This window comes from Alcaligenes sp. YSL9 (assembly GCF_030515105.1).
GTDB lineage: Bacteria > Pseudomonadota > Gammaproteobacteria > Burkholderiales > Burkholderiaceae_B > Alcaligenes > Alcaligenes phenolicus.
The window spans coordinates 171128-228798 of record NZ_JALXJU010000004.1; the positions used below are offsets into that span (position 1 = coordinate 171128).

The following is a 57671-nucleotide window of genomic DNA, read 5'->3' on the forward strand; positions in this document are numbered from 1 at the left end:
CAATGCTTTGCAAATGAGCCGCCACATCACGTACCGCCAGTTGGGCAATATAGGCCGTGCTGGCCAGCTCTCCCACAATATGCTGCACCAAGGGGTCGTCCTTGGGCAGCGCGGCACTGCCGTGGCTAAAGACACGTTTGCGCGCCTGTACATAGGCCACTGCATCACGCTGCACGGCTTGAGCAATACCTGCCAGGGTCGCCAAATGCACCAGCTGAAAATAAGCCACCAAGGGTGTGGGCTCCTGGCGCGGAAAACGGATGATGGCGCTCTCGGGCACAAGCACATCCGTCAGCACCGTCGTGCCAGATCCCGTCAGCCTTTGGCCAAAACCATGCCAGTCATCCAGACGCTCCACGCCGTCCTGATCGGTGGCAACGACCGCATGTACCGTTTCATCTTCCTGTTCCGTTCCTGTGCTGCGAGCCACCACCGTGACCCAATCCGCGTACAAGGTGCCCGTGCTGTAGAACTTGCGGCCATTCAGACGCCATTGACCGGCCTGCTCTGGATCGGGCTCCAGCGTGGTTTGCAACTGGCCTACAGCGCCCAAACCAGTCTCGGTCGTGGCATTACCAAAAATCGCCCCTTGGCCTGCCAATGGCAGCCACTGCGCTTGCGTGACCTCATCCCGATCAATCAACAAGCGGTCGATGAAGCCAAAATGCGGTCGCAGAATTTGGGCGACATTTGAATCCGCCGCAGCCAGCTCCTGAAACAGCTCAAAGAACACCGGGATGGAGACACCGCTGCCACCCCATTGAGGCGGCACACGCAAAGCCGTAAAGCCGCTATCTTTCAGCCACAGAATGGGCGCATAGGCCAAGGTACGGGTATGCTCGCGCTCCGCAGCGGTATCGGCAATGCGCTGAAAGAGGGCGCTGAAACGGGCACGCAAGGCGCCCAGATCGGAAGCTCGTGCACTTGCTGGCGCAGCCCTTTCTGGCACAGTCCGGCGTGGCGCAACATCAGAGGTAAAAACGGCAGTGTCAGTAATCATGATGTGCAGCCCTCAAGGAACCTGCGTAATGGAAGCATGACCCGCCGTCTTCCACGGCAAGGCATACAGCTTCTTGTCTCCCGCAAAAGACGTGTCGATCTGCGCGGCCACGGCAGGGGAGTTTTGATAAAGATCCACAAACTGGCGTATGCGCGGATCATCTCTATGGCCGCTCCGCGCGACAAAGCGGATGGCGTAGTACAGATCATCCACCGTGGAATACTGCAAGGCCTTGCTGGCCAGCTCGGACTGCCCGGCGTTCACAAAATGGGCTGGATAGCCTTGGACCAAGGGCAGGTCATCGGCTGCGCGCACCAATTGCGGCCCTTCGACTTCCACAATGCGCAGCTTTCTGGGGTTGGCCGTCACATCATGAATCGAGGCACGCGCAGTTGCCCCCTCTTTCAGCTGAATCAGGCCAGCCGTCTGCAAAAGCAGCAGGCCGCGCGCCTGATTCACCGGATCACTCGCCACCCCAACAGAAGCGCCTTCGGGCAGCGCATCCAAGGACGAATACTGCTTGGAATACAAGCCAATATTGGGCAATAAACCATAAGCCACACTTTCAATGGCATAGCCGCCTTCCTTGACGGCATTGTCCAGGAAAGCCTGATGCTGGAAGTAATTCAAATCCAGATCCCCGGAGGCCAAGGCCGTATTGGGCGTGGTCCAGTCGGTGAACTCAATCACCTCGACCTCCAGGCCCTGTTTCTTGGCCTCCTTGGCTGCCACGGCAACTGAATCGGCCAAAGAGCCGGGCGTGACGCCGATTTTCAATGCAGCAGCAGACACATGGCCCGCTAGGCTCAAAGCTGCCAAGGCAAACACGGCACGAATAGAAAAACGGGCAAACAACATGATCCTGACCTTAAAAAAGGGGTCGTAAAAAATGATCCAACGCAGCAGATACTGGCTCTTTCTCGCCTTAATCAGCTTGCCTGCAAGGCAGAGGTAGCCGCCTCATCCGATCCCGCCTCCGGGGTCGAACCGGGCACCAAATGCCGCCACTGCGCGGCAGGGTGCGTGGCAGATACCCGATCTCCTTGTCCAAACAATTGCTGGCGCAGGGTTCCACCTTCATACGCCGTGCGATAGCGGCCCCGGTTTTGCAGCTCGGGCACGATGTAGCTGGCAAAGTCTTCCCAGGTTTCAGGCACAACGATGCGGGTCAGATTGAAGCCGTCGATCTCGCCTTCATCAATCCAGGTGCTTAGCGCATCCGCCACTTGCTGCGGGTCGCCCACAATGGTTTTGTAGCGGCTACCCAGCGTGAATTGCTCCAGCAGCTTGCGGCGCGTCGTCCAGCCTTGTTTCTGGGCTGCGGCCGCTGCGGATTGAATCGCGTTGCTGGGGCCAAAGCTGATGGGTTCATCCAGGTCATACTGGGCAAAGTCCACGCCGGTACTGGCCGCAAAATGCGCCAGGCCGCCCTCGGAACTGGCATGGGCCAGATAGTCGGCATACTTCTCTTTAGCCTCGGCTTCCGTAGCACCCGTAACGACCGCTACACCCGCATAAATCTTCAGGTCCTGCGCTTGCCGTCCCGCATTGACCGCTGCCTGACGCAGCTTGCGGGACGAGTCCCTGGCCGCTTCCGGGTCCCGCGCACCGATGAAAACCCCTTCAGCATGTTGCCCGGCAAACTGCAGCCCCCGCGCCGAGGTGCCTGCCTGGAACAGCAGAGGCGTACGCTGAGGAGAGGGCGCACTCATATGAATTGCATTGCTGCGATAAAAGGGCCCTTCGTGATGCACGGTATGCACTTTCTCGGGCAGGGCATGGATACGACGCTGCTTGTCGGCAATCAGCGCGTCATCTTCCCAGCTGCCTTCCCACAGCTTGTAAGCCAATTGCAGAAAGTCCTCGGCCCGGTCGTAACGACTGTCGTGTGCATCCAGACCATCCTGCCCCAAACCCCGCGCCCCGCTATCCACATAGCCAGTCACGATGTTCCAGCCTATGCGGCCATTGCTTAGCTGATCCAGCGTGCTGACATCGCGTGCGAAGGTGTAAGGGTGATGCGCCGCCACTGACGCTGTCAGACCAAAGCCAATATGTTGCGTGACGGCTGCCATGGCCGAGACCAGCAGCCAGGGGTTGTTCACCGGTAGTTGAATACCCTCGCGCAGCGTCAAGTCCACACCTTGCTGGTAAACGTCGTAATAGCCGACCACATCCGCCAGAAAAATGCCGTCGAACAAGCCTTTTTCCAGCGTTTGGGCCAGATCCGTCCAGTACTTCAGAGTGTGATACTGCGTGGATTGATCACGCGGATGCGTCCACAAACCATGGTGGATGTGGCCGACGCAATTCATGTTGAAAGCGTTGATATGGATGTGTTTCTTGGGCTGCGTCATGGGGCATTCTCCTTGCTTAATGCGGCAACCAGGTCAGGCGATACAGCTTTTTCTCGCCCTGGTAGAACTGATCGATTGCCTCGCGCACCGCAGGCGATGTTTTGTAGACCTCCAGGAACTGGGCAATGCGCGGGTCTTCCGTCCTGTCGCTACGGGCCACAAACTGAATCGCCCAGGAGTCGTCCTCGTAACTAGTCAAGGACAAGGCTTTCGTAGCATCAAAGGCGTTGGAGGCCAGGATGAAATACGGAAAGCCCTGAGCCAGATCCACGTCCTGTGTGGCACGTGCCAATTGCGGGCCTTCCACTTCCACAAACTTCAGGTTCTTGGGGTTGGCAACAATGTCATCGGGAGTACCCAGCAAGCCGGTTTCGGGGCGCAGCGTGATCAAGCCCGCATGCTGCAACAGGCGCAGCCCACGGCCTACGTTGACGGCGTCACTGGCAATTGCCACTTTTGCGCCATCGGGCAAATCAGCCAAGGTGGCGTGCTTGAGGGAATACAGGCCCAGGTAAGACAAAATGCCCGGCTGCACACTGACCAGTTTGAAGCCCTTGTCGCGCACGGCATTGGCCAGGTAATTGCTGTTCTGGTAGTAGTTCAGATCAATATCGCCCGCATCCAGCGCCACATTCGGTGTGGCCCAATCGGTAAATTCGATCACCTGCACATCCACTCCCTGCTTCTTGGCCTCCTGCGCAGCAACGGCCACCGAGTCCGCAAAAATGCCGGGCACAACACCGATTTTCAAAGGAGCTGCGGTCGCTGTGCTACTCAACAAAACAGCAGTAGAAACCAGGCTAAACGCCGTCAGTTTTTTCAAAATCTTCGAGATAGTCATCAATCAACATCCAGATAAAAGAGAAAGGCTCGTGGCCTGGAAAACAGGCCATATCGAAGCGCATATGTGTCTTGCTAGAACGTATTTACTGACATGCTTTGAGCCATACTGCGCAACGCTTCTTCACCCCTGCAGCCATGCCCAAACACAGCTTTCCAGGTGGCATCACAAAGCACCATGGCGCGGCGGGCGCACGCCATTCAGGGCGTAATTACCAATGGCGTGGTACTTCCAGCGCACCGGGTCATGCAGGGTATGGACTCGGGCGTTACGCCAGTAGCGATCCAGCCCATGCTGGGCCTGCGTAGCGCTGGTGCCTGCCAGTTCAAATAACTTGCTGCCTGCCAGCACACTGGCGCTGGTAGCCAAAGCCTTGGCCTGCGCAACGGCAATGGAGGCCTGAGCCACGCTGTCCTCATCCGGTGCTTGCTGGGCGGCGTCCACAAAGCGGGCGGCGCGGGCCAATAGCGCTTGCGCGGCACGCAAACGCACATGCACATTGCCCACCTCCTGCAGCAGCAAGGGGTCCTGTGCGGCGCTGTCCACACCAGCGGTAATCCAGGGGCGGCTGTGCTCGCGAATAAAGGGCAAGGTGGCCTCGAAAGCCCCTTGGCCTATGCCCAAATCCAGTGCTGCATGGATGATCTGGGCATAGGGACCAATAGTGGTCGGACGCTCGAAGGAGTCCGTGAACGGCACGACCCATTGCGGCTGCACAGGAACACGTGTGAACTCCACCGAGCCGCTGCCTGTCACACGTTGGCCAAAGCCGTCCCAATCGTCTGTCAGCGTGACGCCTGCAGCCCCACGCGGTACAAAAACCAGATACAGGCGGCCATCATCACGCGAGGTCGTCAGCGTGGGAATCCAGTGTGCAAACAGCGAGCCCGTGCAATAGAACTTGCGGCCGTCTACAAACCAGCCATCCGGCTCTTTCAGCAATTGCGTGCGACGTACAAAGTCCTTCTTGCCGATCTCCGCCAATGCATTGCCAAAGCGTTTGCCTTGCAGCACCTGATCGTAGAAAAAGGCTTTTTGCTCGTGCGTCGCCCCCACGCGCAACACTTCCAAGGCGTAGTAGTGGTTTTGCGGGATATGGCCAAAGTTGCCGTCGGCCTGGGCAATGCGCTGCACGACACGGGTGAGCACATCGGCGGAAACGCCCGCGCCGCCGTATTCTTTGGGGACCGTAATGCCCCATAAGCCACTTTGACTGAATTGCTCCACCTCTCGATGCGGCAAGATACGGTCGCGATCACGCTCCAGCGCATGTTGGGCAATGGATTGTGCAAACTGCTCGGCGGCTTGCAGCGCTTCGGCCTCGGACTGGATGATGTGTACGGATGTAGAAAGCTGTGTTGTCATGGCCTCAGTTCCATTGGTGATAAGACGGCGAGGCGCCATTGAGCAGGTAATTGCCCAGCAAGTGATATTTCCAGCGCACCGGGTCATGCAAGGTGTGCACGCGGGCGTTGCGCCAGTGGCGATCCAGGTTATGAGCCGCACGGGTGGACGACGAGCCGGCCAAGGCAAAGAGCTGTTCGCTGGCGTTCAGGGCAGCTTCCGTCGTCAGGATTTTGGCCTCGGCAACCGCCACGGAAGCACGGGCGCTGCTGTCTGCATCCACGGGCTTGGCAGCCAGCGCATCCAACAGACGCGCTGCCTCCAGCAAAACTTCCTGAGCGGCATCCACCTCAATCTGCAAGGCACCCACTTCCTGAATGATGTGAGGGTCCTGCGTGGCACTGGTCACCCCCGAATCGGTCCAGGGGCGCGCACGATTACGGACAAACCCCAGTGCATCCTGCAAGGCCCCCTGAGCGATACCGGCATCAATACTGGCTTGAATCAGTTGAGAAATAGGACCCGACAGGGAAGGCTTGTCCGCAAAACGCCAGCTTTCCAGCACATGGTCTTCCTCGACCAGAACCTGGTCGAATACCACGCTGCCACTGGCGGTTGTGCGCTGCCCAAAAGCATTCCAGTCATCAATCACCTGCACGCCGGGCGCATCACGACGCACCCAGACCTGTACGCCACGGCCTTGCTCATCCGCAGCCCGGAAAGGAATCCAATGCGCGAACAAGGCGCCGGTTGAATAAAAGCGTGTGCCGCTAACGCGCAAGCGGCCATCCGCTGCCCGCGCAAGATGGGCAGTGATGTCGGTAATCACCGCTGCCTTGCCCTTTTTCTCCGGCCCGCCATTGCCTAAACGTGCGCCTTGCAGCACCGCCTTGAACCAACGCTGCTTTTGAGATTCGGTGCCGGTGTCTTTCAGGTTCTGGATCAGCGCGAAATGGTTTTGCGGGATCTGACCCAGAGAAGGGTCAGCCGCGCTGATGATGGCAAAAACCTGCGCCAGCGTTTCGTTGGAGGCTTCCAGGCCGCCATAGGCTTTGGGGATAGTGATGGCACCCAAGCCGCAGGCGGTATAGCGCTCTATCTCGTCCCAGGGAAGCTGGCGCAGGCGGTCGCGCTCGGCAGCAGTTTGCGCAAATTCAGCAGCCAATTGCCGGGCAATGACGATGGCTTCGGCTTCACTGCCAATCACATGAGGCTGTTGGGGGGGCAAGGGCAGACGCGGCTTTGCAGATGCTTCGGGCAAAGCTCCGCCCTGAGTAATCCGATCATTCATACGGCACTCTTTTCAATGACTAAAAACGGTAGGGATAGACGCAGCTGCCAGCACCTGCGTCCCAGCTCAAGACAGAGCGTCCGAGCAAACAAAGAACATCACATTCATTGCCAAGGCGACGCCACTACGTGCGCCAGCCCTTGGCTGAACTCGGATCAACGTGCGCGCAGCCACTGCACGTAGCGGTCGCCGGCAAACTGCACCACAGTCACTAAAGCAATCAACACGGCAATCACGATCAACATCACCTGCGTGTCAAAACGCTGATAGCCATAGCGGATTGCCAAGTCACCCAGGCCACCGGCACCAACTGCACCCGCCATGGCAGACGAGCTGATCAAAGCCACGATAGTGATAGTGAAACCACCCACAATGCCGGGCAGTGCCTCGGGCAAGTAGACGTGGCGCACGATGTCCCACTTCTTGCAGCCCATGGCTTGAGCCGCTTCAATCAGACCAGAGTCCACCTCGCGCAGGCTGACCTCGGCAATACGGGCAAAGAAAGGCGTGGCGCTGATTGCCAAGGGCACAATGGCCGCCCACACCCCAATCGTGGTGCCTGCCAGCAAGCGCGTGAAGGGAATCAGCGCAACCAGCAAAACAATGAAGGGCGTGGCCCGGAAACCATTGACCACGCTACCCACCGCCCGGTTGATCTTGGGCGACTCCCAAAAGCCATGGGGGGCCGTCACAATCAAGAGCACCGCCAGCGGAATACCGGCCAGAAAGGCAATGCCCCCAGACACGCCCACCATCATCAACGTGTCCAGAAAAGCCTGCCAATAACGCTCAGCGGGGATACTCAGATTCCACAACATATCCAATGTCCTCAATGTGATGCGCGATGGCCGCCGGGCCTTGCGTCAAAGATGTCAAATCGGGCAGGCTCACATGCCCCTCAATGGCGACCAGCAAACGTCCATGTGCATGGCCCTGAATGCGGTCCACGCCACCATGCACCAGCTGCGGCTGGCCGGGCAGGCTGCGGGCAATGCGCAGCAAATCCGGCTCCCAGCCACCTTCGCCGCTATAGCTCAATTGCAGGATGCGGCTGTACGTGCCAGTTTCAGGGGGCTGCTGTACCAGACGTGCCTGCAAGTCCTCCGGCAGTGTGTGCTGCAAAGGTGCCAGCAGTGCCTTGGTGGCGTCATGCTGCGGTTTGCCAAACACACGCCAGACCTCGCCCAGCTCGGCAATGCGGCCTTTTTCCAGCACCAGCACGCGGTCGGCAATTTCACGGATCACACTCATCTCGTGCGTAATCAGCACGACGGTGATGCCCAGACGGCGGTTAATGTCCTTGAGCAGACTCAGAATGGACTGTGTGGTCTCCGGGTCCAGCGCCGAAGTGGCTTCGTCACACAGCAAAATCTCCGGGCCAGTTGCCAAGGCGCGAGCAATGCCCACACGCTGCTTTTGCCCACCCGACAAACGACTGGGATAGGTATCGGCCTTGTCTTGCAAGCCGACCAGTTGCAGCAGTTCCTGAACGCGCGGGGCAATGTCCTGCGCCGACACACCGGCTACCTTCAAGGGCAAGGCCACGTTCTCGTACACCGTCTTGGCAGACAGCAAATTGAAGTGCTGAAAAATCATGCCAATGCGGCGACGCAGCTGCACCAGCTCCGACTCATTCAGACGGGCAATGTCCACGCCATCTACCAATACCTGGCCGCTGCTCGGGCGCTCCAGCCGGTTGATGGTGCGCAGCAAGCTGGATTTACCCGCGCCGCTACGGCCAATAATGCCGAAGATGCTGCCTGGCGCGATGTCCAGATCAATGTCCTGCAAGGCAGGCACGGCGCCTGCCGAGGACTGATAGATTTTGGACAGATTGCGAAAAGCCACGCTGCCCGCCTTGACGACGTTGGGCTGCTGTTCCAGTTCCGCTTTGACAGACGCACTGGCCTTATGAACCTCGCGCTGTCCTGCGGCCTGTTCGGCGGTGTCCCGCAGCTCGTCCAAATTACGCCGTAGTGCTGATGTGTATGCCATATCACTTGCTCGCTGTGCTGCTGCCTTGCCAGGGCAAGGTGTACAGATGGGGATTGTGATCAAAGCGGTCTGCAATCGTGTTGCGTACCGCTTGCGACTGCTGGAACAGCTCCACGAACTGTTTCAGGGCAGGGTCGTTGACGCGATCTTTGCGCGTAACAAAACCCATTGCATAAAAGGTGTCGGCAATGCCGGAATAGACCAGGGCCCTGCCCGCATCCGCCTTGCGGCCAGCGCTGACGAAATAGCTGGGCCAGACGACAGCCAGGTCCACATCCGGCAGGGAATGGATCAGTTGCGGGCCTTCAATTTCCACAAACTTGAGCTGCTTGGGGTTGTCCACCACATCATTGACCGTGGCTCCGGTATCCAGACCATGACGCAAGGTAATCAGGCCCGCTTTTTGCAGCAGCAACAGGCCACGGCCCTGATTGACCGGATCATTCGGCAAGGACACGGTTGCACCCTTGGTCACCTGGTCCAAAGATTGGTACTTGTTCGAGTACAAGCCAATGTTTTGCAGCAAGCCCAGACCAATCAATTCCAGGTCGTAGCCACGCTCTTTGATGGCATTGTTCAGAAAGGCTTGGTGCTGGAAGAAATTCACATCAATATCGCGGTTGTTGACGGCCTCGTTGGGCAGCGTCCAATCCGTAAATTCCACCAACTGAATATCCAGCCCCTGCTTTTTGCCTTCCGAGATCAGCGCTTGCACCGCATCCGAGGTTGCACCAGGAATGGAGCCCACTTTAATCACGGCGGCAGAGCTGCTGAACGGCAGGGCAGCGGCAAACAGAATGCCCAGCGCCCAACGCTGCACGCGAGAGGAGAAAATCGCCGTCATTATTTCGCCCCTCCTTGTGCATTCAACCAGGCCAGGGTGTAGAGGCGCTCGTCGTTATTGAATGCCGCACGCGACACGTCACGCACAGACTGCGAGTTTTGATAGATGGAAATGAACTTTTGAATGACAGGATCGTTGGTGCGGTCCGCTTTCACCACGAACTGAATGGCAAACTGCGCATCTTCAATACCCGAGTAGGCCAGACCACTGGAAGGATCAAAGGCTTTGGCCGCTACGATGAAATGCGGATAGCCTTGGGCAATATCCACATCACCCGTAATACGCACCAGCTGCGGGCCTTCTACTTCCACAAAGCTGAGCTTTTTGGGGTTCTCCACAATGTCATCCAGGCTGCCCAGATAACCGACCTCTGGCTTGAGCTTGATCAGCCCAACTTTTTGCAGCAAGAGCAGACCACGCCCCTGGTTCACGGGATCGTTGGCAATGCCTACCTTGCCGCCCTGAGGGACCTGATCCACCGCCTGATGCTTGAGCGAATACACTCCCACATTGGCCAAAATACCCGTGCCCGCGCTGGCCAGCTTGTAACCGTTTTTCTCGATGGCGTTCTTCAGGAAAGGCTGGTGCTGGAAGTAATTGATATCAATATCGCGGTTATCCACCGCCACATTGGGCGTGGTCCAATCGGTGAACTCGATCACCTCGACATTGATGCCTTGGGCCTTGGCATCCTTGGCCGCGGCATTGATGGAATCGGCATAGGCGCCCGGCACCACGCCAATGCGTAAGGAGTCGGCGGCGATGGCCGGAGAAACAGCCAGCACAAGGGCACTAGCTACGATGAGTTTGGACAGATGCTGGAGCATGGTAAACAGTGCCTCACGAGGTGGGCCTGCGCTTGCAGGCAAATCTTGGAAGCTTCTATTACATCGACTCCATTCCCTTGGCACCACAACAGAACAATCATTTACTTATGCTGGCTAACTGCTGGATGAAATTACCTCAAGTTATTGATATTTATATTATTTTTGAAAATAAACTAAATACTGCCAACGATGGCATTTGTGATATTTCGTGCGCGTTTCAAGTTAGCCGTGGGAGTGCAAGAACAGGAGTCAAAAATGGTTTTTTGCCGTCCTCCGCGCAATTTTTCCAAACTTATATCAAGTAAATTAACTTATAATTAACTTATATTTTGTCCATGAACTCGATATTCTGGACACCCAAAGCCGCCAAACAACTGCGCAAGATCGACAGGCAACACCAGGGCGCTATCCGCGACGGTGTCGGCAACTTGGCTGACATGCCCAATTGCTCCGGATCGCAGAACATCAAAGCGCTGACGAATCACCAGTATGGCTATCGCCTGCGCATCGGAAACTATCGCGTCCTGTTTGATTGGGACGTAGAGATAAGAATTATCGACATCCAGGAAGTGAGAAAGCGCGATGAACGCACGTACTAATATTCAGATCATCAATGGCCCGGACGGCAATCCCGCTTTTGTCGTGATTCCCTACGAAGACTACATCGCCAGCCAGACCCAAGACGGCGGGCTGATCCCCCACGCCGTCGTCAGCAGCACGATCGACGGTGCAACACCGGTTCGGGCATGGCGTGAACACCTTGGGCTGACACAGGCAGAGCTGGCCGCTCGTCTGGGTATCAGCCAATCTGCCTATGCCCAGCAAGAGAGCAGCGAGCGGCTACGCAAAAGCAGCCTGGAGCGCATTGCCGCCGCGCTTGGGATTACACCTGAGCAACTCGACTTCTAAGCCAGGAACGGCGGTTTGCAAGCCCACCAGACCCGCAGGGCTACAAAAATCCAAAGGCCAAAAAAAATCCGCCCGAAGGCGGATTTCTTTACAGCACGCTGGCCGCTTAGCCGCGAACCTTGACCAGAATTTCGTCCAGCCAGGCCAGCATCAGGTCGATTTCGTCGGCCGTGATGTTCAGGGCTGGCATGAAACGCAGCAGGTTAGGACGTGGCGAGTTCAACAACATGCCTTCTGGAGCGCGGTCGCGAGCAGCAGCCACAATTTCCGGGCCGTCGTCCTGATCCAGGATCAGAGCACGCAGCAAGCCTTCACCACGCTCACCGTTCATGCCCCACTTGGCGCTGATGGCCAGCAGGCCTTCGGACAGTTGCTTGGCGCGGGCGTTGACCGACTCCAGGAAGCCAGGAGCAGCCAGCTCGTCGAACACGGCCACGCCAGCAGCGGTCATCAGGGGGTTACCGTTGTAGGTACCGCCCTGGTCGCCTGGCTGGAAGCAGGACACTTCTTCGCGGGCACACAGTGCCGACAAAGGCACGCCGCCACCAATGCCTTTACCCAAGGTCATGATGTCAGGACGAATGCCCGAGTGTTCGTAGGCAAACATGGTGCCGGTACGGCCCATGCCGGTTTGCACTTCGTCCACGATCAGCAGCAGCTTGTGCTCGTCAGCCAGCGCGCGCAGACCCTTCATGAATTCCACGGTAGCGGGAATAACACCGGCCTCGCCCTGTACGGGTTCGAGCATGATGCCCACGGTTTGATCGTCGATCAGCGCGCGCACGGATTCCAGATCGTTCAGCTTGGCTTTAGGAAAGCCGTCGACCTGTGGAGCAAACATGCGATCCCAGCCGGGCTTGCCGGACAGGGACATGGTGGCCAGGGTACGGCCATGGAAAGAGTGCTCAAAAGAAATGATCTTGTAAGCGTTGTTCTTGTTGATCTGACCCCATTTGCGCGCCAGCTTGATGGCGCCTTCGTTGGCTTCGCCACCACTGTTGGCAAAGAACACGCGATCAAAGCAGGAGTGTTCCACGATGCGTTTGGCCAGCTCGATAGAGGGCTCGTTGTAGAACGCAGGCGAGGGGTTGATCAATTTGGACGCTTGTTCGGTGATCGCCTTGATCACGTTGGCAGGGCTGTGGCCCAGCGCGTTCACGGCCCAGCCCTGGACGGTGTCCAGGTATCGCTTGCCGTTGTGATCTTGCAGCCAGGAACCTTCTCCTCGCACAAAGACCAACTCCGGACGCTGGGTAATTTCCATTAATGCACGTACACCGGCCCGATCGAATTCCATAACGGCAAACCTTGATGAAAATGAAAGAAGAAAAAATAAACCAGCCCGGCGGCTGGACAATTAATTCTAACGCAGCACACCCCCAGCAGGACGCTTATGCCTGGGACAATGGCCATCTGGCCGTGGATTGTCCCTTTTCTGGTACACATCCGCGCCCTGGCAGGCGCCAAAGCGTTTTAAGCCTGAAATCTTTGCACGGTATCGGGGTGAGAGTCGCCGGGACGCGTTTGTATAAAACCTGTCATCCAAGCAGCCTTCCAAAGATCTGCCTGCCTAAAACAAACCGTCCAGATCCAGTTGACGAGGCTGCTCCTGCGGCATTTCACTGATGGGCAGCAGAGCGCTGGCTTTCACACCCAGCAAGCGCAAGCGTCTGTCCAGCACGGCGCGTTTCAGATTCTGGCGGGCGGCGGCCAAAATGGCATCCGCCGCCAGCACGGGAGCGGGCAGGGACAGGTCGCGCGTCACGGTTTTGAAGTCCTCGAACTTCAGCTTGATGCCTATGGTTTGGGCGCACATGGCGGATTTGCGTAAATCCTGCTCCAGCTTTTCACACAGGGACTCCAGCACGGCAGACAGGCGGGACCGATCCATGCGCACGTGCAGATCACGCTCGAAGGTGGTTTCACGACTGATGGATTTAGGCGTGCGGTCGGTGGATAAGGGGCGCTCGTCCTGGCCTTGAGCCACGGCCATCAGCCATTGCGCGTAGCGCAGGCCAAACTGTTCCTGCAATTTTTCTGCAGGTGTGGCGGCCAGTTCCCCGATCTTCTGTATGCCCATTTCCGTCAGTTTCACGACCGACTTGGGACCAATGCCATTGATCTTGCCCACGGCCAGCGGCCAGATGCGGGTAGGCACATCGTCCATGGTCAACACGCAGGCCCCATTGGGCTTGTTCAGTTCTGAGGCAATTTTGGAGAGCAGCTTGTTGGGCGTAATGCCTACCGAACAGGTCAGGCCGGTGGCCTGGTTCACGGCTTGTCGAATCTGCTCGGCCAGTTCGTGGCTGTCTTCGGTTTTATGGCTAAGGTCTACATAGATCTCGTCGATACCCCGATCCTCGATATGGTCCGAGACCGTGGCTACGGCCTGTTTAAACAAGCGCGAATAATGGCGGTAAGCTTGAAAATCGGCAGGCAGCAAGATGGCATCGGGGGCCAGTTGGGCCGCCTTCATTAAACCCATGGCCGAGAACACACCCAGCTGACGCGCTTCATAGGTAGAAGTCGTGGCCACCCCGCGCCCAACATAATCAGCCAGACGGGCATGTTGCCAGCTGCCATCGGGCAATTGCCTGGGCGCATCAGCACTGCGCCCGCCAATCACCACGGGACTGCCGCGCAAATGCGGGTAGCGCAGCAGCTCCACCGAGGCATAAAACGCATCCATATCCACATGAGCGATACGCCGCTCCAGAGGTTTTTCTTCTTGTGCCGCCACCTTGATCAGCCCGTTAACTGTATATATGTACACCATTATAGCGACAAGTCAGCGGTGCACCGAGAGCCACTGAATAAGCGCCGGGATGATATAAATCACTAAACATCATTAAGCTGACAGCAGGCTGAAACTACGTATTGAATCGGCAGCAAGCGCCCGGTTACTATGCAGCCTCTCTATCAGCGACACCAAGCACCCCAACAGGAGGTTTTCATGAAAAAAACAGTATTGGCTGCTGCGCTGGCAGCTCTGGTCGCCCTGCCCTTGGTGGGCCACAGCAAAACGCTTACCTGGTCCAGCCAGGGCGACTTCATGACGCTGGACCCACACGCACAGAACGAAAACCTCACGATCACAGGCAGCATGTATGTCTATGAGGCGCTGGTGGACTACGACAAGGATTTCCAGATTGTGCCCAGCCTGGCCACGGCCTGGGAACAGCGTGAACCTACTGTCTGGCGCTTTACGCTGCGCGAAGGGGTGAAATTCCACGACGGCGCTCCCTTTACCGCCGATGACGTGGTGTTCTCCATTCAGCGCGCCATGGCCCCTACGTCCAACTTCAAGGCCTACGTGAACGGCATCGTCAAGGCTGAAAAAGTGGACGACAAGACGGTGGACATCATCACCGCCGCTCCCAACCCGGTTCTGCTGCGCCAATTGACCAGTGTGTTCATCATGAACAAGGCCTGGTCGGAAAAGAACAATGTCACCCAGCCTCAGGACTTCAACAAGAACGAAGAAACCTACTCGGCTCGCAACACCAACGGTACTGGCCCTTACAAGCTGAAGTCGCGTGAAGTGGACGTGCGCACCGTCTTTGTCGAAAACGAAGAATGGTGGAACAAGGGCAACAAGGTGGGTAATGTCACCGAAGTGATCTACGTACCCATCAAGCAGAACGCCACCCGTACCGCCGCCTTGCTGTCGGGCGAAGTGGACCTGGTTCTGGACCCACCTGCGCAGGACTTGCAGCGTCTGCGCCAGCAAACCAAGATTGTGGAAGGCAACGAGTACCGCACCATCTACCTGGGTCTGGACCAAAAGAATCCGGAACTGAAGTACAGCAGCATCAAGGGCAAGAACCCCTTTGCTGACCAGCGTGTGCGTGAAGCCCTGTACGTGGCCATCGACATTGAAGCCATCAAGAAAGCCGTGATGCGCGGTTCCTCCGCCCCCACCGGCACCATGGTGGCCCCTCAGGTTCACGGCTACACCAAGGAATTGGCCCAGCGCCTGCCTTACAGCCAGGATCGTGCCAAGGAACTGCTGAAAGAAGCCGGTTACGACAATTCCCTGACCTTCACCCTGGATTGCCCGAACGATCGCTACATCAACGATGAAGCCATCTGCCAGGCCATCGTGGGCATGTGGGCCAAGGTCGGCGTGAAAGCCAACCTGAACGCCATGCCACGCGCCACCTACTTCCCCAAAGTACAAAGCTTTGACTCCAGCGCCTACATGTTTGGCTGGGGCGTGCCGACCTTTGATGCGCTGTACACCCTGCAAAGCCTGATGCACAGCAAGGGCGAGGGCGCAGACGGCTCCTTTAACTTTGGTGGCTACGAAAACGCCGAAGTGGACGCCTTGATCGACCAGATCAAGACCGAAACCGACACCGTCAAGCGCGATGCGGCCATCCACAAGGTTCTGGAAATTCATGCCAAGGAAGTGGGTCACATCCCCCTGCATGACCAGATCATTCCTTGGGCCATGGCCAAGAAGGTCAACGTGGTACACCGTGCGGACAACCGCATGCTGGCCCAATGGACCACCATCGACTAAGTTGTTTTCATACCCCAGCCCCGCCTCCGTGCGGGGCTGGTTCCCATTACGCTGTAGTCATCCGTTTCTACACCAGCCCCCTTGCCGGGCCCTTTCTACACATTAAGGACGACACTGGTCGCGAGTGATCCTCGCGCTCTACCAGGAGACCGCCTATGCTGGTATTTATTATTCGCCGTCTGATCCAGGCTGTTCTGGTGATGCTGACGGTCAGCCTTCTGGCTTTTGTGCTGTTCCGCTACATTGGTGACCCGGTCACCATCATGCTGGGACAGGACGCCACCGAACAAGATCGCGTGGAACTGCGTGCCAGCCTGGGGCTGGACCAACCCGCCCCCGTGCAATTCGGACGCTTTGTGTCCCAGGCCGTACAAGGCGAATTTGGCCTGTCCCTGCGGCAAGCCCAACCGGTTTCCACCCTGCTCAAAGACCGCCTGCCTGCCACCGTAGAACTATCCGTGGTGGCCGCCATACTGGCCTTGCTGATAGGCCTGCCGCTAGGGGTGTACACCGCCTTGAAGCGTAATGGTTTCATGGCGCAAAGCATTCTGGCCTTTTCCCTGCTGGGAATATCCTTGCCCACCTTCCTGATCGGTATCTTGCTGATCCTGATCTTCTCCGTGCAATTGGGCTGGCTGCCCAGTTATGGCCGGGGAGAAGTCCTGAAGTTTGGCTGGTGGAGTACCGGCCTGCTTAGCTGGGACGGGATCAAGCATTTGATCCTGCCCGCCATCACGCTCTGTTTGTTCCAGCTCACGCTGATCCTGCGTCTGGTGCGCTCCGAGATGCTGGAAGTACTGCGCGCCGACTACATCAAATTTGCTCGTGCCCGTGGCCTGTCGCAACGCGCCATCCACTTTGGTCACGCTCTGAAAAACACCATGGTGCCGGTTATCACCATCACGGGGCTGCAACTGGGCGGCATCATCGCCTTTGCCATCGTGACGGAAACCGTTTTCCAATGGCCGGGCATGGGTCTGCTTTTTATCCAGGCCGTGCAATTTGCCGACATCCCCGTGATGGCGGCCTATCTCTGTCTGATTGCCCTGGTATTTGTTGTGATCAACCTGCTGGTAGACCTGCTGTACTTCCTGGTCGATCCACGTCTGCGCACCCAATTGTCGGGCGCCAAGGGGCACTAATATGTTCGCTAAATTGAAAACCGCCTGGGATAGCGATCTGGTCTGGTCCTGGCGTCACTCGCCCGTCGCCATTGCGGCCACCATCATGGCCTTGCTGCTGTTTATCGGCGCGCTGGGTGCCCGCTGGGTGGCTCCTTACGATCCCTTCGATCTGACCTCCATCGACCTGATGGATGCCTTGCTGGCCCCGGCCTGGTCGGAAAACGGTTCACCCCAATACTGGTTGGGAACAGACAGCCAGGGCCGTGACCTGTATTCGGCCCTGTTGTACGGGACGCGCACCTCCTTGCTGATCGGTCTGGCCTCGGTAGCCTTGTCCATGGTGGTCGGTATCGTGCTGGGCCTGCTGGCCGGTTACTCCGGTGGCCGTGTGGATGCCTTCATCATGCGTGTGGCCGATGTGCAGCTGTCCTTCCCGGCCATCCTGATTGCCTTGCTGATCGACGGGGTGGCCCGTGCCGTGTTCCCCTTGAACATGCACGATGTAGTCGCCTTCCCGGTGCTGATCGGGGCGATTGCGCTGGCCGGTTGGCCGCAATATGCCCGTACCGTGCGTGGCTCCACGCTGGTGGAGAAAAACCGTGAATACGTACAGGCTGCCCGCGTGATTGGCGTGTCCTCCCCGCGCATCATGTTCAGCCATGTGCTGCCCAATGTGATGGGCCCCGTGCTGGTGCTGGCCACCGTGCATCTGGCCACCGCCATCATCACCGAAGCCACGCTGTCCTTTCTGGGCGTCGGCGTTCCGGCCACCTCGCCTTCTCTGGGCACCCTGATCCGGATCGGTAACGACTTCCTGTTCTCGGGCGAATGGTGGATCACGATTTTCCCTGGCCTGATGCTGGTGCTGCTGGTGCTGTCGGTCAACCTCCTGGGCGACTGGTTGCGTGACGCCCTGAACCCCAAATTGAGCTAAGCCATGACTGCACTCTTAACTGTCCAAGACCTGTGTGTCGAATTCCCGACCCGGCGTGGTGTGCTCCAAGCCCTGGATCATGTGTCCTTTTCCATCGCCCCCGGCGAAGTGCTGGGTGTGGTGGGGGAGTCCGGTGCCGGCAAATCCCTGACGGGTTCCTCCATTATTGGTTTGCTCGATGCCCCCGGTCGCATCAGCGGCGGCCAGATCCTGCTGGAAGGCGAGCGCATCGACAATCTGAACCAGGACCAGATGCGCAAGATTCGTGGCCGCAAGATTGGCGCGATTTTCCAGGACCCGCTGACCTCGCTGAACCCGCTCTATACCGTGGGTCATCAACTGGCTGAAACCATCGTCACGCATCTGCCCTTGTCCTGGAAACAGGCACAGGAACGCGCCATCGAATTGCTGGAAGCTACCGGCATTCCGGCAGCGCGCGAGCGTATCGACCACTATCCGCACCAGTTCTCCGGCGGCATGCGCCAACGGGTGGTGATTGCGCTGGCCCTGGCGGCCGAGCCCAAGCTGATCGTGGCGGACGAACCCACCACGGCACTGGACGTGTCCATTCAGGCGCAGATTATCGACCTGCTGAAAAAGCTCTGTCGCTCGCATGGCACCTCGGTCATGCTGATTACCCACGATATGGGGGTGATTGCCGAGACTGCCGACCGCGTGGCCGTGATGTACGCCGGTCGCATTATCGAGATCGGCCCTGTACAGGACGTGATCCAGAAACCCAGCCACCCTTATACCCGTGGCTTGATGCGTTCCATTCCCAATCTGCACGCGGGGCTGGAGCGTCTGGAACAAATCCCCGGCAGCATGCCGCGCCTGAACGCCATCCCGCCCGGCTGCGCCTTCAATCCACGCTGTGATCGTCGCTTTGATCGCTGCCTGGTCGAACGCCCCGAGCTGTTGCCTGTTCCCCCACAAACACAGGCGGCCTGTTGGCTGCATGCACAGGAGTCCGCATGAGCACCCCTAAACAAGCCCTGGTCCAGGTCAAGGACGCTGCCTGCTGGTTCGATGTGTCCCCGCCCTTGCTGGAACGTCTGGTCTATCGCAAACCCAAAGTAAACCTGCGCGCGGTCGATGGCGTCAGCTTCACCTTGAACAAGGGTGAAACCCTGGCCCTGGTAGGCGAATCCGGCTGCGGGAAATCCACCGTGGCCCGTCTGCTGACCGGCCTGTATTCGCTGACACGCGGCGAGATTCTGTTTGATGGCCAGTCCCTGCAAACCATGGACAAGGCCAGCCAGAAGGCCATGCGCAAACGCCGTCAGATGATTTTTCAGGACCCCTATGCCAGCCTGAATCCGCGCTGGCGCGTGGGCCGCATCATTGCCGAGCCACTGGTTACCCACACGGACATGAGCCGCGCCCAGCAAGACGCCAAAGTGGCCGAGCTGCTGACGCAAGTGGGCCTGAACCCCAGCGACGCCCAGCGCTACCCGCACCAGTTCTCCGGCGGCCAGCGCCAGCGTATTTCCATTGCCCGTGCTCTGGCTCTGCAACCCGAGTTCATCGTCTGTGACGAGCCCACCTCGGCGCTGGACGTGTCGGTGCAGGCCCAGGTCCTGAACCTGATGAAGGATTTGCAGCGCGAACTGGGGCTGACCTATCTGTTCATCTCGCACAACCTGGCCGTGGTGCATCACGTGGCCGACCGGGTTGGCGTCATGTATTTGGGCCGGATTGTGGAAATTGCGCCACGCGACGATTTGTTCGCGCAGCCTCGCCACCCCTACACGCGCATGTTGCTGGGAGCCATTCCCGACATGAGCGGAGCGGGCAAAAGCCGCATCCCGGTCGCTGGTGAAGTGCCTAATCCACTGAACCCGCCATCGGGCTGTACCTTCCATCCACGCTGCCCGCTGGCCAATGATCGCTGCCGCCGCGAAGCCCCGGCTTTGCTGCAAACCGGGCAGCACGAAGTGGCTTGTCATGCTGTAGAAGAAGGGCGCGATCAGGCCTGATCGCTTGCGATGCCAACAGTAAAACCGCCCACGGCAACTTGCCGAATGGGCGGTTTTTTCTGATAATTGAGAATTATTCTCAGTTCTCATTGCCCGATTCTCTACCATTTTTCTGGTTGAGCAGGCACTACTGGAACGCATCATGCACAATGCCGCCTTCTCACCCGACACGGAATCGCTCTACCGGAATTACCACGGCTGGTTGCATAGCTGGCTACGACGCAGGCTAGGTAATTCCTTCGATGCGGCCGATCTGGCCCAAGACGTTTTTGTCCGACTGCTGCAAAAACCCCGTCAATTCGGCAGCGAACCCGAAGCACGTGTGTATTTGCGGCTCATGGCCAATGGCATGTGCGTGGACTTATGGCGACGCCGTCAGATTGAACAAGCCTGGCTGGAAGAGCTGGCCAACCGCCCGGCCGCCCTGGTTCCTTCTGCCGAACACCAGGCCCTGGTGCTGGAAGCCCTGCACGAAATAGACAGCATGTTGCGGACCCTGCCTGCCAAAGTGGGCAATGCCTTTTTCATGGCCATGGCCGACGGCATGAGCAACCGGGAAATTGCAGAGGCGCTGGGCGTGTCCACACGCATGGTGCACCGATACCTTAGCCAGGCCATGCTGTGCTGCCTGAAACTGGAAGCCCGCCATACCGCCGCTGACATGCCCGTGCATCAGGCGTCCAGCCTGCCCGAGCCACGCTGATTACCCGCCCCCATGAGCACCTCCGAACTGCATCCCGACGATACGCTGGAGCCTTCATTTGACGCGCTGGAGCAGGCCGCCGAATGGTTTGCCCTGCTGCGCTCGGACGAGGCCTCGGCCCAGGACCGACAAAGCTGGCAACGCTGGCTGGCCGCTCAGGCCGAGCATCGCAAGGCCTGGCAGTATGTAGAGCGCATCAGTGGCCGCTTTGAACCGATACAAAGCAGCGACAGCCGCCAGGCTGCCGTCCAAAGCTATTGCCTGGCCAACCGACGAATGGGACGCCGCCGCCAATTGCTGCTGGGCCTGGGCACACTGGCAGGCAGCAGTTTGGGCAGTTGGCTGGCCTGGCAGCATACGTCCTTGCCCGGCACAGTAATGGCCTGGTCAGCCGAGCATCGCACCGCCCGTGGTGAAGTCCACCAACTGACTTTGCCCGATGGCTCTACCGTTTGGCTCAGCTCCGACACTGCAATGAACCACGACTACCGAGGCAATCAACGGCTGCTCTCCCTGGTTCAGGGTGAAACTCTGATCGATACAGCGGCCGATCCTGCACGGCCCTTTCTGGTCGAAACCCGTCAAGGCTTGCTGCGTGCCTTGGGAACACGCTTTACGGTGCGGCTGGACGGTCAGGAGACTTTTCTGGCGGTGTATCAAGGCGCTGTACAGGTGGACACGGCAAACAAGCGCCAGCAGCACATTGTCCATGCCGGTCAGCAGACACAGCTTTCGCGTACCGAGATTGCGGCTACCACTGCTGTCCTGCCCGAGCGGCAAAGCTGGACCAAAGGCATCCTCGTCACCGACAACACACCCTTGATCGAGGTCGTGCGCGAATTGCAGCGCTATCGCGGCGGCCACCTTAGCGTTTCACCCGAGGCGGCCCAGCTGCCTGTAATTGGCAGTTATCCCTCCACCGATCCGGACCGGGCCTTGAGAATGCTGGAAGGGGTGCTGCCCATTCGCATCAAACGAACCCTGCCCTGGTGGGTCAGCATTGAGCTTGCCGAGCACTGACCTTGATTCAGACACACATTCACGGGCATCAGCCGCCGTGCATGACAAGCCGGTTTACGGGCCTATTCAAGCGGCCCAATGCTTCAAACCGGCTATTTCCACTTTTCCGAGTTCCGCTTTTCCTTGGCGTGTTCGATATACCTGATGAGGGCATCGTTTTACCCGTCTCCTGGCACAAAACCAGAATCTGACCAGGACACACGCAAACCGGCTCGCTCTCGCCGACTACACCGCTTCCAAGGAGCAGAATTCATCATGCCCGGCTATTCCCAGCCTGTCGCCCGAGGGGCGAACTCTTTTGGTGCCATGCACTTTTTCCGACCCGGTTTCAAACTAAGCCCCTTGGCCTGCGTGCTGAAACTCGCCCTGGCCAGCGGTGCATTGAGCCTGGCAAGCTGGCATCCTCAAGCCCACGCCCAAACCATCAACAGTGCGTCTGCCAAACAACAAAGCTACAGCATTCCAGCGGGCCCCTTGAGCACAGCGCTGGCTCGCTTTGCAAGCTTATCCGGCGTACTGGTCGCTGGAGCCGGTGAGCTGGCCAGGGACAGAAACAGCCCAGGCGTTTCCGGCACGTTTTCGCCCCAGGCCGCGCTGGATGCACTGTTGGCCGGTACTGGCCTGACTGCTGTTGCCAGCTCGGATGGCAGCTACCATCTGCGCCAAGTCCCAGAGGCACCTGCCGGTGACGTCACCCAGCTGAGCACCGTAACCGTACGGGGACGACTCGATCCCAGAACCGAAGGCACAGGCAGCTACACCAACGCATCGGCAAGCTCGGCCACGCGCATGAACCTGACTGCACGTGAAACCCCGCAGTCGGTCAGCGTGATCACGCGCCAGCGGCTCGACGACCAGGGTTTACTCACGCTTAATGACGCACTCAAGCAGGCCACCGGCGTCAAGGTACAAGAAGGCGAAGTGTTGGGCACGACTTATCAGATCCGCGGCTTCTCGCTGGATACGGCACAGCTTGACGGCGTGCCTGTCTCGCTGGGCGCAGGCGGCTCGGAAGCGGCCGCCGACATGGCCATCTACGACCGTGTGGAAGTGGTACGCGGCGCGGCGGGTCTGTTGCAGGGGGCCGGCAACCCGGGCGGCACGCTCAATCTGGTGCGCAAGCAACCCACCCGTGAATTTGCCGCCAGCGGCAGCGCGATGGTGGGATCGTGGAACAGCTATCGTGTGGAAGCCGACGTCTCCAGTCCACTCAACCACAGCGGTGATCTGCGTGGGCGGGTGGTGGCCGTGCACGACGACCGCGACTCCTTCGTGGATCACGTCAAGGAACGCAAGGAAGTGCTGTATGGCGTCTTGCAATACGACTTCACTCCCTCGATCACGGCCACCGTGGGGGTGGACCATCAGCGCACCAAGGGTACGCCCAACGGCACTGGCGTCGTCTTCTTTGACGATGGCGGCGATCTCGAACTGCCACGCAGCACTTACCTGGGTGCCGACTGGAACCACCGGGCCACCCGCAGCACCACCGTGTTCGGCGACCTGACCTGGGAGATGGACAACGGCTGGCAGACCAAGCTGTCGGCCAACCGCCAGCACTACGACGTAGACACGGTGTTTCTGTCCGCCTCGGGCGCGGGCGTGGACCGCAACACGCACCAAGGCCCACTCCTGAACTACGCACGAGCCAGCAGCCTGAACCGCACCCAGACCAGCGTGGACCTGTACGCCTCGGGCCCATTCTCCTTGCTGGGCCGCAAGCATGAGCTGGTGGTGGGTGCGAACATGCGCCGCAATCCCACCGAAACCGACCAGGTGCCGCTGCGTGAATACGCCAGCATCCGGCCCGATGTCTTTAACTGGGACCCCACCTCGCTGCCTCCGCCCAATATTGGACCCTATGAATCGCGCACCGCCACCACCACCAAGCAGTCGGGCATCTATACCGCTGCTCGTCTAAGCCTTGCCGATCCGCTTACCTTGATCGTGGGTGGTCGTTGGAGCTGGTGGGACTACAGCAGCGACAGCACCAATCTGCTCACCGGCGCCAACACGGCCTCCTCGAGCTACAAAGTCAGTGGCGAGTTCACACCGTACGCCGGTCTGATATTCGATCTGAACGATAACTACTCGCTGTACGCCAGCTATACCGACGTGTTCCGTCCGCAAAACGCCATCGATCGCAACGGCTCCTTGCTCAAGCCCATCGTGGGTGCCAACTACGAGGCGGGTATCAAGGGTGAATTCCAGGATGGCCGCGTGCAGGCTTCGCTGGCGGCCTTCCGTATCGAAGAAACCAACCGCGCCCAGACCGATCTGGACGGCCCCAAACCGTGCCCCTACACCACCAGCGACTACTGCTCGATTGCCTCAGGCAAAGTGCGCAGCGAAGGGATTGAGGCGGAGTTGACAGGTGAACTGGCCCCAGGCTGGAATCTGACGGCTGGCTATACCTACAACACCACCAAGTACGTGAAAGATGCGGCCAACCAGGGCAAGCCCTTCAACACGCGCACGCCAGAACATATGTTCAAGCTCTTTACCTCTTACCGCCTGCCAGGCTCGTTGCGCCAGTGGACAGTGGGGGGTGGCTTCACGTGGCAGACCAAATTCCTGTACGAGAACACGGCCGGCACGATCCGTATCGAGCAAAATCCTTACGCCGTGGCTGATCTGATGGTGCGCTACGACTTCACGCCCAAGGTTTCAGCCACCCTCAACCTGAACAACGTGTTCGACAAGAAGTACTACCGTTATATTGCCCACGAACGCGCCTACAACTACTACGGCGACCCACGCAACGTGATGCTGACGCTGCGCGCCCAGTATTGAGGCTGAACGTGAACAAGGTGCTCAAGCGCTCTGATTGCAGTGCTCTGGGTACCTTGTAGTCTGACGGCGCCCTGTGCACCATGGCGCTGTGCTCAATGCCATATTCAGGCCTGTGTACCAGATATAATTCGGCCACAAACTGACTGAATAAAAAAACGCTGTGTTTGCCGCCTGAGGCAGTGAACACAGCGTTTTTTAATACAACCATCATCGGGCCTGTTGCGGCCCGGTGAAGAACAATCAGTTCTGGTTCGCAGGCGCGAAATCGGCCAGGTGGCAGGACAGGATATCGGCAATGGCACGATCATCCAGGCCACGAGAGCGCAGGTCTGCGGACAGGGCGTCCACGTCAACACGGGCCAGTGGGCGCTCTGCACCGCGAGGGCGGTCGTCGCGAACCACGCGGAAGTCGTAATCGCGCTGGGCGGTCTTGGCCACTTCGTAGTGCATGACTTCATCCACTTCGTTTTCCGGCGTGAAGGTCAGCACGGTAGGGCGCAGGGAATACAGGTCTTCGGAGTTCATCACGTATTCGGTTGCGCAGATGATGACGGTGTCGCCCTTTTGACAGGTACGGGCCGCCGCGCCGTTCAGGACCACACAGCGCGAGCCGGGTTCACCGAAGATCACGTAGGTAGAAATACGGGCGCCACTGTCCTTATTCCAGATTTCCACAAACTCCATGGGTAAAATGCCCGCTTGTTCGCAGATTTCAGGATCCAGTGTGATCGAGCCGTGATAGTTCAAGTCGGCACCGGTCACCTTGATACCATGCAGCTTGGCACGGACCACTTTTTTCATGACAACACTCTCTAGAAACAGGTCCCCTGTAACGGACACCTAAGCTTGGCTAAAACGCGGCTTGCGCTGCGCCCTTAGCCCGATCAGGGCTGCGGGAAAGACTGCATCATAAACCCAGAAATGCGCGCAAATCCGTTTAGACCCACAGATTTGTACGGGAAAACCACAGCATCAATGATTTGCCTGACGGCCAGTCTGTGCTGTAATCCCCTCTGCCGCGTCGCGCCGGTCTTTTTTATTTTCAATACGATACCGTTTTCCATGCCCAACCTGCTCATCGAGAATATTCACAAACGCTATGGTTCCCTGGAGGTCCTCAAGGGAGTCTCTCTCAGCGCGGAGCCGGGCGATGTCATCAGCCTGATCGGGTCCAGTGGTTCGGGCAAAAGTACGTTTCTGCGTTGCATCAACTTTCTGGAAACGCCCAATTCCGGCCGTATCGTCATCAAGGGCGAGGAACTGAAAACCCGTCTGGACCCCAAAACGGACGAACTGGTTGCGGTAGATAAACAACAGCTCAAGCGCCTGCGCACCAGCCTGGCCATGGTGTTCCAGCACTTCAATCTGTGGTCCCACATGACGGTGCTGGAAAACATTACCGCCACGCCCATTCATGTACAGGGCATGGACAAGGCGCAGGCCATTGCCAAAGCGGAGCTGTATCTGGACAAGGTAGGCCTGTCGCGCGATCTGGCCAAACAATACCCGGCCTTCTTGTCGGGCGGCCAGCAGCAGCGTGTGGCGATTGCCCGAGCGCTGGCGCTGGAACCTGAAGTGATGCTGTTTGACGAGCCAACCTCGGCACTGGACCCCGAGCGTGTGGGCGAGGTTCTGCGCGTTATGCAGAATTTGGCCGAAGAAGGGCGCACGATGGTGGTGGTTACGCACGAAATGAGCTTTGCGCGCAACGTCTCCAGCAAGGTGGTGTATCTGCACGAAGGTCAAATCGAGGAAGAAGGCCCGCCAGAAGAAGTGCTGGTGTCGCCACGCAGCCCTCGTCTGGCACAATTCCTGGCAGCGGGCGGTTCGTCCAAGAGCTAAGATGCCCGCCTACGGCGCGCAATACGGACTGACGGGTCTGTGACTGGCTATCTGCCCCTTGGGTCGGTCAGATCGTTCAGTCACCGAGCAATCGCGAAGCAGCAGGTTCGCCAAGCCTGCCAAGCTGCGACACGACGAAAACATCGAAAAGCCGGATCGCCGGGCCGCCGGATCGCCAGAACGCCAGACAGCCGAATGTATATCAACAGGTAAAACAGCCCAAAGACTTCGGCCACACTCTGAGCAGACATAAAACAAACGGCGCCTTTCGGCGCCGTTATGCATTTGCAACCATCCTAATGAAGCCGCCAACCAGCAGCTTCTGACTACAGCCCTGCTATCAGGACTTGGGACGTGGCATATCAAACAAGGCCAGGTCCGTAATCTCAAAGTAATCGCCAGGACCACCACCACGCAAAATCGGACGTGGGATCGCAGTGCGGTAAATGCCGTCCACGATGCTGTTGGGCGACACATGCACGCCGACCACTTCGCCCAGCACCATCCAGGTGTTCAGATCCTTGCCTTCCGAGTCTTTCAGCTGAAAGTGCGTCGTCACCTTGCACTCCAACGAGGCATGGCTCTCGCCCACGCGGGGGGCATCAATCAGGCGGGAATCCACAGGCGTCAGACCCGCGACTTCAAACTCGCGCACATCTTGTTCCAGGCTGGTCATGTTCATGGGTTCGGCCAGATCACGGGTAGCCAGGTTCCAGGTAAAAACGCCGGTTTCAATTGCGTTGCGCACGCTGTCTTTGTAGCCCACGCTGGAAAAAGCGATGACAGGCGGGCGATAGTTGAACACGTTGCAGAAGCTGTATGGAGCCAGGTTCAGCACACCTTCCTTGCTTTTGGTGCCAATCCAGCCGATGACACGGGGACCCACAATAGAACTGATCGGGTCGTGGCGCAGTCCATGGCCTTGTGTGGGTTCGTAGAAGTGAAAGTCTTTCTGCACGGTTCTCTCTGTTAATAAACACAACAAACTAAACGGGACTGCGGGAAATCCCGGTGGCCCACTGATATACTTTACAACTAAAATAAAGCCGCTGCAAACCGTTGAAACTCAAGGTTTTACGTATCCTTCCTGCCTTTCAGAACCATCTAGGCACATGAAACATGGAAAATAAGCCCGATCACTGGGCACGTGTAGCTTCTGCTGACCTGGAACACGTGCGCAAATCTGTCAGCGATATGTTCAAGTCGCACCAGCTCAAGCAGCTACGTGCCGATCAGACCCTGCAAACCCGGCTGCGTCACGCCCAGTTTGGTCAGGTCGCCTTGAGCCGCCTGGGCTATGGCGCCGACGTACACATACAACCTGATCACCTGGCCGGTTTCTACCTGGTCCAGATGCCCCAATACGGCACCGCCAAAATTCGCTGCGGTGGCCAAACCGTGGACTCCAGCCCCTACGCCGCCACGATCCTGAATCCCAACGAGGACGTGGATATGATCTGGCACGCCAATAATGAGCAATTAATGCTCAAGATAGACCGCAATCTGGTGGAACAGGCTGCCCGTGGCATGGGCCTGGACGTAGGCCCGCAAGGTTTGCTGTTTCCGGTACGCCTGGAGGCGCACACCCAGCCTTCCTGGCAAATCATGCTGCGCTACGTGCTGGACTGTGCACGCAACTACGAAGACATTCGCCGCTCGCCGTTGATTATCAACCAGCTGGAGCAATTGGCGGTGACAACCTTGCTGGATCTGCACCCGCCGACTCAGATTCAGGCCCTGAACCCCACTCGCATCCTGCCGCGCCATTTGAAGAAAGTAGCCAGCCATTTGCATGAGCAGGCTCATTTGCCGGTCACGGTAGACGAACTCAGCACCATTGCGGGCGTGAGCTCCCGCACCTTGCAACAAGCCTTCCGAGACCACTACGGCGTCAGCCCCATGCAGTACCTGCGTCAGGTTCGTCTGGACCGTCTGCGCCACGAACTGATCCATTCCAACGAACCTCACCTGACGCTGGCCGACCTGGCCATGCGCTGGGGCTTTGCACACCAGGGCCGTTTCAGCGCCGAATACCGCAGCCGCTTTGGCGAAACGCCTAGCGAGACCCTGCAACGAGTGCGCGGCGGCCAGCACTAAGCTGACCGCCTCACCCGTCCTCTCACCCCTTCAAGATACGCTGGGCTGCCAAATAGCCGGATTGACCACCCAGGCCAGGGCCTGGATGCACCGACGCACCAATTTGATGCAGATTGCGCCAGGGCGTGGTGCCACTGCGCGCGTTCTTGTGTCCTGCAAAAGGACGCATGAAAAAGAACTGATCCGGTGAGCACACCCCGCTATACGGATCGCCCCCCACCAGATTCATGTTCAAGGCTTCCAGATCCGCCGGGCTGACACTACGACGCCCGATAATCTTGGCAGCCAGGCCAGGCATGACGGTTTCCAGACGGGCCTGAACGCGATCGGCCATCGCCTCGCGCACGGCTTCGTTCCAGCGTCCATCCGCTGGCACAGGAATCTCGCCCGCTTCATCGCCTTTGATGTGACGCGGCAGCTCCTGCATTTGTACCCATAGAATCCAGTGCCCTTCCGGTGCACGAGTCACATCCACCGCCACCGGCTGGCCCACGGCCAAGGTCGGTTTGGCAGGCAGATAGCCATTGCTGGCCGTCACCACCGAAGAGCACACCTGCTCCATGCTTTCCGTCACATGCACCATAGGGACATGGCGCAGTTCCGGGTCAAGCCAGTCGGGCGGGGAATTCAAGGCAAAGTGTATCTGCATGCCGCCCCGACCATAGTGATAATCCTGGGCGGACTTCAACAGCTCGGGTTCTACTTCCGGCAACAAGTCGCCGTACAGCTGACCGGGCGTCACATTGCAGACCACCGCACGGCGGGCCAGATAGCGCTGCGTACCCACACACACGCCGGTGGCTTTATTGCCTTCCACCAGCACGCGATCCACATGGGAATTGGTCAGTACCGCCCCACCTGCTTCTTCAATAATGCGGGTAAAGGCTTTCACAATCTGATAACTGCCGCCTTTGACGACAGGCATACCGCCACTGACCACAGCACTGAACGTCAGCTTGCCGATCAGGGCCGAGCTGGCTTCATCCGGGCCCAAACCGCTATGCAGCACCCAGGGAGCAATCATGGCGCGGGCCAGGTCGCTGCGCAGTTCGCGCATGGCCCAGCGCCGAAAGCTTTCCAGCGCTTGCGAGCCAAAGGACATCAAGCCATCCAGACCCCGTTCGCGCCAGGCACCAAAGGCCAGTTTGGCCATGGGCCAACGGTAAGGCTCACCGCCCAGCAAGCCAAATACCAAACCGGCATCCGGGCCAAACATGCGAGCCGCCATGGCACCCAAGGCATCGCCTTCACCCGGCATCAAGTCATTGAAGCGACGTACGGTGTCGTCCATATCCTGACGCAAGGCCAGCGACGGGCCACCAGGAATGGCCAGACCCGTGCTGTATTCGCCTTTGACAAACTCCAAACCGGCTTTGGCCAAGGGTTCAGCCAAAGTGGCATAGGATGCACCGCCCATGAACAAGGGATACCAACTGGACAGAACATCATGGGTAAAACCGGGGAACAGCTCTTGCGTACGGATGCAGCCCCCGGCCACCGCATTGCGCTCCAGCACTGTCACCAACAAGCCGCGTTGGGCCAACAAGGCGGCACAGGTCAGGGAGTTCATCCCGCTGCCGACAATGACTACATCAGCGCTGTGCGCATCACTCATTTCAACGGTCTCCGCTAGGCGTGGTCAGGTTGGCGAAACGGCCACGGTGAAACACCGCAGGCTCGTGTTCGGTCAGCGTGGTGTGGCGCACCACACGGCCAATAAACAAGGTATGGTCACCACCCTCGTGCTGACGGTAGTTCTCGCACACAAAGGTCGCCACACAATCGTCCAGCAGTGGCACGCCTTCTTCACCATCCACATGCGAGACCAGCGAGAACTTGTCCTTGACCTGGGAGTTGGCAAACCCCAGGGCCACGGGCACTTGCTCCTGGCTGATCACGTTGATCGCAAAGTGGCTGCACTTCTCGAAAATTTCCAGGCTGGGCGAGTGATTCACCAGGCTCCACATCACCAGGGGCGGCTCCAGCGACAGGGACGTAAAGGAGTTGATGGTCAGACCCACCGCCCGGCCATCGGGACAACGAGTCGTGACAATGGCCACACCCGTTGGAAAATGGCCCAGTGCCTGGCGAAACGCACGGCTATCGACCACATTCAGATTGGACGGTGTGGGTTTGGCGTCAGCGGCTGCCAACGCTTGGGCAGACACGGCCTGCCGCTGGGCAGCGGTTTGGGACGAGGAGTCTTGCAGCGTTGCGGTGGGGGTCATGATACGTCTCCTTGAATACTATCTATCAGGCAGCCACAGATTGGCTGCGAGTCTTCTCGATCAATGCCTGAGCGGCACTCAGATCTTCCCAGGCCGGGAACAGAACCGGCGGGTGGTTAAAGCTGTTGGCCAGGAAATGAGCCAGGGCGGGCGATTGCTGAGCCGAGGTCAACAAGGCAAAAGAAGAGTCGGTTGGTGGCTTCAACATGGAGTTGGTCCAGCGCACCACCAGATTGGCGTAATCCCAGTAACGCTCGAACGTTTCCTGCATCCAGTTACGGTCAAACGCGCCTTCACCACGTTGCAAAATGCTGTCCAGATACACTTGGGCGGCTTTGGCGGCGTTGTTGGAACCTTGGCCGGTAATGGGGTCGTTCACGACCACGGCATCACCCAGACCCAGCACCATGCGGCCCGAAGGCAGCGTCAGCACAGGTTTACGAACTGTGGGAGGGAAAGCACCGGACAGGTAACCCTGAGCGTCAGTCAGTTCCACATTACGGGCTCGGTCGCCTTCCCAAGGCAGGAATTCGCGCAGGAAAGAAACGCTTTGCTCCAAATGAGCTTCGGGCGTCTTGGCATCGCGGAAACGATCCAGTGGGCCACCGGGCACGCCTTCGAACACCATGATGTCGCAGGGACCGGACAGGGTCAGCGAGGGGAACACAAAGTATTCGCCCACACCGGGGATGAAGTTAAAGGACACGCGCGAGTATTCAGGCGTAGGCTCCAGACCATGTACATAGGTCAGGGCCAGGGCGCGCTGAGGCTTGTCGTACATGGAACGCTGATCGTCACGCTCGAACAACTTGACCACTTCGCCCTTGCCGGCAGCCAGCATGGTCAGGTCGTACTCCTGGGTGATGCGCTCCAGTTCGGCCACGCCCACGTCTTCCATGATCAGCTTGCCGCCACGCAGCTCGAACAGCTCCAGCCAGTAAGGCATTTTTACGCGCTGGTCAGTTGCCTGGGCTTCACGATCCAGACGGCCGCTCCAGTCCACGGCTTTGGTGTCAGGCTGTTCAGGGTTGGGCAGAGCAAAGCCAATGCCTTGTACAGGCGGGCATTCGTCGTCCCAGAAATTCAGGCCCAGGCGGCGCTCTACGTCCAGCGCCTCGGCAAACATGCACTGGCTGGACATCACGCGGCCACCACGAACATCGTCGGGGCTGCGGTTGGTGAAAACGGCTACGTCGTAGCCCTTGGCCAAAAGACCGAATGCAACGGGCATGCCAGCCTGGCCAGCGCCCACAATAGCAACTTTACGCATGATTTTTTCCTTCTGAGGGAGCTAAGGACGCCACTGCGGCGGCGTCCTGGTTTTTCTTATTCAGCCAATTTGGGAATGGCGGGTACACCTTGCTCGGGTCCCATGGCCGAGTAGCCGCCATCCACGGAGTAATCGGCACCGGTCACGAAACTCGCGGAATCCGAGAGCAGGAAGGACACGACTTCGCCCACTTCCTGGGGATCGCCCACGCGGCCCAGCATGTGAAATGCCGAGGCCACGCGGTCGGTCTTGGCACGGTCACCGCCCGTCAGCTCGTCCATCACGCGCGACCAGATCCAGCCGGGCGAGACCGAGTTCACGCGGATACCGTCTGGAGCAAAGTCCAGCGCCATGCTGCGTGTCAGTTGCAACAAGGCAGCCTTGGAGACCGGGTACAACCAGCGCCCGGTTTGAGCAATCGAGGAGGAGATCGACGTGAAGTTGACGATGGAACCACCACGCGGCAACAAGGGACGCACCGCCTTGGCCGCCTGCACGGCGCTAACCAGGTTGATGTCCAGAGCCTTGAGCCAGTCAGCACGGCTGGACGCCATGCCTTCATCCAGATAGGAACAGGCCAGGTTGACCAGACCATCCACACGGCCAAAATGCGCCTGCACCTGCTCGATGGCGGCATTCAGGCTGTCATCGCTGGTAATGTCCACTTCCCAGAATTTGGCTTTGGCGGCATCGTTGCCTACGGCTTTCTGGCCACCTGCAGCATCAATATCAAACACGGCCACACGTGCGCCGTAGCCCATCAGCACCTCGACCACACCTGCGCCTACACGCGTTGCGCCGCCGGTAACGATGACTACCTTATCCTTCAGTCCTTTCATGTCGCTCTCCTGCCGCGGGCCCTTAGAACGGAACCGCTACTTTTACAAAAAATTGTTTTCCTTCGGGACGGCCACGCACGCCCAGATCCTGCTGGTACTTGGCCGTAATCAGCAGACCTTTGTCATTGGCGTAACGCAGGCTGGGACCAATGGCGAAGGCACGAGCCTTGCTGTCACCGGCCATGGGGCCACGGTCGCTTTCAATCTGTTGATAGGCGTAACCACCCACACCCAGCACCAGGCCATTGCCAAAACCCCAACCCACGGCGTAGTCGGCGTGAATGGCTTTACCTGTACGGGTTTCGGTGTCGCTGTTGCGGAAGTTGAAGTCCACCATCATCTTCAAATCCAGGTTGATGCCGCTGGGCTGCATGTAGCTGAACGCAGCAGCGGGCTGAATGGCCCAGTAGTTGCGGCCCAGGTTGGCGCTGTCGGTCACTTTGTAGCGGCCAGTTGGGGCAACAAAGTCCACGCCCAGGATGTAGTGCATCTTCTCGCTGGGGTGAAAGCCCAAGGCCGGACCAAAAACCACGTCACCCAGACCGCTACGGCGCTGGGACTGACCGGCGGCCTGTGCCTTGACGGTCAGCAAGGGAGCCAGGGCGTGGAACGCCAATTGGCCGCCAAACACCTGCTGGTCCGTCACCCAGACCAGACGCGGCGCAACCATTGCCACATCGACCTTGAAGTCAGGAATAGGCAACTTGTCGCCGTTCTTGTCACGCACCGAGTCGTAACGCATGGCACCGCCATACATCAGCAAGTGCACTCCGGGTGGCGGCAGGGCACCACTCATGAAGTTTTCCAAACCATCGGGATAAATAGGCAGGCCGTTGCCTTCAATGGCACAGGCCGGGCCGGCGCCCAATACCCCTGCACCCAGAACCACTGCTGCTATTTTTTTATTGATGTCCCCCACGTCCGTTCTCCTTTTGTTTTTTAGGTATGACGATGGAGCCAATGGTAGAAGTGCTCTTTTTGTCGGTATATCCACTTTGCGCAGCGCCTAGCCAATAAGCGCAAGAAGCCGCAAAAGCAGGGAAAACCCCGATTTGGTTTAGATTTAAAGGATGACGATCAGTAAGGCCGTTAAACGCTGTGTTTCAACGGGTATATGAGATAATTCCTCGCTTCCCGCCCAGTAAATAATCAATATCACCTGGGCCTGAACACCCAGGACGGCGAGCGATGTGTAATACCGTCGTCGTGGACCTGGCCACAAACACGCCGCTTCATCTCGATGAGCCCAACTCTCTCTTTTGCTGAATCCCGATTCAGCCAGCCCCTGCTCGGCCACCGTTTTGGTGCCTGGGCCTTTATTACTTTTGCGGTGCTGGCCCTGATGGCTACGTGGGCCATTTATTGGCTCACCCCCATGATCTCGGACGACTTCAATTACGCCAACAAAGGCATTGCATGGACGTCGATCAAGCAACATTATCTGCAATGGAGCGGTCGTCTGGTCTCGGATACGCTCTCCAGCGCCATGCTCACGCTGGCTCCGGGATGGCTGAAAGCCACACTGAATACAGCGGCCCTGTTTGGCCTGGTCACGGTGCTGACAGCTCTGGGGGCCCAACTGGCCGGACGAGCCTTGCGCCCGTCTTTACTGCTGCTGGTGTTCACCTTGTATTGGCTGGTCAACCCCCATCTGGGGCAAACCACATTCTGGTTGGTAGGCGCCGCCAACTACCTGTGGCCCAATCTGTTCAACTTCGGTTTTGTGCTGGCCTTTATTTACTACTTGCAAAAGGGCAAGCCCTCTGTGATCACAGGCTTGGCGCTCTGCCTTCTGGGCCTGCTGGCCGGTTGTTCCAATGAAAACACCGGCATTATCAGCTGGTGTTTGCTGGCGTATCTGGGCCTAAGGCACTTTCAGCGCACAGGTTCGCTCGGTTCATGGCATCTGGTTTGGTTGCTCTGTATGGGGCTGGGAGTCGCCGTGCTGGTCCTGGCGCCAGGCAATCAAGTACGCGCAGAGGTCTTTGCTCATTGGTATGACCAGCCTTTGTTATGGCGCATTGGGGAGCATTTTGGTCGTCGTTTCCCGGACGCCCTATTGCGGTACTGGGGGGTGATCCTAGTGATGCTGGTTTGGCGTTTTGCCATAGGGCCTGCGTCTTCTGAATCTGTACGCCGGGCAATGTGGCTGCTCATTGGCGCATCGCTTCTGGCCAATGCCATTCTGGTTCTGGCACCTAATATCCCCAAGCGATCCTTGAATGGCGGCTTGATGTATCTGCTGGTGGCCTTGTCTATTTACGGACATGATTTATTGGCGCAAGGGCAACGCGCTATACCCATGCAGCGCAACCTGTTAGTAACCTTGGGGGCCTGCGGCACGCTATGGCTGGTGTCCAGCGGATTAATGTTGCGCAGCTATCACGGCACCTGGGAGCAGGATCAGGTACGACGCGCTATCTTGGCCGATGCCCACAAGCATCAGCGTCATCACGTAAAACTACCCAAGTATTTTTTCCTGCCCACGTTGCGTTCGCGGGATCGCTTCGATATGCACTTTGACCCCAAAGCCATGGCCCGATACTTCCGGAGCAAGGCGGTGATCAATGAATATGCCGTCAATCAGCACTATGACCTGGAGACGGGGGCACCACCGCCCACGCCTTAAAGCTTGAGGACTTGTGCATTTCCTCCGCTGCAAGCCGATTCAGGCCCTGGGGGGTCTGGCAGGGCGAGTCAGACTACTTGCCGCAGGCAAGGGAGAGCGTAGGGATGCAAGCATCCTGCTGTTTGAGCCGGACGCTTGTACTTGGTCCGGGGGACCAAGTACCCGGCGAGTTCAGGATGCGCCCGTAGCTCTCTCTTGACCAGGGCACCGGTGCGCCGCACCGGCAAGTGGTCAGCCCTGCCAGACCCCCCAGGGCCTGAAGCGGCGTTTTACAGGGAGAAGCGTCCACAATGACTACAGCAGCAACCCGGCTGCCTATCCTTTGCCCTCACAACAGCCCCTCCCAAAAACATAAAAAAACCCCGCTCTCCCAAAGGAAAGCGGGGCCAAGACTGTAGTGTGTCTCTTGCTGCGTATTACTTGGCAGCGCTCAGCTCTTTGATCTGCTCGCGGAAGTAGGCCAGAGCGGCTTTACCGTCAATGCCCTTCTTGTCAGCCGCTTTGATCCAGTCTTCTTCAACAAAGGCCAGACGCTCTTTCATCTGGTCTGCTGCTTCACCCTGGATGCGCAGTGTTTTCAGGCCAGCTGCTGTGTGCTTCTCAATGGCTTGCTGTTCGGCAGCCTGCCATTTGGAACCGAAGTCGTTGGCAATCCATTCGCCGCTGATTTTCTCGATAGCAGCACGGTCGGCTTCCGACAGACTCTTCCACTTGCGCTCGTTCATGAACATGTACTGGCTGGATTTGCCAAAACCACCTTCCACGGACACGGCAGTCTTGACCAGCTTGTCCAGTTTCCAGTTATCCAATTGGTCGTACTGGAAGTACATACCATCGATCACACCACGCGACAGCATTTCATAGCTGTCCGATGCAGGCGCGTTCACCGTCACGATGCCCAACGCTTTACCGATGGCATCAAACAAGGGGCTGGGCGAACGCAGCTTCTTGCCTTTCAGATCGTCAATGCTTTGCACATTGTCCTGACTGGTGAAGATCACGGTGGCAGGGCTGGTCCACATACCCAGCAGTTTCACGCCCCTGTGCTCGTTGGCACCCATCATGAATTTTTCGTAGGTGCGCCAGTAGGCAACCGAGTTCACGCCGCCATCATCCGTGGTGAAAGGCAGTTCAGCAAATTCGATCAGCGGGAAGCGGTTAGCCGTGTAGCTGTGTACCGACATGCCCATATCAGCAATACCGTTACGCACCAGATCCAGGTGAGCCTGCGGCTTGCCCAAGGCGTTGATGAACTCCACCTTCACGCGACCTTCCGTGGCTTTTTCCACTTCCTGGGCCCAGGGCTCGAACATATTGGTCACGATGAAGTGGCCTGGCGGCATCCACTGGGAAAAACGCAAGGTGGTAACTTCAGCCGCAACCGAAGGCATGGTCGGTGCCAGGGCTGCTGCAGCCAGGCCCAGGCTCAAGGCCAATTTTTTGAAAACACGCATCTCGACTCCTCGTAAATTATTTTGCTGCCGGGCCACTACAGCCCGGCGTCTTGGCCACTTGATGGGACGTTAAGCAGGTCCTGGACCTGCACACCCGGCGGCTTTACTGCTGCCCGGATCACAACTGCATCCGGGCCGGGTTTACATACTGTTCGGGACAACCAGAACAATCCAGGGGACAAACACCAGCAAGAGCAAACGCACGATATCCATCATTACAAAGGGAGTCACACCCCGAATAATGGTGCCCAAAGGAACATCGGGCATCACGTTCTTGATCATGAAAATGTTCAGACCCAACGGAGGGGTAATCAGGCTGATTTCAGCAGCCACCACCACGATGATGCCGAACCACACCAGATCAAAGCCCAGAGAGGCCACAATCGGGTAGAAGATAGGCACCGTCAGCATGACCATGGACATGGTTTCCAGGAAACAACCCAGAACCAGGTAAATCGCGCAGATGATCAGAATCACCACAATGGGCGAGACATCAATACCCTGGATGAAGCCCAGCAACTGATTGGGCAAACCAGCCACGGTCAGGAAGTTGGTAAAGACCAGCGCACCAATCACCAGCGCAAACATGATGGCCGTGGTTTGAGCGGCTTCAATCAGCACCGTCAGGTACATGCGAGGCTGCCAGCCACGACGCTTCAGGGTCAGCAAGAAGGTCGCTGCAGCGCCAATACCCGCCGCTTCTGTCGGGGTGAAGACACCCCCGTAAATACCGCCCATGATGACGATGAACAGCACGGTAATGGCCATCACGCCTTTGGTCGCCTCAAAGCGCTCGCGCCAGCTGGCTTTCTCGCCAGGACGGCCCAGATTCGGGTTGATCGCGGTAATGATCATCACCGTGATCAGGTACATCAGCATGGCGATCATGCCGGGCAAAAAGCCTGCCGCAAACAGCTTGCCAATGTCGGTTTCGGTCAGAATCCCGTAGACCACCATCATCACGCTGGGTGGAATCAGAATGCCCAGCGTGCCGCCTGCCGCAATACTGCCGGTGGCCAAGCGGTCGTCATAGTTGTACTTGCGCATATTGGGCATGGCTACACGACCCATGGCCGCGGTGGTGGCCATACTGGAGCCACACAGTGCACTAAAGGCACCACAGGCAACAATCGTGGCCATCGCCAGACCACCACGCAGGTGACCAATAAAGGCGTGAGCGGCTTTGTACAGGTCCTTGGACAAGCCCGAGGCATTGACCAGATTACCCATCAAGATGAACAGCGGCAGCACGGTAAAGCTGTAACTCATAGCCGTGTCGTAGCTGGTCTGCGCCGCCATGGTCAAGGCCGCTTCCATGCCGGTAAAGAAGGCAAAACCCAGCGTACCAACCAGCAACATGCCCCAGGCAATGGGCAAACCCAGAAATAAGCTACCCAGCAGGACGGCCAGTCCGATAATAGAAATCAACATGAAAAAACTCCGTCTTTATCGGCGGGGAGAGCTAAAAATCTTGAACAGGGAAGCCACGGTGGCAATGCCTGTCATGGTGGCGATGATGTAGGCAAAAGGGGCAATCGGCACTTGCAAGGCATTGCTCATATCGCCGTAGTCGGCCAGCTCGTTGGCGTGACTCCACAGGTAGACAGTCAACACGGCCAGCATGACGGTAGAGACCACATTGATCACGAATTGCTGGATACGACGCGCCACTGGACCTAGCCAGGCGTCAATCAAACTGACGGTCAAGTGTTGCTGGTGCCAGGTAACACGCGGCAAGGCTGCAAAAATCAGCACACCCAGCAAGAGTTCGCTGGCTTCATAAGCGCCCAGCAAAGGGGCGTGAAATACATACCGGCCTATCACGTCCACAGTAGTGATCCCTGTCATCAGGATCAAGATGACCACACAGGCAGCATCCAGAATTGTCTCTACAACTCGTACTACTCCACGTGAACGCACCAGCTCCATTCCTGGCAGATCGTCGTTCATTACAGCTCCACTCTTTTTGGCCGGCGAAGGCCCGTTTTTTGGGTCATCATGCACCTCGAAAAATCGACGCGCATTGTTATATTTCTGTTCTAAATAGTTTATAGATGAACAAATCCAGGTAAATAGAAAGAAACCCTTAATTCCATCCAAAATCATGGAATCGTGGTTTCTATCTCACATAGCAAGAAATACGGTCACAAACTGCCTCGCTTGTCCTGTGCAAGAGCTGATAAAAATTGCTGGAACAGGCGCGAGTACTGGCTTGGCGCAATGTCGAGCAGGCGAACATTGGCTTTAAGAAGGGCAATAAAAGAATCAGCCCACTAGCAATCAGGCAGCATCCGGACCGGTAGCCAAACCCTCAGGCCCAGGTGTTTCATGTGACAAAAAAAGAGTCGAAAATGAACAGGCCCCTCACGTGTTGGACATACTTCCATGCGATGCGAGCAGGTCTGAAACAGCAACTTTTGACACCAAAAACCGGGGATAAAAAGCCAAAATCGGCCTCTGCGACAAAGAAAAAAACTTAGGCAGCAAAAAATCCCGGCACCGCTGACCAGCCGCCACCAATCAAGACGGTCCCTTCAGCCGTTTGTTTAAACGACACTCGCCGCCAGACATGCTGGAGCAGATAGTCCATCAAGGGGGCTGTGCCATCCAAAAGCAAAAACCCCCTTGGAAAACCAAGGGGGTTTTATATGCCGTCAAGCAAATGGACTCGCTCCTGAACGCACTCAAAGCGCGATCACGGGCAGTCCCCTTGCCCGTCGATCAGATCGTCAGCGTACCCACGCTGGCACCGCCGCAGACATACAGCGTCTGGCCGGTGATAAAGCTGTTTTCAGGATCCGAGAAGAACATGGTTGCGCGGCTGATGTCATCCGCACGGCCCAGACGCTTCACAGGGATCGCGGCAGCCAGCTTGGCTTCGCGCTCGCTACCGGCTTCGACCACGTCGTAGAACATATTGGTAGTAATGGGGCCGGGGGCAATCACGTTGACGGTAATGCCTTGGTCCGCCAGTTCCAGCGCCCAGGTACGGGCCATGCCCAACATGCCAGCCTTGGTAGCAGCGTAGGCGGTACGGGTTTGCAGACCCAGCGCACCCCGCGAAGACATCAGCACAATGCGGCCAAAGTGGCGCTCGCGCATGCCAGGAACCACTGCCTGAGTAATCTGCAAGGCCGCGCCCAAGTGAATCTGGGTCAGACCCTGCAAGTCTTCCAGCTTGACCTCGTCCAGCAAGGCCGGCCAGATCACGCCTGCGTTGTGGATGAAGTGGGTCACTTCAAAGCGCTCGGCAATATCCTTGGCGGCTTTTTCGGTTGCTGCTGCATCCAGCAAATCCACCTGCACGCAGTGCAGACGCTCGTGCGTCCAAGGCAGGACATTGCGCGCCATGCTGATCACGGTGTAACCCTGATCCAGCATCTTGCGGCAAATGTCTTCACCAATACCGGTGCTGCCGCCCGTCACAATGGCGGTGTATTGAGCTTGTGTCATCTTGATTGTCTCCAGGCAAATTCAGGGCGCAGGGCGCGCCACCAGCACGGCTACGCCGCCAGCATCCAGCTCCAGACTCAGGCGCACTTTCTCGTCCGCCTGCCCGCCTTCGGGCAAGTGGGCGATGGCAAAAGGGCCGCAATCCAGGGCAACTGTGCCGATACGCCAGGGCAGTCGTGCCTGAAAGTAGGGTTCATTGCTGTGATGCAAGGTGGTCGTGGCCTGCAGAACACCCGTGTCGGCAACGGCCTGCCAGTTCAGCGTCGTGTGCAAGCAATGGCCGCACACATCGCGGGCGGGATACTGCACCGTGCCGCAGGACGGGCACACTTGCAGGGCGAATTCGCCGCGTTGGGCGGCTTCGGTCAGTCCGGCTGCCGTGGCGCTGCGTGCACCCGGTGGCAAGATTTGGGTGTCGCTCATCACTGCCCCCGTTCCAGCAAGGCCGCAGCAGTACAAATGCCGCGGTCGTAATTAATCATGCCAAAGCCGGACACCAGGCCTATGCGGGCATTGGCCACTTGCGTGTCGCCTGCGGTATCCGTCAATTGGCGCAAGGCCTGAACCAGTCCCAGGTAGCCGCCTGCTGCACCGGCCTGGCCTACCGATAGCTGTCCGCCGCTGGTATTGAAGGGAAAGCTGCCGTCCACCGTAAAAGTGTTCTTGCGGATGAACTCCGGGCCTTCGCCCTTGGCGCAGAATCCCAGGTCTTCAAACTGCAGGACGTTGATGACGGGGTAGTCATCGTAGGTTTCCATGAAATCCACGTCTGCCGGGGTGAGGCCCGCATGTTCGTAGAACGCATCCTTGTCCATGGCCCAGCCACCGCGATGCTGCACAGGGTCTTCAGGGAAAGCGTTGTGACGCTCGATGGTAGAACGGATACGCACATAAGGCAGGCCCAGTGCTTCGGCCTGTTCACGACGCATGACCAGATAGCCTTCGGCTCCAGCACACGGCATCACGCAGTCAAACAAGTGGATGGGGTCGGCAATGACGCGCGCCTCCATGTACTGTTCCAGCGTCAGCGGTTTTTTCATCAGGGCATGCGGATTGCGCAACGCATTATCGCGCTGGGCGACGCACAGCTTGCCGAAGTCTTCACGCGTGGCACCGTAGTGACGCATGTAGTAGTCCGTCAGCAGCGCAAAGCTGGCGTTGGGGCCACCGGCACCGTATGGGTAGACGGCATCCTGCGAGAAACGCGAGAAGCCCGACACCGTGTTCTTGAAGGACTCACGGTGATTGGTATCGCCCGCAATACACGCCACGATGGACGCATCGCCACACTGCACGGCACGAGCCGCACGGCGCATGGCCACCACACCGCTGGCTCCACCCATAGGGATGTGGTCCAGCCAGCGTGGGCTCATCTGAAAATGCTGCATCACACCGACGGCACTATCCGAACCCAGCGTGAAGCTGGATACGCACACGCCATCGACGTCGGCTTTTTTCAGGCCGGATTGGGTCAGCAACTGGCCCAATGCCGCACCCAGCCACCAATGCGCGGTCTGCTCGGAATGGCGTTCGTAGGGAATGGTCACCGGAGCGACCAGCACCACATCGTCATAGCCCTGGCGGGCTGCTTGCGGCAGGGCCATGGGCTCAGGCCTCCTGACGTTTTTTCAGGTGATTCGTGTTCACGCAGGCCGGGTTCTCCAACGCAGCCAGAGCAACCGTTTTCAGTTCACCGCGCTGGATCTTGTTGGTCGAAGTCAGCGGCAAAGCATCCACAAACAGAACGTAGCCGGGCACCTTGAAATAGGCCAGCTGGGTCAGGCCCCACTGCACCATTTCCTGGGCAGCCTGTTCGCGCTGTTCCTGGGTTTCAATTGGGTTGTGCGGCACCACCAGCGCCATCACTTCGTCGCCACGGATGGCGTCGGGCACGGCGGCCACGGCAATGGAGCGCACCAGCGGGTGCTGCTGCATGATGTTTTCCACTTCCACGGCAGCGATGTTCTCGCCACTGCGACGGATCACATTCTTTTTGCGGTCCACAAAGTGCAGATAGCCTTGTTCGTCACGGCACACAATGTCGCCCGTGTGGAACCAGCCGCCTTCCCAGGCTTCGTCGGTTGCTGCCGGGTCTTTCCAGTAGCCGGAGAAAAAGCCGTAGCGTGGGTTGTCACCGGCCGAGCGCACCAGCAATTCGCCGTTTTCACCGGCTTGAGCGGGTTCGCCATCGTCCTTGCGCAACAGCACTTCCACCACGGGCATTTCCTTGCCAAAGCAGGAGGTGCCGATAAAGCGGGGCTCGTGATTGGCGATGATGCTGGCACCCGCGCCGGTTTCCGTCATGGCCCAGGCTTCCAGCAGGGGGAAACCAAAGCGTTCTTCAAAGATAGGATGCAGACCACGGTCCACGCCGGCGCCAAAACCAAAGCGCACGCTGTGTTGACGGTCTTTTTCGCTGGCCTCGGCCTTCATCAGGATGGCAGGCATCACACCCAGGTAATGCACCACGGTTGCGCCGGACTCGCGCACCGAATCCCACCAGCTACGTGGGTGGAAACGGTCCAGGGAGATCAGGCAGCCGCCGGTCTTGATCATGGCCATAGTCGAGCAGGCCATCGCATTCATGTGGAACAGGGGCAGCGGAGTCAGCATGCGCTCTTTGCCATGCTCCAGCGAAGCCAGACCACCAATGTCGCGGTACCACTCGCCAGCATAATGGAAGTACTGGTTAGCCAGCATGCAGCCCTTGGGGCGGCCTGTGGTGCCGGAGGTGTACAGCAAGGCACATTCGCTGTTTTCATCAGGAATGTCACAGGAACGGGAGGCGGCGCGCTCCACCATAGGAGGCACATCGCCATCGGCCATGATGGCAAAAGGCTGACCAGCACGCTGAGCCGCTTCCACCAGATCCTGGTGACGGCTGGGCAGGGCGATGGCCATGATCATTTCCGAATGGCCGATCAGGTATTCCAGCTCGGCAGCGCGCAAATCAGGATTGATTGGCACAATCGACACGCCCAGGCTGTTCAGTGCGAACCAGTGCAGGAAGAACACGGGGCGGTTCTCCAGCAGGATGCCGACGCGGTGGCCGTGGCCGTAGCCAGCAGCGGCGTAGCCGGCGCGCAAGGCGTCGATACGCTCCAGAGCCTGACCGTAAGTCAGCTCGCCCGCTTCAATACCGTAGATCTCGGCGGTCTCAGGCAGGGTACATACAAAGGGCTTGTCGCCCCATTTCTGGGCGGTGTCTCGAAAAGCCTGGTAGACCGTGGTGTTGGCCATCAAAAATTCTCCTGTCCTATCACATAAACAACTGGATATTGCCGAAAGGCGCGTCGCAATTGAGCAGATCCACCCGTTTCAGACGGATCTTCAAAGCGTCGTCCTGGCGCACCAGGGTGTAGGTATTCCAACCCACATAGATATCTTGGTTGTCGCCACGCGTTTCCGTGTAATGGAAGGCGCAACGCACGGTGTATTCGCCTTTTTCCTCGTCCATGCTTTCCACAGTGGGTTGCTGGAGCAGGTGATGGCTGCGGCTCTTGGGCTGCTGGGAAAAGGTACGGCGGCCTGCCAGACGTTCCACACGGATACGCAGCAAGAGCTTGTCCTCGTGCATCAGGGACGCATGCAAGCGGGCGTCCTGCTGATCGTGCACCAGCGGCATCCAGTAGTAGCCATCCTCGGTGAACAGGTCGAGCCATTGCTCGTAGCGCTGTTCATCCAGCAGGCGGGCTTCCGCATACACAAAATCGATAAGGGCCTGACGGCTGATTTCGCTCATGGTTATTCCTCTTCTTTCTTGGCCTGCTGCTCGGGCAGCATGAACTTCAACCAGGCGCGGAACTGGGCGCGCATCTGCATTTCGCTGGTGCCGTTGATCACCACGTTCTTTTGCTGGTCTTCATCTTTTTCCACCAGACGGGCCAGGTTCATCCAGTCGCGACCACGCGACTGCAAACCGTGCTGGGCACGCTCGTACATTTCCAGGTCATCGTGACCGACCATGGAGGTCGGTGCGTTGATCAGGCGGTTGTACATCAGGGTGCGTTCCAGGAAGGTGTCGGGTGCACCCACCAGGCGGAAGGTCCAGGATTCCACCAGGGTTTTGTCAGCGGCCAGCGGCTTGAACAAACGCAAGGTCTGGATCGGGCCCTTGACCATGATGTTGGGGAAGTAGCAAGTGTTGTGACGCGTATCGCCCAAAATGGCTTTGGCGCGCTCCTCACCGTAGGCTTCGACCATCTGGTCCCAGTAACCCGGAATTTCGGAGTAATCAGCGTGAATGGAATTGCTCACGCCGGTATGGCCGTGACCGTTTTCCCACACGCGAATGCCCATGCCTTCGTAGAACTCGTAAGGCGACATGAAGGGGGCAAACAATTCAACAGCCATGGGCTTGGGCGTACCCGGAGGGGCCGCTTCCCAGGCTTTCACAGCAGTACCCGCCGAGGACTCGTGCGCCACCATGGGGTGACAGGTATCGGTCTGGTTATCAACCAGCATTTTCCAGTTGCACTGGTGCATGTAACGCATCACGCCACCGGCCACTTCCAGACGGCCTTCGGGGGAGCGATCCACCATATTGTCGATGGTGCTCAGAGACTCGCCAAAGAATTCCTCAAAGCCAATGCCTTCATCGGCCAGGCGACAGAACACGAAATCGCGGTACACCTTGACGTTCTGTACCGCAGCCATGCCCTTGCTGCCTTCGGTGCATTCAAAGCCGGTGTTCTCGTAGCCTTTTTTCAACGGAATGGACAACAGGGAGCCGTCCGTCTTGAACGTCCAAGCGTGGTAGGGGCAACGGAAGAATTTGCCCGTGTTGCCACAGGTCTCGCCCGCCACTTGCACACCTTTGTGTGGGCAACGGTTGTAGAGCACACGGATGCTGTCGTCGGTATGGCGCACCATGATGACGGACTCCGTACCGACCGTCGTGGTGTAGAAGTCGCCTTTATTGGGCACCTGGCTGGCATGGCCAACGTAGACCCAGGTATTGACGAACAACTGCTCCATCTCCAGTTCAAACAGCTCCTGGTTGATGTACAAATCCTTGTGGACCTCGGCCTCGCGTACCAATTCGCGGATGGCCTGGGGATTATCACGATACTTTTCCATCATGTTCTCCGTCGCCCTTGGGCTTATAGATCCAGCACCAGACGCGGGGTCTTGGCGCGGGAAATACAGATCTGGATGACCTTGTTGCTGGCTTTTTCCGAGTCGCTCAGGAAGTAGTCGCGGTGGTCAACCTCGCCTTCGATCACATCACAGGTACAGACGCCGCACTCGCCGCGCTTGCAGTCGATCATGGGGTCCAGGCCCTGCTCTTCCATCACGTCCACAATGGTCTTGTCCGCGGGAATTTGCAGGGTCACGCCGCTTTGGCGCAGTTCCACTTCAAAAGGCTGGTCACCTTCCTGGGGAGCAGCCGTCACAAACAGCTCGAAGTGCACATGGTCGCTAGGCCAGCCACGTTGCTTGCAGGCTTCGATCACGGCATCAATCATGCCTTTGGGGCCGCAGACGTAAATGTGCTGGTCTTTGGACAGACCGTCGAGCAGGGTATTCAGGCAGAAACGGCCTTCGCTGTCGTCCGCGTAGTGGCGCAAGGCCGGGCCGGACAGGGCGCTCAGCTCATCCAGAAAAGCCAGTTGTTCCACGCTGCGACCGGCATAGTGCAGCTGATAAGGGCGGCCCTGGTGATGCAAGGCAGCGGCCATGCTGGCAATGGGGGTGATACCGATACCACCGGCAATCAGCACGGTTTCGGTTTCGCCTTCAGCGGCAGCATGCAAGGGGAAATCATTCTTGGGACCAGCCACGCGCAGCGTATCGCCTACTTTCAGGCTGTGCATGAAGCGCGAACCACCCGAGCTGTTGTCTTCCAGGCGCACGCCCAGACGGTAACAGGTCGGGCCCTGTGCCGTGTCGGCGTCCAGCGAAATCAGGGAATAGCAGCGGTGATCGTTCAGATCAGGAATCTGTACCTGCAGGTGCGAACCCGGCGCAAACGCGGGCAGGGAACCGGCCTGGGCAGGCTCTAGCGTAAAACTGCGAATCAGCGGGGATGCGTTCTGGATGTCCCGGATAACGAGTTCAAAAGTATCCATCATGTGCCTACCATTGAGCATGACTACATCAATTACCCAGCCAAAAAGGCCAAGCCGTGGCATGATGTAGCGCCGCAGGGGGCAATGGGACGGTATCGCGTAACCTGAAAAAGGCTGCGTAAGGCTCGTCTACTGTCTCCGCTAAAACCGGCTGCCTGACACCAAGACTGGCTGTATGGCTGGATCTCTATTCATTCTTTTGTGAATTTATTTTATTGATGAATAGTTTACGGATAAATATATACTGCCGAATATAATGGAAAACCACTAGGTGAGAAAACAGCAGAACCGCATGGTACACAGTTCTGCCACTTCCCCACCGTTTTCTACTTACTGAGCAACCAGTGCGACCACTCGCAATGGGCTGCCGGAACCGCCTTCAATCTTCAGAGGGGCCGACATGATCAGTGCACCTTGAGGGGGCAGCTGATCCAGGTTGCACAAGCACTGCAGACCGTAGCGGTTGGCACCGTGCATCAGGGTGTGGCAAGGGTAGCCAATAGGCCAGGAGTAGGATTGGCCAGCGTCAGTGTTGATGGTTTCAACGCCAAAACCGTGAACCTTGCGCTCGTGAATCATCCACTCTACCGCTTCCTGAGCTGGGCCAGGCGTGTGAGCACCGTCTTCACGCATGTTCAGGAAGGCCTCGGCGTCATTCACGCGTTTGGACCAGTCGGTGCGAAACAGCACCCAGGCGCCTTCAGGGATACGGCCATGCTTGGCTTCCCAGTTCAACAGGAACTCGGAGGTCAAAATGAAGTCTTCGTTCTGGGCCACTTCAGCAGAAGCATCAACCACCACGGCAGGGCGCAGGAAGTTGTCGACTGGAATAGTGTCGACCGTGTTGTCTGGATGGTCCTTGCCGGAAATCCAGTGCGCAGGCGCGTCAAAGTGGGTACCGGTGTGTTCGCCACAGGTGAAGTTGTTCCAGTACCAGCCTGGACCGTTTTCGTCGTATTGGCTGATGCGCTCAATCGAGAAACCGGCAGTCTGGCCAAATTGGGGAGGCAGTTGCAAGGCGGGGAAGCTGGGAGACAGAGTCTGGGTCAGATCCACAAAACGGACCTGCTTGCTGTCGATCGCCTGGATAAAGGCTGCCAATGGGTTCGTGTCGCTCATTTCATCTCCTACTTGGGTCTTATGTCGTCGTTATCGTTGCCTGCCCTGCATGGCGCAGGATAGGGACCAGCCGTTAAAACAGCCCGCTCCTTCAGGCCCGGCACCGCCTTCTTTACAAAGGCAGCTTGCATCTTGGACCGCTGCGGCAAGGCCACGGCGGTTTTTTTGAGCAGGTCGCTTGAGCAAAGAGACCCGTCAAAAAACGGCCCCAATCCACTGGGGGAAAGGGACCGTCTTGAACCTTCTTACACTTCCTTGTCGTCCAGAACGGAGAACTCGGCAGGATTCAGGTCTGGCTGGGACGCTGCGTCGCCTTCGTAAAAGCGGGCGGGCGTCAATGCCTTGCGGTTCACACGCAGGTCAAACACGTCAAAACGGTTGTAGTGACCAGTGATGTCGTGCATTTGACGCGGCTGGATGCAGCGCGACAAATCGATGTCGGCGTAGGCAATGCCTTCCTTGTCGATCAGTGCTTCGCCCTGAACGCGGCCATCGGGGCCAATAATGCCCGAGAACGCGCTGTTGGGACGAGCCAGCAGATCACGTGCTTCAGGATGGCTGGCCGACATGGCTTCGATGATTTCCTCGGAAACCGTCGAGCAAGCCACAACCGTAAACACCTTACCTTCAAAGCAGTGAGCAGCAGCACGCAGGCGAATCGCTTCAGCCATGTCGTAGTCTTTCGGTGCCACGGGCAAGGCGATGTAGCTGGCAACGTGTACCAGTTCACCTTGCGACAAAAGGCTGAAACGAGCCAGCGTGTTGGTGTTTTCACCGCAAGCCAAGGCACCCAGAGGGCCAATAGTGGTGTCATGCACGCGCATCGAGGACGCATCGCCGTTGGCCCAGGTCAGCTTTTCAGCCCAGGTGGGAACCAGTTTGCGGTGACGGCCCAGAATGCGACCGTCAGCGCCGATGGTGACCAGCGTGTTGTAAATGGTGCCGATGCCAACGGGACTGCGCTCGTTCACACCCAACACCACGTTGACCTTGCGCTGGCGACAAACCTGCGCAACCTTCTGGATCTCGGGACCGGGCACTTCGATGGCCGATTTGCACAGGCGCTCGAACCACGGGCTACCGTCGATCGGGTTCATCACCCAGCTCCAGTAGGGGTAGCCAGATACAAACACTTCGGGGAAGGCGATCAGCTCGGCACCGTTATCGGCCGCTTCGTTGATCAGGCGACATACTTTTTCAATAGTCGCATTCGTATCCAGGAACACGGGCGCTGCCTGAACGGCGGCGGCCTTGAACTGACGCAATTCCAGCATCATGCTCTCCTTTACTTAGTTTTGGGGGGTGACGTCCACGATGGGGTGGCGCAGTTCGCCAATGCCTTCAACCACAGCGTGCACTACGTCACCAGGCCACATCCACTCTTGAGGATCACGGCCAGCGCCCACGCCTTCTGGGGTACCGGTAGCGATGATGTCACCGGGTTCCAGCGTGATACCGGCACTGATGTCAGCGATCAGGTCGTTCACGTTGAACAGCATGTGCTTGGTGTTGGAGCTTTGCTTGGTCACACCGTTCAGAGTCAGGCTCAGGTTCAGGTTGTGCGGGTCGGTCAGCTCGTCAGCGGTCACGATCACGGGGCCGAAAGGAGCGTAGGTGTCCTGGCCTTTGGAGTAGATCCACTGACCGGCACGACGGCAGTCGCGGGCGCTCACGTCGATCATGACGGAGTAACCGAACACGTACTTCAGGGCGTCTTCTTTGGCCACGCGCTGAGCACGGGTGCCCATGATCACGGCCAGTTCCACTTCCCAGTCCATTTGCTGAGTGATGTTCTTGTTGTGCTCGATGGCATCGCCAGGGCCAACCACAGTGGTTGGTGGCTTGGAGAAAATCACGGGCTGCTTGGGCAGCTCTTTGGAGGTGTCCAGAGTACGGCTGGATTCGGCCACGTGTTCCACGTAGTTCAGGCCGATACCAAAGATGTTCTTGCGTGGGCGTGGGATAGGAGCCAACAGCTTGACGTTGGCCAGAGGCAGCGCCACACCAAAAGGCATATCGTCGGCGTAGGTTTCCAGCAAGCGAGCCGTGGAGGTCACAGCGGCTGGGCCCAGGTCGATGAAATCGAGCATATTGTCAGGCAGCATGTGGCCTGTGGCGTCGCCCAGGTAACCCAGGTCAACCACCAAATCACCCACAATGGCACCCAAGCGGCCAGCGGCAGCAACTTCACTACGGTACGTTACAAGACGCATTTCTATCTCCAGATTGGGCCATCTTGTGCAGATGGCTTGAATAAATCGGGTCGGCCCGCCTTGGCAGGCCGTCCAAATAAGTTAAACAAGTAGTCTTACAGCAGGACCTGATGGCCGCCGTTCTCTGCCAGCGCTTCTTCGCGGTACAGATTCAGGGCGCGCATCACGGGCAGGTCATGGAACGAGAACAGGCAAGCGTCGTCAGACGAGGAGCCGTTCACGTGCTCATGGAACATCCAGGATGGTACGCAGAAAATGTCGCGTTCGCGCCAGTCAAAGCGTTTGCCATTGATGATGGAATAACCTTCACCCTTGGCGCATTGGTAAATAATGCTGCCGGTGTGACGGTGGGCCTTGGTGTGTTCACCGGGGCGCAGCATCTGCATGCTGGCACCAATGGTGGCCATGACAGGGCCGCCGGTCAGCGGGTTGATGTAGTCCATGATGACGCCATCAAAGGGGCTGCCGTCCGTTACCTTGGCGTAGGCCGACAAGGCTTCGTAGGTGGGCTCCCACTCGTACTTGAGCAGGGGCGAGTACGGTTTTTGCCAGTCGTGCAAGGTGGGCTTCAGACCACGACCACCCCAGATACCCACCGCGTCGTTGACGGGGTGCGTAATGGCCTGGGTCAGATCCGGGTGAACCGCGTAGAAACCGGCTTCCAGGGCGTTGACCAGCGGAATGTCCAGACCGTCTTGCCAGATGCAAGGCAGGCCGTCAGCTTCCACACCGTGCTCGTGCCAGCAACCGTTAGGCGTCAGCACGAAGTCGTTGGCGCCCAAGGTCATCTTGTGGCCGTCCACGATGGTGTAGGCACCGCGGCCTTCCATGATGAAACGCAGGGCCGAGGAGGAGTGCGCATGTGCGGAAGCCGCTTCACCCGGTTTCATGACCTGCAAACCGGAGTACAGCCAGCCCACCGCCGCCGAAACTTCCTGGCGACCGGGGTTGTTCAGGTAAATCACACGACGACCGGCCTTTTCAGGGCTGACCAGATCCACCGAACGCAACACGTAATCGCGCAGGTCGCGGTAGCGCCAGACCACAGGCACGGATTCGGACTTGGGCTCCCAGGGCTCGATCTTGTTGGCCACGGTCCACAGGGCACCGGCCTCAAACTGAGTCAAATCCTGGTAGTACTTCACCAATTCGGGCGTGTCCTCAACATCTGCACGACCGAGCACGCTTTCGCGGTGGGTGTCAAAACGTTCTTCCGACATGATGCTGTCTCCTTTCGTGTTTTATGACTTGGCAGGGCCGTCCTGGGCCACTGGCGCACGTTTGATTTGGCGCTGCAACCAGTCCTTGCCCCATTCGTACTGAACGGGCCAGGCCAGGTCGGTGTAACCCAGCTCCGCAGCCTGACGTTGTGGCCAGTTCGCGTCGGCCAGAAAGCCTCGCGACAGGGCGCACAGGTCAGCACGGCCTGCAGCAATAATGCTGTTGGCGTGATCCGCTTCCATGATCGAACCCACCGCCATGGTGGCGATACCGGCTTCGTTACGGATACGGTCGGAGAATGGCGTCTGGTACATGCGGCCGTAAATTGGCTGCTGCTCCAGCACCACTTCACCCGAGGACACGTCGATCAGATCGGCACCGGCTTGCTTGAACAGGCGGGCAATTTCCACACCGTCGTCCGCCGTGTTGCCACCTTCGGCCCAGTCTGTTGCCGAGATACGCACCATGATGGGCTTGTTCTCTGGCCAGACGGCACGGATAGCGGCAAACACTTCCAGCGGGTAAGCCATGCGATTTTCCAGACTACCACCAAATTCATCACTACGCTGATTAGTCAGCGGCGAGATGAAGCTGGACAAGAGGTAACCGTGGGCGGCTTGCAATTCGATGCAGTCAAAGCCAGCCTGGTCAGCGCGCTTGGCGGCGGCCACAAAGGCGTCACGAATTTCGTCCATCTGGGCACGGGTGATCTCGGCAGGCACGGCAGTGACGCCAGCCTGGTAAGGCAGGGCGGAAGCCGACACCACAGGCCAGTTGCCTTCAGCCAGCGGCTGATTGGCTTTTTCCCAACCCAGCTGCGTCGAACCGCGACGGCCAGCGTGGCCCAGTTGCACACCGATCTTGGCACCCTGTTCGTGGGCGAAAGCCACCACAGGTTTCCAGGCATTGGCCTGCTCGTCGTTCCACAGACCGGTACAACCGGGAGTGACACGACCTTCAGGCGTCACGGCCGTCATTTCAGCCATGATCAGGCCAGCGCCACCCATGGCGCGGCTGCCGTAATGCACCTGGTGTGTGGCACCGGGCATGCCGTCCTTGGCGCTGTACATCAGCGTGGGCGAGAGCACGACACGGTTCTTCAACTGCATGTCGCGCAGCTTGAAGGGCGTGAACATGGGCGAGGGGGCCTTTTCACCGTCGGCCAGCTTCATGCCAGCTTCGGTCGCCATCCAGCGCTCGTATTTTTCCAGCCAGGCCGCGTCACGCATACGCATGTTCTCGTGCGAGATGCGCTGCGAACGGGTCAGCATGGAGTAGGTGAACTGCTCGGGCTTCATATTGGCGTAACGGGCCACGTTCTCGAACCATTCGGTCGAGTTGCGGGCGGCGTTCTGAATGCGCAATACGTCCACGCTACGAGCGGCTTCGTAATCTTTCAGGGCCTCTTCCATGGACTCGTGGTCCATGTGCTGGGCCAGCGTAATGGCATCTTCCAGAGCCAGCTTGGTGCCAGAACCGATGGAGAAGTGAGCGGTGTGAGCGGCATCGCCCATCAGCACCACAGGAACCTTCTTGCCGGTGCCGTAATCTTGCCAGTGCACCCACTTGTTGCAGATAACGCGTGGGAAGCGGATCCAGATGGCCGAACCGCGCAGGTGAGTCGCGTTACTGATCAGCTTGTTGCCATCCAGGTGGTCGGCAAACAGCTTCTCGCAGTAAGCAATGGCCTCTTCCTGCGACATTTCGCCAATACCGGCTTTCTGCCAGGTCTCTTCAGGCGTTTCCACGATGAACGTGGACAGGCCATCCTGGAAGCGGTAGGCGTGAGCCTGGAACCAGCCGTGCTCGGTTTCAACAAAAATGAAGTTGAAGGCGTCGAACACTTTTTCCGTACCCAGCCACACAAAGCGGCAGTTACGGGTGTCGATATCGGGCTGGAACACGTCTTCGTAGCGGGTACGAATGGCGCTGTTGATGCCGTCAGAAGCAATCAGGATATCGGCGTTGTACTTGCGGGCCAGTTCAGCTTCGTCCGTGACCACGGTCTCGAACACCAGCTTGACGCCCACTTCTTCACAGCGAGCCTGCAGGATGTTCAGCAATTTCTTGCGACCAATCCCGATAAAGCCATGACCGCTGGAGCGCACGGCGCTACCCTTGAAATGGCACTCAATGTCGTCCCAGTGGTTGAACGCATCACCGATGGTCTGCGCGGACACAGGGTCAGCTTCACGCAGGTTTTCCATGGTCGCGTCCGAGAACACCACACCCCAGCCAAAGGTGTCGTACGGTCGGTTGCGCTCGACAACAAAAACCTCGTTCTGAGGGTTCTGCAACTTCATCAGCAAACCGAAATACAAGCCGGCTGGGCCTCCGCCAATACATACGATATTCATGATATGTCCGTATGGTCTGAATACATGCTTCTGAGCATAGTATATTTATTAATAAATATTATACAAGTCAACTATTTAAATCAAAAAAAATACCTGACCTGCACACTGCCTGCTACTACTTCAAACTAGATCAAGCCTTGCTGCTTTCTGGCTGGGCAATCACATACTCTTGCATGGGGTTGCGCAGGAAATCAGGGATAGGAATACCCAGGTGCGTCTCCAGCGAGGTGGTCACCACGGTCTGGCGCACTTGCATACGCAACACACCGTCTTTACCGATGCAGCGCAACAGCAGCTTCAAGGAGCTATTGCCAATGCGTTCCACACCCAGGCTCATCACCACATCATCACCCATACGGCTGATGGACTTGAACTCGGCTTCGATATGCACCGAGGGCATGCCTACCCGTTTGCTGGCGATCATGTTGTGAAAACCCTCGGGGGTCATGGAGTCGATCCATGCTTCCATCAGGTCGTTAAACATCACAAAGTACTGCGGATAAAAAACGATACCCGCTGGATCGCATTCCGAAAAACGGATGCGATGTTCTTGTTCGTACAGCTTGGAAACCATGTTGTAGACACCTTTTTAGCAAGTGTTTTGTGCGCCTGTTCGTGACGCTATCCGCATCCTGCCTGGTTTACAGGCCTGGCAGGATGCACCTTATGCTAGCCAGCAGCGCTTTGCAGATGGACCCGCAACAGGCCCAGATGCTGATGGATGTGCACGACCTCTTCCGTGCCCAGACCTTCAAACATTTCCGCAATCCAGTCGCTGTGGGCCTGGGCCATCGCCTCGAAACTGCTTTTGCCCTTGGGGGTGAGACGCAACACCCAAGCACGTCGGTCGGTCGGGCTGCTCTGGCGAGACACCATGCCCTCGCGGGCCAGCTCATCAGTCAGTCCGGTAATATTGCCGCCGGTTACCATCAGATAGCGCGACAATTCGCCCATCTTCAGGCCCTGCGGGTAACGATACAGCTGAGCCATATAGTCGAAACGGGCCAGCGAAATATCAAAATTCTGGCGCAAGCGGCGACGGATTTCGTCTTCGATCTGCTTGGTGCAGGTCAGCATGCGCAACCACAATTTCAGGCTGGCGGGGTCCTTGGGACCGACGCGGCCTTCAAAGCCGGCATCAGCCGGTTCTACCAAAAATTCGAGTGCTGCTTCGCTTTGATTCATATTGTTTTTCCCCCAAGCTTTGGCTAATTCAGTTTGACCAACAGGCGGGATATTCTTGCTTGAACAAGTGGCCAAGTAGACACGGGATGTCTGGCTTTCAGGGCCTTGGTCGCAGTGCCAATCCGAATTTATATTCTACTATGAATATTTTAGAAATAAAGTATTTGGCGGGATAAAAACGCTTCCTCAAGGGTTTTCACCAAGGCCGCCCGAAAGCGGCCCGGTGTTGCCCTTACACCAGTGCGTACTGGCGCAGTGCAGCCTCCAGCTTGACGCCGTGCTCGTCGGCCAAAGCCGCATCGCGCAAGGCACCCAAAATGGCAGGTGACAGGGTGCTGGGGTTGCGCTCCAGAGCCGACATCACGGTCTGGTAGTTACGCAAGCCACGGGCATGGGTATCGCCATACCCTTTGACCAGACGCTGGCACTGGGCAATTTCCAGAGCCAGGGCCGGATGAGCATCGGCAGCCTGTTCAATCTGCTTCAGCCAGCCCTCAATACGCTGCTGCTCAGCCTGGTAGCGCAACGTACGACGACGCCAGCGCTTGAAGCCCGAGAGCAGGTACAAGGGAATGAAGCCGCGCACCGAGCTGGTTTGAATCACACGACCGGATTTGGTCTGGGATTTCACCAGCTTGTTGCCCCAGGTAGGACGCATCAACCAACGGCCTACGCTGGCAAACGGCAGGATTTCGCTGATTTCTTCCACACGGGGGTGCATGTATTCATTGATTGCCACGATCTGGCCGTCGGCAGCGCGCACTTCTTTATGCACACGGTCAAAACGGCTGGAGCGGGTTTTCAGTTCAGCCACGCGAATGGCGTCCTCGTAAGACATCCACAGCGCCAGGTAGCGGCCGGTTTCGCGGATCAGGGCCACATCGTCAGGGCGGGCAAACTGGCTGATCTTTTTCAGGCGGTCCAGGTACAGATTGGCGTAGGCCACGTCCTGGAAGTCCAGAACACGACGCACACCTTCCACCACGATAGGCTGGGCCTGCGCGGGTACTTCGGCACGGACGCGGTCAATCAGCTTGGCCACCGCAGGGTCGCGGGGGGCCAGCGTCGCCATATCAACCGGCTTGTTTTCCGAATCGGCTTTACCTGCATCACCTTCCGCAACACGGGCGTAAGCGGCACCAAAAGCCTTCAAGCTGGGTTTGACGCCCACACCACCACGCTCGATGGTCTGTTCAAACTGCGAACGGCTAAAGGGCAGCACGCCGGTGCTGGCCAATGCGCCAAACAGCACGGCGGAAATCACGCTGCCCGAATCCTCGGCCGCTTTTTCCATATTGAAGTACACAAAGCGCTTGGCAGCCTGGGTTGCGTGCGCAATCAGGGCGTTGTCGTCCACACGGCCATCGCCCATGGCCGATTTTTCGGCAATGGAATAGACACGGTGGGTGGAAGCGATCAGCGTGGTGCGGTCCTCTGTCACCAGGCCACGTTGTACGGCACGACCGGCTTCCATCAGTTCGGAAGCCAGCACCACGTCCACGTCACCGGGCATGGGCATCAGGGCCAGCACAGGCTTTTTGCCATCCACGGCGGCCGAGTGCGGGAACAGTTCCACGTAGTAAATCGTGGCGCCGGTACGCTGGGCCACGCCCGGCACCGAGGTGGTCTGTGCAAAGTAGCCGTTTTGTTCGCCCAGGTTGACGATCCAGTCGGCCAACACGCCGCCGCCTTCGCCACCCATGGCCAAAATAGCAATCTTGATTGGTTTGATCTGCATGATAAAAATCTCTACGGGTGTGCTTAGAAGGCCAGACGTTCACGACGGGCAGCGTCACGACGCTGCAACCAGCCGATAAAGCTACGGCGGGTTTTTTCGCGGAACTTGTCCCAGCCAGTCGGGTTGCTGACCACTTGTGCACGGTAGAAAGACGGGCACAGAATCGCGGCGTGGGAAACCTCACCACACAGACCGCAACCCACACAACTGTTCATCACGTTCGCCACCGGATCCTGACGCAGGGCGTCCGGATTGGGGCGAATCGACAACGAAGGGCAACCGGACAAGCGGATGCAGGAGTGGTCACCGGTACACGTATCCGGATCCACACCAAAACGCTCGCGCACTACGCGTTCGCCCGCCGCCACGGCTTTACGCACCTGGCCTTTCTCGCGGCGCTGACGGTTCAACATACATTCGCTTTGCGCCACCAGCACCTTGGGACCTTTTTCCTTGGTCGTCAGGGCTTCACGCAGGGTTGCCGTCATGGTCTTCAAGTCGTAGGTGCGACGAATCATGCGCAGCCATTCCACACCCACGCCACGCGCAGCTTTCTCGATCAGGTGACCGGTACTGCGCGTTTCGTTCTTGGCCTTGGAGGACAGAATGTCCTGACCACCGGTAGCCGCGGTGTAGCTGTTGTCGATCACAATGGTCAGGTTGTCGCTGCGGTTGAACACGGCGTTGGCAATACCACTGGTCAAACCGTTGTGCCAGAAACCACCGTCACCCATGACCGAGATGGCACGCTTGTCCGAATCCACGTTCAAGGCGGCCGAACCGGCGCCACCCAGGCCGTAACCCATGGTGGTGTTGCCCAGGTTGAAGGGCGGCAGAATGGAGAACAGGTGACAGCCAATGTCGGCCGACACGTGGTGCTCGCCCAGCTCGCGCTCCACCAGCTTCAAAGCGGTAAAGATAGGACGCTCGGGACAGCCGGTACAAAACCCTGGCGGACGGGCGTGAACGTTCTCGTCCAGGCTGCCCAAGGGTTTGACTTCAGCCGCTTCCACTTCCACCAGGCTGGCTTGCTCAGCTTTGGGACGCTCCACGGTCTCGACTTTCATCGGGATCACGCGTGGTTTGCGGGCTGGCAGGGGCTCGATGCGCTCGTATTTTTCCATGAAGGCACGCAGGCCTTTCAACATGGTGGCGGTGTTGTACTCACCGGCCAGAGGCAACAGATCCTTGCCGTGCAAGGTCACGTCCACATTGTGACGACGCACGATGTCGGAGATGTTCTGTTCAACAAAGTTGGGCTGACCTTCTTCCAGCACCAGCACCGCACGCTTGCCTTCACAGAAGCGGACGATTTCAGATTCGATCAGCGGGTAAGCCACGTTCATCACGTACATCGGCACTTTGGATTCGCCGAACACGTCAGCCATATCCAGATGCTCCAGAGCACGGATCACGGTGTTGTAGCCACCGCCCTGAACGATCAGACCGACGTCATCGGTGCCATCAGC

At 58.1% G+C, this 57671-nt stretch carries 52 protein-coding genes (2 of these 52 running past the window's edge); 14 read left to right on the plus strand and 38 right to left on the minus strand.

Annotated features, from left to right (window positions below; all coding sequences use genetic code 11):
• From M2Q46_RS17285 to M2Q46_RS17330, 10 genes are all read right to left on the minus strand, one after another.
• Positions 1–1000, minus strand: partial view of an acyl-CoA dehydrogenase family protein gene (locus M2Q46_RS17285; protein ID WP_302357708.1) — the 5' portion only. It extends 299 nt beyond the left edge of the window; only the first 1000 of its 1299 coding nucleotides appear in the window; it begins with the start codon at positions 998–1000; its stop codon lies off the left edge, out of view.
• A gap of 12 nt (positions 1001–1012) precedes the next feature.
• A complete protein-coding gene (locus M2Q46_RS17290; protein WP_302357709.1) occupies positions 1013–1858 on the minus strand; it encodes a MetQ/NlpA family ABC transporter substrate-binding protein in 846 nt (281 codons plus the stop codon).
• Positions 1859–1929: 71 nt separating this feature from the next.
• Complete coding sequence (locus M2Q46_RS17295; RefSeq protein ID WP_302357710.1) at positions 1930–3357, minus strand: LLM class flavin-dependent oxidoreductase; 1428 nt, start codon at positions 3355–3357, stop codon at positions 1930–1932.
• Positions 3358–3373: 16 nt separating this feature from the next.
• A complete protein-coding gene (locus M2Q46_RS17300; protein ID WP_257112795.1) occupies positions 3374–4198 on the minus strand; it encodes a MetQ/NlpA family ABC transporter substrate-binding protein in 825 nt (274 codons plus the stop codon).
• Positions 4199–4363: 165 nt separating this feature from the next.
• Positions 4364–5563, minus strand: a complete 1200-nt coding sequence (locus M2Q46_RS17305) for an SfnB family sulfur acquisition oxidoreductase (protein ID WP_302357711.1) — start codon at positions 5561–5563, stop codon at positions 4364–4366.
• A gap of 4 nt (positions 5564–5567) precedes the next feature.
• Positions 5568–6833, minus strand: a complete 1266-nt coding sequence (locus M2Q46_RS17310; RefSeq protein ID WP_302357713.1) for an SfnB family sulfur acquisition oxidoreductase — start codon at positions 6831–6833, stop codon at positions 5568–5570.
• A gap of 155 nt (positions 6834–6988) precedes the next feature.
• On the minus strand, positions 6989–7651 hold the full coding sequence (locus M2Q46_RS17315; protein ID WP_009461203.1) for a methionine ABC transporter permease: 663 nt from the start codon (positions 7649–7651) through the stop codon (positions 6989–6991).
• Positions 7623–8828, minus strand: coding sequence for a methionine ABC transporter ATP-binding protein (locus M2Q46_RS17320; RefSeq protein ID WP_115634731.1), 1206 nt, complete (start codon positions 8826–8828; stop codon positions 7623–7625). Before M2Q46_RS17320 ends, M2Q46_RS17315 begins: the two co-directional genes overlap by 29 nt.
• Before the next feature lies 1 nt (position 8829).
• The gene (locus M2Q46_RS17325; RefSeq protein WP_302357714.1) at positions 8830–9672 is read right to left on the minus strand and encodes a MetQ/NlpA family ABC transporter substrate-binding protein; all 843 of its coding nucleotides are present in this window, start codon (positions 9670–9672) and stop codon (positions 8830–8832) included.
• Positions 9672–10499: a MetQ/NlpA family ABC transporter substrate-binding protein gene (locus tag M2Q46_RS17330; protein ID WP_115634871.1), complete on the minus strand. Its 828-nt coding sequence runs from the start codon at positions 10497–10499 to the stop codon at positions 9672–9674. Before M2Q46_RS17330 ends, M2Q46_RS17325 begins: the two co-directional genes overlap by 1 nt.
• A gap of 8 nt (positions 10500–10507) precedes the next feature.
• Between M2Q46_RS17330 and M2Q46_RS17335 the strand changes: the two genes are divergently transcribed.
• From M2Q46_RS17335 to M2Q46_RS17345, 3 genes are read left to right on the plus strand one after another with little or no spacing between them, the layout of a single operon-like run.
• Positions 10508–10804 (plus strand): hypothetical protein, encoded by a 297-nt coding sequence (locus tag M2Q46_RS17335; RefSeq protein WP_147293851.1) that lies wholly within the window; start codon positions 10508–10510, stop codon positions 10802–10804.
• A 30-nt stretch (positions 10805–10834) separates the two neighbouring features.
• Positions 10835–11098 (plus strand): type II toxin-antitoxin system RelE/ParE family toxin, encoded by a 264-nt coding sequence (locus M2Q46_RS17340; protein ID WP_035269329.1) that lies wholly within the window; start codon positions 10835–10837, stop codon positions 11096–11098.
• The gene (locus M2Q46_RS17345) at positions 11082–11408 is read left to right on the plus strand and encodes a helix-turn-helix domain-containing protein (protein ID WP_042484873.1); all 327 of its coding nucleotides are present in this window, start codon (positions 11082–11084) and stop codon (positions 11406–11408) included. The genes M2Q46_RS17340 and M2Q46_RS17345 overlap by 17 nt, the downstream gene beginning before the upstream one ends.
• Positions 11409–11514: 106 nt before the next feature.
• Here M2Q46_RS17345 and M2Q46_RS17350 read toward each other — a convergent pair whose 3' ends face one another.
• Both M2Q46_RS17350 and dinB read right to left on the minus strand, forming a co-directional pair.
• On the minus strand, positions 11515–12705 hold the full coding sequence (locus M2Q46_RS17350) for an acetylornithine transaminase (RefSeq protein ID WP_009461207.1): 1191 nt from the start codon (positions 12703–12705) through the stop codon (positions 11515–11517).
• Positions 12706–12978: 273 nt separating this feature from the next.
• The gene (gene dinB, locus M2Q46_RS17355) at positions 12979–14184 is read right to left on the minus strand and encodes a DNA polymerase IV (protein WP_115634728.1); all 1206 of its coding nucleotides are present in this window, start codon (positions 14182–14184) and stop codon (positions 12979–12981) included.
• A gap of 177 nt (positions 14185–14361) precedes the next feature.
• Here dinB and M2Q46_RS17360 point away from each other — a divergent pair, with 177 nt between their 5' ends.
• From M2Q46_RS17360 to M2Q46_RS17395, 8 genes are all read left to right on the plus strand, one after another.
• Entirely contained in the window at positions 14362–15933 is a 1572-nt protein-coding gene (locus tag M2Q46_RS17360; RefSeq protein ID WP_302357718.1) for an ABC transporter substrate-binding protein, read from the plus strand.
• Between the two features lie 155 nt (positions 15934–16088).
• The gene (locus M2Q46_RS17365) at positions 16089–17075 is read left to right on the plus strand and encodes an ABC transporter permease (protein WP_009461210.1); all 987 of its coding nucleotides are present in this window, start codon (positions 16089–16091) and stop codon (positions 17073–17075) included.
• 1 nt (position 17076) lies between these two features.
• Positions 17077–17991 (plus strand): ABC transporter permease, encoded by a 915-nt coding sequence (locus M2Q46_RS17370; protein WP_009461211.1) that lies wholly within the window; start codon positions 17077–17079, stop codon positions 17989–17991.
• A gap of 3 nt (positions 17992–17994) precedes the next feature.
• The gene (locus M2Q46_RS17375) at positions 17995–18969 is read left to right on the plus strand and encodes an ABC transporter ATP-binding protein (protein ID WP_257112789.1); all 975 of its coding nucleotides are present in this window, start codon (positions 17995–17997) and stop codon (positions 18967–18969) included.
• Positions 18966–19970, plus strand: a complete 1005-nt coding sequence (locus M2Q46_RS17380) for an ABC transporter ATP-binding protein (protein WP_302357720.1) — start codon at positions 18966–18968, stop codon at positions 19968–19970. Before M2Q46_RS17375 ends, M2Q46_RS17380 begins: the two co-directional genes overlap by 4 nt.
• A gap of 142 nt (positions 19971–20112) precedes the next feature.
• Complete coding sequence (locus M2Q46_RS17385; RefSeq protein WP_042484893.1) at positions 20113–20673, plus strand: sigma-70 family RNA polymerase sigma factor; 561 nt, start codon at positions 20113–20115, stop codon at positions 20671–20673.
• 12 nt (positions 20674–20685) lie between these two features.
• Complete coding sequence (locus M2Q46_RS17390; RefSeq protein WP_302357722.1) at positions 20686–21693, plus strand: FecR domain-containing protein; 1008 nt, start codon at positions 20686–20688, stop codon at positions 21691–21693.
• Positions 21694–21948: 255 nt separating this feature from the next.
• Positions 21949–24486 (plus strand): TonB-dependent siderophore receptor, encoded by a 2538-nt coding sequence (locus M2Q46_RS17395; protein ID WP_302357723.1) that lies wholly within the window; start codon positions 21949–21951, stop codon positions 24484–24486.
• Positions 24487–24726: 240 nt separating this feature from the next.
• Here the strand turns inward: M2Q46_RS17395 and panD are convergent, their stop codons facing one another.
• Positions 24727–25287, minus strand: a complete 561-nt coding sequence (panD, locus tag M2Q46_RS17400) for an aspartate 1-decarboxylase (protein WP_009461218.1) — start codon at positions 25285–25287, stop codon at positions 24727–24729.
• A gap of 261 nt (positions 25288–25548) precedes the next feature.
• Here panD and M2Q46_RS17405 point away from each other — a divergent pair, with 261 nt between their 5' ends.
• The gene (locus M2Q46_RS17405) at positions 25549–26328 is read left to right on the plus strand and encodes an ABC transporter ATP-binding protein (RefSeq protein ID WP_088451587.1); all 780 of its coding nucleotides are present in this window, start codon (positions 25549–25551) and stop codon (positions 26326–26328) included.
• Between the two features lie 340 nt (positions 26329–26668).
• On the opposite strand, the gene M2Q46_RS17410 is transcribed toward M2Q46_RS17405, so the two are convergent.
• Complete coding sequence (locus tag M2Q46_RS17410; RefSeq protein WP_035269337.1) at positions 26669–27286, minus strand: flavin reductase family protein; 618 nt, start codon at positions 27284–27286, stop codon at positions 26669–26671.
• A 161-nt stretch (positions 27287–27447) separates the two neighbouring features.
• On the opposite strand from M2Q46_RS17410, the gene M2Q46_RS17415 reads away from it, so the two are divergent.
• Positions 27448–28425, plus strand: coding sequence for an AraC family transcriptional regulator (locus M2Q46_RS17415; RefSeq protein WP_115634720.1), 978 nt, complete (start codon positions 27448–27450; stop codon positions 28423–28425).
• A 22-nt stretch (positions 28426–28447) separates the two neighbouring features.
• Here M2Q46_RS17415 and M2Q46_RS17420 read toward each other — a convergent pair whose 3' ends face one another.
• Genes M2Q46_RS17420 through M2Q46_RS17440 form a run of 5 tightly spaced genes read right to left on the minus strand, consistent with a single transcriptional unit; the run spans position 28448 to position 33672 of the window.
• The gene (locus M2Q46_RS17420) at positions 28448–30040 is read right to left on the minus strand and encodes an NAD(P)/FAD-dependent oxidoreductase (RefSeq protein WP_302357728.1); all 1593 of its coding nucleotides are present in this window, start codon (positions 30038–30040) and stop codon (positions 28448–28450) included.
• A gap of 1 nt (position 30041) precedes the next feature.
• Positions 30042–30653, minus strand: coding sequence for a flavin reductase family protein (locus tag M2Q46_RS17425; RefSeq protein ID WP_042484910.1), 612 nt, complete (start codon positions 30651–30653; stop codon positions 30042–30044).
• A gap of 25 nt (positions 30654–30678) precedes the next feature.
• Entirely contained in the window at positions 30679–31923 is a 1245-nt protein-coding gene (locus tag M2Q46_RS17430) for a styrene monooxygenase/indole monooxygenase family protein (protein ID WP_302357731.1), read from the minus strand.
• A 56-nt stretch (positions 31924–31979) separates the two neighbouring features.
• The gene (locus M2Q46_RS17435) at positions 31980–32762 is read right to left on the minus strand and encodes an SDR family oxidoreductase (protein WP_226349105.1); all 783 of its coding nucleotides are present in this window, start codon (positions 32760–32762) and stop codon (positions 31980–31982) included.
• A gap of 22 nt (positions 32763–32784) precedes the next feature.
• The gene (locus M2Q46_RS17440; protein ID WP_035269964.1) at positions 32785–33672 is read right to left on the minus strand and encodes a transporter; all 888 of its coding nucleotides are present in this window, start codon (positions 33670–33672) and stop codon (positions 32785–32787) included.
• Positions 33673–34002: 330 nt separating this feature from the next.
• Between M2Q46_RS17440 and M2Q46_RS17445 the strand changes: the two genes are divergently transcribed.
• The gene (locus M2Q46_RS17445; protein ID WP_115634716.1) at positions 34003–35391 is read left to right on the plus strand and encodes a DUF6056 family protein; all 1389 of its coding nucleotides are present in this window, start codon (positions 34003–34005) and stop codon (positions 35389–35391) included.
• A gap of 416 nt (positions 35392–35807) precedes the next feature.
• Here M2Q46_RS17445 and M2Q46_RS17450 read toward each other — a convergent pair whose 3' ends face one another.
• From M2Q46_RS17450 to M2Q46_RS17540, 19 genes are all read right to left on the minus strand, one after another.
• Complete coding sequence (locus M2Q46_RS17450; protein ID WP_063689941.1) at positions 35808–36845, minus strand: TRAP transporter substrate-binding protein; 1038 nt, start codon at positions 36843–36845, stop codon at positions 35808–35810.
• A 141-nt stretch (positions 36846–36986) separates the two neighbouring features.
• Positions 36987–38276 carry a TRAP transporter large permease gene (locus M2Q46_RS17455; RefSeq protein ID WP_021447142.1) on the minus strand — a complete coding sequence of 430 codons (1290 nt, stop codon included), beginning with the start codon at positions 38274–38276 and terminating at the stop codon, positions 36987–36989.
• A 15-nt stretch (positions 38277–38291) separates the two neighbouring features.
• The gene (locus M2Q46_RS17460) at positions 38292–38795 is read right to left on the minus strand and encodes a TRAP transporter small permease (protein WP_086060719.1); all 504 of its coding nucleotides are present in this window, start codon (positions 38793–38795) and stop codon (positions 38292–38294) included.
• A gap of 771 nt (positions 38796–39566) precedes the next feature.
• The gene (locus tag M2Q46_RS17465; protein ID WP_009463811.1) at positions 39567–40298 is read right to left on the minus strand and encodes an SDR family NAD(P)-dependent oxidoreductase; all 732 of its coding nucleotides are present in this window, start codon (positions 40296–40298) and stop codon (positions 39567–39569) included.
• A gap of 21 nt (positions 40299–40319) precedes the next feature.
• Positions 40320–40721, minus strand: coding sequence for a Zn-ribbon domain-containing OB-fold protein (locus M2Q46_RS17470; RefSeq protein WP_026483927.1), 402 nt, complete (start codon positions 40719–40721; stop codon positions 40320–40322).
• Positions 40721–41902 (minus strand): thiolase family protein, encoded by a 1182-nt coding sequence (locus M2Q46_RS17475; protein WP_239054948.1) that lies wholly within the window; start codon positions 41900–41902, stop codon positions 40721–40723. Before M2Q46_RS17475 ends, M2Q46_RS17470 begins: the two co-directional genes overlap by 1 nt.
• A 4-nt stretch (positions 41903–41906) precedes the next feature.
• A complete protein-coding gene (locus tag M2Q46_RS17480) occupies positions 41907–43538 on the minus strand; it encodes an AMP-binding protein (protein WP_088451599.1) in 1632 nt (543 codons plus the stop codon).
• 19 nt (positions 43539–43557) lie between these two features.
• Positions 43558–44040 carry an aromatic-ring-hydroxylating dioxygenase subunit beta gene (locus M2Q46_RS17485; RefSeq protein WP_009463815.1) on the minus strand — a complete coding sequence of 161 codons (483 nt, stop codon included), beginning with the start codon at positions 44038–44040 and terminating at the stop codon, positions 43558–43560.
• Between the two features lie 2 nt (positions 44041–44042).
• A complete protein-coding gene (locus tag M2Q46_RS17490; RefSeq protein WP_009463816.1) occupies positions 44043–45377 on the minus strand; it encodes an aromatic ring-hydroxylating dioxygenase subunit alpha in 1335 nt (444 codons plus the stop codon).
• Positions 45378–45400: 23 nt separating this feature from the next.
• Positions 45401–46369: a PDR/VanB family oxidoreductase gene (locus tag M2Q46_RS17495; protein ID WP_083055294.1), complete on the minus strand. Its 969-nt coding sequence runs from the start codon at positions 46367–46369 to the stop codon at positions 45401–45403.
• Positions 46370–46699: 330 nt separating this feature from the next.
• Positions 46700–47488 (minus strand): cyclase family protein, encoded by a 789-nt coding sequence (locus M2Q46_RS17500; protein ID WP_088451603.1) that lies wholly within the window; start codon positions 47486–47488, stop codon positions 46700–46702.
• 245 nt (positions 47489–47733) lie between these two features.
• Entirely contained in the window at positions 47734–48762 is a 1029-nt protein-coding gene (locus M2Q46_RS17505) for a carbon-nitrogen hydrolase family protein (protein WP_042484948.1), read from the minus strand.
• Positions 48763–48777: 15 nt separating this feature from the next.
• A complete protein-coding gene (locus M2Q46_RS17510; RefSeq protein ID WP_009463820.1) occupies positions 48778–49701 on the minus strand; it encodes a fumarylacetoacetate hydrolase family protein in 924 nt (307 codons plus the stop codon).
• Between the two features lie 95 nt (positions 49702–49796).
• Positions 49797–50921, minus strand: a complete 1125-nt coding sequence (locus M2Q46_RS17515; RefSeq protein WP_009463821.1) for a cupin domain-containing protein — start codon at positions 50919–50921, stop codon at positions 49797–49799.
• A gap of 21 nt (positions 50922–50942) precedes the next feature.
• A complete protein-coding gene (locus M2Q46_RS17520) occupies positions 50943–53279 on the minus strand; it encodes a bifunctional salicylyl-CoA 5-hydroxylase/oxidoreductase (RefSeq protein WP_302357741.1) in 2337 nt (778 codons plus the stop codon).
• 130 nt (positions 53280–53409) lie between these two features.
• Positions 53410–53853, minus strand: a complete 444-nt coding sequence (locus M2Q46_RS17525) for a thioesterase family protein (protein WP_035269363.1) — start codon at positions 53851–53853, stop codon at positions 53410–53412.
• A gap of 95 nt (positions 53854–53948) precedes the next feature.
• Complete coding sequence (locus M2Q46_RS17530) at positions 53949–54464, minus strand: MarR family winged helix-turn-helix transcriptional regulator (protein WP_009463824.1); 516 nt, start codon at positions 54462–54464, stop codon at positions 53949–53951.
• A 232-nt stretch (positions 54465–54696) separates the two neighbouring features.
• On the minus strand, positions 54697–56202 hold the full coding sequence (locus tag M2Q46_RS17535; RefSeq protein WP_035269365.1) for an indolepyruvate oxidoreductase subunit beta family protein: 1506 nt from the start codon (positions 56200–56202) through the stop codon (positions 54697–54699).
• A gap of 23 nt (positions 56203–56225) precedes the next feature.
• On the minus strand, positions 56226–57671 hold the 3' portion of the coding sequence (locus M2Q46_RS17540) for an indolepyruvate ferredoxin oxidoreductase subunit alpha (RefSeq protein WP_035269366.1). The gene runs 765 nt beyond the window's last position; only the last 1446 of its 2211 coding nucleotides appear in the window; its start codon lies beyond the right edge, outside the window; its stop codon occupies positions 56226–56228.

What these genes read in the sequence shown, in the direction of transcription:
- M2Q46_RS17450 (WP_063689941.1), bottom strand. Translation starts at nt 36,845, where the DNA reads ATGCGTGTTTTCAAAAAATTGGCCTTGAGCCTGGGCCTGGCTGCAGCA.
- M2Q46_RS17340 (WP_035269329.1), top strand. Translation starts at nt 10,835, where the DNA reads ATGAACTCGATATTCTGGACACCCAAAGCCGCCAAACAACTGCGCAAG.
- M2Q46_RS17510 (WP_009463820.1), bottom strand. Translation starts at nt 49,701, where the DNA reads ATGCGTCTTGTAACGTACCGTAGTGAAGTTGCTGCCGCTGGCCGCTTG.
- M2Q46_RS17375 (WP_257112789.1), top strand. Translation starts at nt 17,995, where the DNA reads ATGACTGCACTCTTAACTGTCCAAGACCTGTGTGTCGAATTCCCGACC.
- M2Q46_RS17405 (WP_088451587.1), top strand. Translation starts at nt 25,549, where the DNA reads ATGCCCAACCTGCTCATCGAGAATATTCACAAACGCTATGGTTCCCTG.
- M2Q46_RS17365 (WP_009461210.1), top strand. Translation starts at nt 16,089, where the DNA reads ATGCTGGTATTTATTATTCGCCGTCTGATCCAGGCTGTTCTGGTGATG.
- M2Q46_RS17505 (WP_042484948.1), bottom strand. Translation starts at nt 48,762, where the DNA reads ATGCTGGAATTGCGTCAGTTCAAGGCCGCCGCCGTTCAGGCAGCGCCC.
- M2Q46_RS17490 (WP_009463816.1), bottom strand. Translation starts at nt 45,377, where the DNA reads ATGGAAAAGTATCGTGATAATCCCCAGGCCATCCGCGAATTGGTACGC.
- M2Q46_RS17535 (WP_035269365.1), bottom strand. Translation starts at nt 56,202, where the DNA reads ATGCAGATCAAACCAATCAAGATTGCTATTTTGGCCATGGGTGGCGAA.
- M2Q46_RS17485 (WP_009463815.1), bottom strand. Translation starts at nt 44,040, where the DNA reads ATGAGCGAAATCAGCCGTCAGGCCCTTATCGATTTTGTGTATGCGGAA.
- M2Q46_RS17310 (WP_302357713.1), bottom strand. Translation starts at nt 6,833, where the DNA reads ATGAATGATCGGATTACTCAGGGCGGAGCTTTGCCCGAAGCATCTGCA.
- M2Q46_RS17395 (WP_302357723.1), top strand. Translation starts at nt 21,949, where the DNA reads ATGCCCGGCTATTCCCAGCCTGTCGCCCGAGGGGCGAACTCTTTTGGT.
- M2Q46_RS17495 (WP_083055294.1), bottom strand. Translation starts at nt 46,369, where the DNA reads ATGGATACTTTTGAACTCGTTATCCGGGACATCCAGAACGCATCCCCG.
- M2Q46_RS17385 (WP_042484893.1), top strand. Translation starts at nt 20,113, where the DNA reads ATGCACAATGCCGCCTTCTCACCCGACACGGAATCGCTCTACCGGAAT.
- M2Q46_RS17360 (WP_302357718.1), top strand. Translation starts at nt 14,362, where the DNA reads ATGAAAAAAACAGTATTGGCTGCTGCGCTGGCAGCTCTGGTCGCCCTG.
- M2Q46_RS17415 (WP_115634720.1), top strand. Translation starts at nt 27,448, where the DNA reads ATGGAAAATAAGCCCGATCACTGGGCACGTGTAGCTTCTGCTGACCTG.
- M2Q46_RS17425 (WP_042484910.1), bottom strand. Translation starts at nt 30,653, where the DNA reads ATGACCCCCACCGCAACGCTGCAAGACTCCTCGTCCCAAACCGCTGCC.
- M2Q46_RS17435 (WP_226349105.1), bottom strand. Translation starts at nt 32,762, where the DNA reads ATGAAAGGACTGAAGGATAAGGTAGTCATCGTTACCGGCGGCGCAACG.
- M2Q46_RS17460 (WP_086060719.1), bottom strand. Translation starts at nt 38,795, where the DNA reads ATGAACGACGATCTGCCAGGAATGGAGCTGGTGCGTTCACGTGGAGTA.
- M2Q46_RS17305 (WP_302357711.1), bottom strand. Translation starts at nt 5,563, where the DNA reads ATGACAACACAGCTTTCTACATCCGTACACATCATCCAGTCCGAGGCC.
- M2Q46_RS17315 (WP_009461203.1), bottom strand. Translation starts at nt 7,651, where the DNA reads ATGTTGTGGAATCTGAGTATCCCCGCTGAGCGTTATTGGCAGGCTTTT.
- M2Q46_RS17470 (WP_026483927.1), bottom strand. Translation starts at nt 40,721, where the DNA reads ATGAGCGACACCCAAATCTTGCCACCGGGTGCACGCAGCGCCACGGCA.
- M2Q46_RS17530 (WP_009463824.1), bottom strand. Translation starts at nt 54,464, where the DNA reads ATGAATCAAAGCGAAGCAGCACTCGAATTTTTGGTAGAACCGGCTGAT.
- M2Q46_RS17520 (WP_302357741.1), bottom strand. Translation starts at nt 53,279, where the DNA reads ATGAATATCGTATGTATTGGCGGAGGCCCAGCCGGCTTGTATTTCGGT.
- M2Q46_RS17295 (WP_302357710.1), bottom strand. Translation starts at nt 3,357, where the DNA reads ATGACGCAGCCCAAGAAACACATCCATATCAACGCTTTCAACATGAAT.
- M2Q46_RS17290 (WP_302357709.1), bottom strand. Translation starts at nt 1,858, where the DNA reads ATGTTGTTTGCCCGTTTTTCTATTCGTGCCGTGTTTGCCTTGGCAGCT.
- M2Q46_RS17300 (WP_257112795.1), bottom strand. Translation starts at nt 4,198, where the DNA reads ATGACTATCTCGAAGATTTTGAAAAAACTGACGGCGTTTAGCCTGGTT.
- M2Q46_RS17370 (WP_009461211.1), top strand. Translation starts at nt 17,077, where the DNA reads ATGTTCGCTAAATTGAAAACCGCCTGGGATAGCGATCTGGTCTGGTCC.
- M2Q46_RS17380 (WP_302357720.1), top strand. Translation starts at nt 18,966, where the DNA reads ATGAGCACCCCTAAACAAGCCCTGGTCCAGGTCAAGGACGCTGCCTGC.
- M2Q46_RS17390 (WP_302357722.1), top strand. Translation starts at nt 20,686, where the DNA reads ATGAGCACCTCCGAACTGCATCCCGACGATACGCTGGAGCCTTCATTT.
- M2Q46_RS17515 (WP_009463821.1), bottom strand. Translation starts at nt 50,921, where the DNA reads ATGTCGGAAGAACGTTTTGACACCCACCGCGAAAGCGTGCTCGGTCGT.
- M2Q46_RS17325 (WP_302357714.1), bottom strand. Translation starts at nt 9,672, where the DNA reads ATGACGGCGATTTTCTCCTCTCGCGTGCAGCGTTGGGCGCTGGGCATT.
- M2Q46_RS17430 (WP_302357731.1), bottom strand. Translation starts at nt 31,923, where the DNA reads ATGCGTAAAGTTGCTATTGTGGGCGCTGGCCAGGCTGGCATGCCCGTT.
- M2Q46_RS17455 (WP_021447142.1), bottom strand. Translation starts at nt 38,276, where the DNA reads ATGTTGATTTCTATTATCGGACTGGCCGTCCTGCTGGGTAGCTTATTT.
- M2Q46_RS17445 (WP_115634716.1), top strand. Translation starts at nt 34,003, where the DNA reads ATGAGCCCAACTCTCTCTTTTGCTGAATCCCGATTCAGCCAGCCCCTG.
- M2Q46_RS17525 (WP_035269363.1), bottom strand. Translation starts at nt 53,853, where the DNA reads ATGGTTTCCAAGCTGTACGAACAAGAACATCGCATCCGTTTTTCGGAA.
- dinB (WP_115634728.1), bottom strand. Translation starts at nt 14,184, where the DNA reads ATGGTGTACATATATACAGTTAACGGGCTGATCAAGGTGGCGGCACAA.
- M2Q46_RS17345 (WP_042484873.1), top strand. Translation starts at nt 11,082, where the DNA reads ATGAACGCACGTACTAATATTCAGATCATCAATGGCCCGGACGGCAAT.
- panD (WP_009461218.1), bottom strand. Translation starts at nt 25,287, where the DNA reads ATGAAAAAAGTGGTCCGTGCCAAGCTGCATGGTATCAAGGTGACCGGT.
- M2Q46_RS17330 (WP_115634871.1), bottom strand. Translation starts at nt 10,499, where the DNA reads ATGCTCCAGCATCTGTCCAAACTCATCGTAGCTAGTGCCCTTGTGCTG.
- M2Q46_RS17350 (WP_009461207.1), bottom strand. Translation starts at nt 12,705, where the DNA reads ATGGAATTCGATCGGGCCGGTGTACGTGCATTAATGGAAATTACCCAG.
- M2Q46_RS17500 (WP_088451603.1), bottom strand. Translation starts at nt 47,488, where the DNA reads ATGAGCGACACGAACCCATTGGCAGCCTTTATCCAGGCGATCGACAGC.
- M2Q46_RS17480 (WP_088451599.1), bottom strand. Translation starts at nt 43,538, where the DNA reads ATGGCCAACACCACGGTCTACCAGGCTTTTCGAGACACCGCCCAGAAA.
- M2Q46_RS17420 (WP_302357728.1), bottom strand. Translation starts at nt 30,040, where the DNA reads ATGAGTGATGCGCACAGCGCTGATGTAGTCATTGTCGGCAGCGGGATG.
- M2Q46_RS17475 (WP_239054948.1), bottom strand. Translation starts at nt 41,902, where the DNA reads ATGGCCCTGCCGCAAGCAGCCCGCCAGGGCTATGACGATGTGGTGCTG.
- M2Q46_RS17320 (WP_115634731.1), bottom strand. Translation starts at nt 8,828, where the DNA reads ATGGCATACACATCAGCACTACGGCGTAATTTGGACGAGCTGCGGGAC.
- M2Q46_RS17465 (WP_009463811.1), bottom strand. Translation starts at nt 40,298, where the DNA reads ATGACACAAGCTCAATACACCGCCATTGTGACGGGCGGCAGCACCGGT.